Origin of the sequence: Mycobacterium sp. WMMD1722, assembly GCF_049315205.1 — a bacterium.
In the GTDB taxonomy this organism is placed as follows: Bacteria; Actinomycetota; Actinomycetes; order Mycobacteriales; family Mycobacteriaceae; genus Mycobacterium.
Genome location: NZ_CP186056.1, coordinates 747,160 through 804,830, shown reverse-complemented (window position 1 = coordinate 804,830; position 57,671 = coordinate 747,160). Strand labels below are relative to the sequence as shown.

Annotated in this window: 35 protein-coding genes and 1 pseudogene (2 of these 36 only partly in view); 12 read left to right on the top strand and 24 right to left on the bottom strand. The window is 68.3% G+C overall.

Annotated elements, in window-relative coordinates; genetic code table 11:
- The 5 genes from ACN27E_RS03650 to ACN27E_RS03630 form a co-directional block, all read right to left on the bottom strand.
- A protein-coding gene (locus ACN27E_RS03650) for an amino acid adenylation domain-containing protein (protein WP_422746645.1) crosses the window boundary here: on the bottom strand, positions 1-492 show its 5' end (the start). The gene continues 12,021 nt to the left of window position 1, outside the view; 492 of the gene's 12,513 nt are visible here — the first part of the coding sequence; its start codon is at positions 490-492; the stop codon falls past the left edge of the window.
- Positions 479-5,044 (bottom strand): amino acid adenylation domain-containing protein, encoded by a 4,566-nt coding sequence (locus ACN27E_RS03645; protein WP_422746644.1) that lies wholly within the window; start codon positions 5,042-5,044, stop codon positions 479-481. The genes ACN27E_RS03650 and ACN27E_RS03645 overlap by 14 nt, the downstream gene beginning before the upstream one ends.
- A 22-nt stretch (positions 5,045-5,066) precedes the next feature.
- A complete protein-coding gene (locus tag ACN27E_RS03640) occupies positions 5,067-5,297 on the bottom strand; it encodes an MbtH family protein (RefSeq protein WP_422746643.1) in 231 nt (76 codons plus the stop codon).
- Positions 5,298-5,365: 68 nt separating this feature from the next.
- Positions 5,366-6,658, bottom strand: coding sequence for a glycosyltransferase (locus ACN27E_RS03635; protein ID WP_422746642.1), 1,293 nt, complete (start codon positions 6,656-6,658; stop codon positions 5,366-5,368).
- 9 nt (positions 6,659-6,667) lie between these two features.
- Positions 6,668-7,426, bottom strand: coding sequence for a class I SAM-dependent methyltransferase (locus ACN27E_RS03630; RefSeq protein ID WP_422746641.1), 759 nt, complete (start codon positions 7,424-7,426; stop codon positions 6,668-6,670).
- Positions 7,427-7,494: 68 nt separating this feature from the next.
- Between ACN27E_RS03630 and ACN27E_RS03625 the strand changes: the two genes are divergently transcribed.
- A complete protein-coding gene (locus tag ACN27E_RS03625) occupies positions 7,495-7,998 on the top strand; it encodes a DUF2505 domain-containing protein (RefSeq protein ID WP_422746640.1) in 504 nt (167 codons plus the stop codon).
- 9 nt (positions 7,999-8,007) lie between these two features.
- On the opposite strand, the gene ACN27E_RS03620 is transcribed toward ACN27E_RS03625, so the two are convergent.
- Positions 8,008-9,120, bottom strand: coding sequence for a class I SAM-dependent methyltransferase (locus ACN27E_RS03620; protein ID WP_422746639.1), 1,113 nt, complete (start codon positions 9,118-9,120; stop codon positions 8,008-8,010).
- A gap of 216 nt (positions 9,121-9,336) precedes the next feature.
- On the opposite strand from ACN27E_RS03620, the gene ACN27E_RS03615 reads away from it, so the two are divergent.
- Complete coding sequence (locus ACN27E_RS03615; RefSeq protein ID WP_422746638.1) at positions 9,337-10,401, top strand: NAD-dependent epimerase/dehydratase family protein; 1,065 nt, start codon at positions 9,337-9,339, stop codon at positions 10,399-10,401.
- Positions 10,402-10,443: 42 nt separating this feature from the next.
- Here the strand turns inward: ACN27E_RS03615 and ACN27E_RS03610 are convergent, their stop codons facing one another.
- From ACN27E_RS03610 to ACN27E_RS03590, 5 genes are all read right to left on the bottom strand, one after another.
- Positions 10,444-11,724, bottom strand: coding sequence for a glycosyltransferase (locus ACN27E_RS03610; protein WP_422746637.1), 1,281 nt, complete (start codon positions 11,722-11,724; stop codon positions 10,444-10,446).
- On the bottom strand, positions 11,721-13,022 hold the full coding sequence (locus ACN27E_RS03605; RefSeq protein ID WP_422746636.1) for a glycosyltransferase: 1,302 nt from the start codon (positions 13,020-13,022) through the stop codon (positions 11,721-11,723). The genes ACN27E_RS03610 and ACN27E_RS03605 overlap by 4 nt, the downstream gene beginning before the upstream one ends.
- A 73-nt stretch (positions 13,023-13,095) precedes the next feature.
- Complete coding sequence (locus ACN27E_RS03600) at positions 13,096-14,235, bottom strand: acyltransferase family protein (RefSeq protein ID WP_422746635.1); 1,140 nt, start codon at positions 14,233-14,235, stop codon at positions 13,096-13,098.
- Between the two features lie 2 nt (positions 14,236-14,237).
- Complete coding sequence (locus ACN27E_RS03595; protein ID WP_422746634.1) at positions 14,238-15,239, bottom strand: NAD-dependent epimerase/dehydratase family protein; 1,002 nt, start codon at positions 15,237-15,239, stop codon at positions 14,238-14,240.
- A gap of 34 nt (positions 15,240-15,273) precedes the next feature.
- Positions 15,274-16,656, bottom strand: coding sequence for a nucleotide sugar dehydrogenase (locus ACN27E_RS03590; protein WP_422746633.1), 1,383 nt, complete (start codon positions 16,654-16,656; stop codon positions 15,274-15,276).
- Between the two features lie 371 nt (positions 16,657-17,027).
- Between ACN27E_RS03590 and ACN27E_RS03585 the strand changes: the two genes are divergently transcribed.
- Complete coding sequence (locus ACN27E_RS03585; protein WP_422749579.1) at positions 17,028-17,732, top strand: rhamnosyl O-methyltransferase; 705 nt, start codon at positions 17,028-17,030, stop codon at positions 17,730-17,732.
- A 69-nt stretch (positions 17,733-17,801) separates the two neighbouring features.
- Here ACN27E_RS03585 and ACN27E_RS03580 read toward each other — a convergent pair whose 3' ends face one another.
- Entirely contained in the window at positions 17,802-19,082 is a 1,281-nt protein-coding gene (locus ACN27E_RS03580; RefSeq protein WP_422746632.1) for a glycosyltransferase, read from the bottom strand.
- Between the two features lie 151 nt (positions 19,083-19,233).
- Between ACN27E_RS03580 and ACN27E_RS03575 the strand changes: the two genes are divergently transcribed.
- Positions 19,234-20,865 carry a GMC oxidoreductase gene (locus ACN27E_RS03575; protein ID WP_422746631.1) on the top strand — a complete coding sequence of 544 codons (1,632 nt, stop codon included), beginning with the start codon at positions 19,234-19,236 and terminating at the stop codon, positions 20,863-20,865.
- Between the two features lie 22 nt (positions 20,866-20,887).
- Here ACN27E_RS03575 and ACN27E_RS03570 read toward each other — a convergent pair whose 3' ends face one another.
- The 8 genes from ACN27E_RS03570 to ACN27E_RS03535 all read right to left on the bottom strand — a co-directional run bounded on the left by ACN27E_RS03570 (position 20,888) and on the right by ACN27E_RS03535 (position 28,724).
- Positions 20,888-21,886, bottom strand: a complete 999-nt coding sequence (locus tag ACN27E_RS03570) for a Gfo/Idh/MocA family protein (protein ID WP_422746630.1) — start codon at positions 21,884-21,886, stop codon at positions 20,888-20,890.
- An 81-nt stretch (positions 21,887-21,967) separates the two neighbouring features.
- Entirely contained in the window at positions 21,968-22,966 is a 999-nt protein-coding gene (locus tag ACN27E_RS03565) for a Gfo/Idh/MocA family protein (protein WP_422746629.1), read from the bottom strand.
- A 30-nt stretch (positions 22,967-22,996) separates the two neighbouring features.
- Entirely contained in the window at positions 22,997-23,809 is an 813-nt protein-coding gene (locus ACN27E_RS03560) for a TylF/MycF/NovP-related O-methyltransferase (protein ID WP_422746628.1), read from the bottom strand.
- Between the two features lie 84 nt (positions 23,810-23,893).
- Entirely contained in the window at positions 23,894-24,685 is a 792-nt protein-coding gene (locus ACN27E_RS03555; RefSeq protein ID WP_422746627.1) for a hypothetical protein, read from the bottom strand.
- Entirely contained in the window at positions 24,682-25,434 is a 753-nt protein-coding gene (locus ACN27E_RS03550; protein ID WP_422746626.1) for an ABC transporter permease, read from the bottom strand. The genes ACN27E_RS03555 and ACN27E_RS03550 overlap by 4 nt, the downstream gene beginning before the upstream one ends.
- Positions 25,431-26,396, bottom strand: a complete 966-nt coding sequence (locus ACN27E_RS03545; protein WP_422746625.1) for an ATP-binding cassette domain-containing protein — start codon at positions 26,394-26,396, stop codon at positions 25,431-25,433. Before ACN27E_RS03545 ends, ACN27E_RS03550 begins: the two co-directional genes overlap by 4 nt.
- 61 nt (positions 26,397-26,457) lie before the next feature.
- Positions 26,458-27,714 (bottom strand): glycosyltransferase, encoded by a 1,257-nt coding sequence (locus ACN27E_RS03540; protein ID WP_422746624.1) that lies wholly within the window; start codon positions 27,712-27,714, stop codon positions 26,458-26,460.
- A 20-nt stretch (positions 27,715-27,734) separates the two neighbouring features.
- Positions 27,735-28,724 (bottom strand): sulfotransferase family protein, encoded by a 990-nt coding sequence (locus ACN27E_RS03535; RefSeq protein ID WP_422746623.1) that lies wholly within the window; start codon positions 28,722-28,724, stop codon positions 27,735-27,737.
- Positions 28,725-29,089: 365 nt separating this feature from the next.
- Between ACN27E_RS03535 and ACN27E_RS03530 the strand changes: the two genes are divergently transcribed.
- Positions 29,090-30,502, top strand: coding sequence for a hypothetical protein (locus ACN27E_RS03530; RefSeq protein WP_422746622.1), 1,413 nt, complete (start codon positions 29,090-29,092; stop codon positions 30,500-30,502).
- Positions 30,503-30,510: 8 nt separating this feature from the next.
- On the opposite strand, the gene ACN27E_RS03525 is transcribed toward ACN27E_RS03530, so the two are convergent.
- On the bottom strand, positions 30,511-32,031 hold the full coding sequence (locus ACN27E_RS03525; RefSeq protein WP_422746621.1) for an MFS transporter: 1,521 nt from the start codon (positions 32,029-32,031) through the stop codon (positions 30,511-30,513).
- 695 nt (positions 32,032-32,726) lie between these two features.
- On the opposite strand from ACN27E_RS03525, the gene ACN27E_RS03520 reads away from it, so the two are divergent.
- From ACN27E_RS03520 to ACN27E_RS03510, 3 genes are read left to right on the top strand one after another with little or no spacing between them, the layout of a single operon-like run.
- Positions 32,727-33,152 carry an MmpS family transport accessory protein gene (locus ACN27E_RS03520; protein ID WP_422749577.1) on the top strand — a complete coding sequence of 142 codons (426 nt, stop codon included), beginning with the start codon at positions 32,727-32,729 and terminating at the stop codon, positions 33,150-33,152.
- Entirely contained in the window at positions 33,149-36,028 is a 2,880-nt protein-coding gene (locus ACN27E_RS03515) for an RND family transporter (RefSeq protein WP_422746620.1), read from the top strand. Before ACN27E_RS03520 ends, ACN27E_RS03515 begins: the two co-directional genes overlap by 4 nt.
- A 42-nt stretch (positions 36,029-36,070) precedes the next feature.
- Positions 36,071-38,992, top strand: coding sequence for an RND family transporter (locus tag ACN27E_RS03510; RefSeq protein ID WP_422746619.1), 2,922 nt, complete (start codon positions 36,071-36,073; stop codon positions 38,990-38,992).
- A 54-nt stretch (positions 38,993-39,046) separates the two neighbouring features.
- Here ACN27E_RS03510 and ACN27E_RS03505 read toward each other — a convergent pair whose 3' ends face one another.
- The 3 genes from ACN27E_RS03505 to ACN27E_RS03495 are packed head-to-tail and all read right to left on the bottom strand — an operon-like array spanning position 39,047 to position 53,522.
- Positions 39,047-45,397 (bottom strand): beta-ketoacyl synthase N-terminal-like domain-containing protein, encoded by a 6,351-nt coding sequence (locus ACN27E_RS03505; protein WP_422746618.1) that lies wholly within the window; start codon positions 45,395-45,397, stop codon positions 39,047-39,049.
- Positions 45,394-51,867: an SDR family NAD(P)-dependent oxidoreductase gene (locus ACN27E_RS03500; RefSeq protein WP_422746617.1), complete on the bottom strand. Its 6,474-nt coding sequence runs from the start codon at positions 51,865-51,867 to the stop codon at positions 45,394-45,396. Before ACN27E_RS03500 ends, ACN27E_RS03505 begins: the two co-directional genes overlap by 4 nt.
- Before the next feature lie 44 nt (positions 51,868-51,911).
- A complete protein-coding gene (locus tag ACN27E_RS03495) occupies positions 51,912-53,522 on the bottom strand; it encodes a PfaD family polyunsaturated fatty acid/polyketide biosynthesis protein (RefSeq protein ID WP_422746616.1) in 1,611 nt (536 codons plus the stop codon).
- 557 nt (positions 53,523-54,079) lie between these two features.
- Between ACN27E_RS03495 and ACN27E_RS03490 the strand changes: the two genes are divergently transcribed.
- The 4 genes and pseudogenes from ACN27E_RS03490 to ACN27E_RS03475 form a co-directional block, all read left to right on the top strand.
- Entirely contained in the window at positions 54,080-55,501 is a 1,422-nt protein-coding gene (locus ACN27E_RS03490; protein ID WP_422746615.1) for a hypothetical protein, read from the top strand.
- A 4-nt stretch (positions 55,502-55,505) separates the two neighbouring features.
- Positions 55,506-56,374, top strand: a pseudogene (gene rfbA, locus ACN27E_RS03485) (glucose-1-phosphate thymidylyltransferase RfbA).
- The gene (rfbB, locus tag ACN27E_RS03480) at positions 56,374-57,372 is read left to right on the top strand and encodes a dTDP-glucose 4,6-dehydratase (RefSeq protein WP_422746614.1); all 999 of its coding nucleotides are present in this window, start codon (positions 56,374-56,376) and stop codon (positions 57,370-57,372) included. The pseudogene rfbA and the gene rfbB overlap by 1 nt, the downstream one beginning before the upstream one ends.
- Positions 57,373-57,390: 18 nt before the next feature.
- Positions 57,391-57,671 carry the 5' portion of a sugar nucleotide-binding protein gene (locus ACN27E_RS03475; protein ID WP_422746613.1) on the top strand. 1,147 nt of this gene lie beyond the right edge of the window, so 281 of the gene's 1,428 nt are visible here — the first part of the coding sequence; its start codon is at positions 57,391-57,393; its stop codon lies beyond the right edge, outside the window.

Here is a 57,671-nt window from a genome sequence, read left to right as displayed (position 1 = left end):
CGGAAGTCGCCGGCCGTGGTAGCAGGCGAACAACTCTCCCAGCAGGATCGGTAAGGACCAGCCGTCGAGCACGATGTGGTGGTTGGTGAGCACGAACCGGTGCTCATCGCCACCGGTGCGGATCAGCGTCGCGCGCCACGGCGGCTGATCGGCGAGCGCGCAGACCGCGACCCGCTCGGCGGCGCACAGCCGGTCGATCTCCGCATCCAGGCCGGTCGGCTGCCCGCTCAGATCGCGGTACTGCCATGGCACGTCGGGGTCGGCCGGGATGATCTGCACCGGGTCGGCGAAGCGCTGCGAAAAGCGCGCGAGCAGATGGGGATGGCGGCTGCCCACCTTCTGCACGGCATCGTGTAACCGGTCGTGGTCCAGTGGACCACGCAGGGTGATGTCCAACTGGACGGCGTAGACATCGTCCCCGGATTCGGCCGCGGTGAGATACAGCAGCCCCTGTTGCAGCGGCGTCAGGGGCAGGACGTCAGCTATCCGCATATTGCTGCTGCAGTTCGTCGAGCTGCGCCTGGCTGAGGCCCACCGCGATGTCCGAGGGTGTCAATCCGCCACCGCCGCCGCGCACATGCGCGCAGACCCCGGTCAGCGCGTCGAACCACAGCTCGCTCAGCCGCGTCATCTGCGCCGGGTTCAGCACCGACGTCGCCCAGGTCCAGTCGGCGCGCAGCCGCGGTCCGGCATCGGTGTCGACGGTGACGGCGTTGAGTTCCACGGTGTGCATCAGCGGCATCGGTACCGCCGCCGCGAGCCGGGTCACCGTCGCACCGTCGGGGCGGATCGTCCATCCCGCACCGGTGGCCGTCGCACCTTGGCGGCCCAGATAGTTGAAGGCGATCGGCGGATCGGCGTCATCGAGGTGGATCTCGTCGTTCAGGTACCGCAGCACGCCGTAGGTCAGACCGTCGGGCTGGGAGCGCACCTGTTCCTTGGCCGCCTTGACCGCGGTCCCGAGCCGGGCGTCACCGGAGACCACCTGTGCCCAGGTCAGCCCGCCCACCTCGACCGACACCGGATACTTGGCGGTGAACCAGCCCACCGTGCGGGACAGGTCGAGCTCACCGTCGCCCACCGAATCCGGTTGCCGGCCATGCCCTTCGACATCGATGCAGATCGGCTCCGAGGCTGCACCCAGCGCGCCGAGGAATTCCGCGTAGGCCAGGCCGAAGGCGATCAGCAGGATGTCGTTGACACCGGCGTGGAAGGCGGCGGGCACCTCGCCGAGCAGCATGGCCGTGGTGTCGGCGTCCAGCTCGACAGACAAGGCGCCGGCGGTGGCGTAGGTGTCGGCCTGTGGGTCCGGGGCCGGCAGTCCGGGCGGGGTCGCGGCGATGCGCCGCCAGGCCTCGGCGTGGGAGACGACGTCGCCGCGGTGGGCATACTCCTGCAACAGTGTCGCCCACCGGGCGAACGACGTCTCGGGCGCCGGCAGCGTCACCGGCTGCCCGGCGCGGTGCTGCGCCCAGGCGAGGTCGAGATCCGCGGCCAGGACGCGCCAGGACACGCCGTCGACAGCCAGGTGGTGGGCGATGACCACCACCTGCCCCAGCGGGGCCACCCACAGGGCGCTGAGCATCCGCCCGGCGGCCGGGTCCAGCCGCGAACGCGCGGCGACGATCGCCTCGTCGGTCAGTTCTTCGACGGCCTGTAGAAGTGAATCATCCTGCCACTCAGCGGAATCCGGGACCCGCAGAGTCCAGCCATCGGCGCCGCTGTCCACCCGCAGCCGCAGCATCGGGTGTCGGTCGAGCACCGCCCGCAGGACCACCCGCACGTCCGCCTCATTCGCGCCGGGCGGAGCCTGCAGGACGACGGTCTGGTTGAACTGGTCGACCGGGCCGGGCACCTGTTGCAGCCAGTGCACGATCGGGGTGGCCGGCAGCGGACCGATGCCGTCGTCGAAGATTCCTTCGTCGTCGGTGTCCCCCACCCGTGCCACCCGGGCCAACCGAGCCACCGTCTGTTCGACGAAGACGTCGCGTGGCCGGCACAGCACCCCGGCGGCCCGGGCGCGGGCGACGACCTGCATCGACAGGATGCTGTCGCCGCCGAGTTCGAAGAACGACTCGTCGACGCCCACCCGATCCAGTCCGAGCACCTGAGCGTAGATGCCGGCCAGGATCTCCTCGACGGCATCGGCCGGCGCCTGATAGCTGTCGGCGTCCTGATACTCGGGAGCGGGCAGCGCGCGGGTGTCCAATTTGCCGTTGACCGTCAGCGGGAAGGCCTCGATCGGCACCAGCGCGGCGGGCACCATGTAGGCCGGCAGGCGTTCGCCGAGCGCGGCGCGCAGGCGTACGGGATCGGCGGTGCCGGTGAGATAGCCGACGAGGCGTTTGTCGCCGGGGCGGTCTTCACGCACGATCACCTCCGCGCCGGTCACACCGTCCAGCGCCGCCAGCGCAGCCTGGATTTCGCCCAATTCGATGCGATAGCCACGGATCTTGACCTGTTCATCGGCCCGGCCCACATACCGCAGCTGACCGTCGGGACCCCAGCACATCAGGTCCCCGGTGCGGTACATCCGCTGGCCGGGCCGGCCGAACGGGCAGGCCACGAAGCGTGAGGACGACAAGCCGGGTCGGTCGACATAGCCGGTCGCCACCCCGGCACCGGCCACATAGAGCTCACCGACCACGCCGACCGGTACGGGTTGCAACCAGTTGTCGAGGATCACGAAGCCCAAGTGGCCCAAGGGCACCCCGATCGGGCTGCCGGCGCCCTCGGTATCGGCGGCCACGATCTCCCGGAAGGATGCGTGCACCGTCGTCTCGGTGATCCCGTACATGTTGATCAGCCGCGGCGAGTCCGGATGCGCCGCCAGCCATGGTCGCAACCGGTGTGGTTCCAGGGCCTCCCCGCCGAACACCACCGCCGCCAGCGACAGCGGCTCCAGGATCTGCGCATCGTGCGCGGCCTGCAGGGCGTAGAACGCCGACGGCGTCTGACTGAGCACCGTCACCTGTTCGCGGCTCAGTACGGTGTGCAGATCTTCGGGCGAACGCACCACAGCGTCCGGCACCATCACCACGCGACCGCCGTAGAGCAGCGCCCCCCAGATCTCCCACACCGAGAAATCGAAGGCGAGCGAATGGCATTGCGACCACACCTGACCCGAGAGGTCCATCGCGGCGTCCAGGGTCGAGAGCAACCGCGTGACGTTGCCGTGCGGAACCGCCACCCCTTTGGGGCGACCGGTCGTCCCCGAGGTGTAGATGACATACGCCACCTGGTCGGCACCCGGATCGGGCATTGTCGCCTCGGCACCGACTGTGCCGGCTGGACCGTCGGTGGCGTCCTCCCACACCATCACCGGGAATGGCTGTCCGGCAAGATCTTCGGCGCTCTGCCGAGTGCCCACCACCACGACCGGGTCGGCATCGGCCAGGACGAAGTCACGCCGCGCCGCCGGCACGGCCGGATCCACCGGGACGTACGCCGCACCGGCCTTGAGCACCGCGAGCATCGCCACCACGGCCGGTCCGGTGCGCGGCATCAACAATCCCACCCGCGCGCCTTCACCCACGCCCGTAGCCTTCAGCCGCCACGCCAGCCGGTCCGATGCGTCGTGCAGTTCGCGGTAGGTCCACGACCGGTCCCCACAGGACAGCGCCACCGCGTCGGGGGTGCGCGCCACCTGCGCGGCGAACGCAGCCGGAATCGACGCGGACGGCTGCGGGGCCCGGGCCAGTTCGTCCTGGTTTCCCCACGCTTGGAGCCGGGTCCGCTGAGCGGCGTCGAGCACGTCGATCGACGACAGCCGACGCGCCGGGTCGGCGACCATCGACATCAGCACCCGCTCGAGCCGCCGGGCCAGATCGTCGACGCCGGACTCGGCGAACAGCCGGCCGGCACCGAGCGTGCTGAGGAACAGTTCGTCGCCGGCGCCGGAGAAGACCAGTCCGAGACCGCCGACGAAGCCGGAATCGGTCATCGAGGCGGTCGCCGCGACGCCCCCGAAGTCGAGGCTGAAAGCGTGCGGGACGAAGTCGATGACCGCCCGGTCGAGGCGGGCGTCCGCGCCGCGGCGCTTGCGCTCCAGAGCGTGCACCGGATAGAGCTGATGCTCCAGCGCTTCGGCGATCTTGGTGTGGACCCGTTCACAGAGGTCGGCCACCGTGGACGAGGCCGACAGGGTCAGCACCAACGGTGCGACGCCGGCGACCATGCCGGGCAGCGTGCGCATTTCCGGCCGCACCCGCCGGCTGACCGGGAAGTCGAGCACGACCTCGGCATCCCGTGCGGAACGTCCGGGCATCAGTAGTGCACACGCCGCGGTGATGACCGCTGCGCGCGGCATGCCCCAGGCGTCGGCCAACTCCTGGGTGCGCCGGATGACCGCGGGGTCCAGCCGCACCGGTGTCCGGAGCTCGTCGGCGCTCGGCGCGCTGCCGGTCGCCGGGCCGGGCCGGGCCGATGGGTCGCCGGCCGGCAGATGCTCCGACCAGTATTCGTGGTCACGGTGGAAGTCGTTCGAGGCCTCGTAGTCGGCCTCGCACTCGATGAGGTCCTGCAGCGAGCCGAAGAAGGCGGCGGGGACGGGCTCGCCGCTGACCACCGCGGAGTACACCGCGGCAATGCGGTTGCCGATCAGCCCCAGTCCGGCACCGTCGATCACGATGTGGTGGAAGCAGCCGAAGAGCAGGTAGTCGTCGAATCCGAGCTCGAAGAGCGCGAATCGGAACAGCGGACCGTCGAACGACAGCGGCGTCCGCTGCAGCGCCAGGGCCATCTCCTGCGCGGCATGCAGGGGATCGGCTTCCGAGCTCAGATCGTGGAACGCCAGGTCGGCGTCCGGATCGTCGACGGCCTGCTGGAACACCTGACCGTCGGCTTCGAAGATGGCCACCCGCACCGGCTCGGCCTCCTGCACCACCCGGCGGATCGACCACTCGAGGGCGTCGTATTCGACCGGACCCTCGATCCTGACCAGCAGGCCGAATTGCCACTCCGCGCCGAAGTGGCCCATTTCCTGCTCGAGCCAAATGTCCAGTTGGGCGCGTGTCAGCGGATACGCGCGGTGATCCTGCTCCATCTGACTCCCCGACTCAGCCGGTCTACTTATCGCCCGCTCCGCCCGCCGCCAGCCGTTCGCGCAAGCTCTTCGGCCGGATGTCGGTCCAGTGCTGTTCGACGTAGTCGAGGCACTCCGCGCGCCCGGCTCCGCCGTGTACCACCCGCCAGCCGGCGGGGACCTCGGCGAACGTGGGCCACAGGCTGTGCTGCTCTTCGTCGTTGACCAGGACGTAGAACGTGCCCTCGTCGTCGTCGAACGGGTTTGTGCTCACCAGGTCTCCAGAACTTTATTGACGTGCAGGTAACAGTTTGCCAAGTTTCGACGAACATGCGGTGTGTTTCATCCGGTGTGATCCATGTCACGTGCCGAACGCGCCGTTTCCTCGAGCAGGTCCGCCGCCGTCGCCGCCGCGGTCGCGGGATCGGTGATTCGGGCGGCCAGTTCCCGGGCTCGGGCTCGGTACTGCGGACCCAGGATCGCACTGAGATCGCCGATCAGGGATGCCTCCGTCGCGGTCGAGAATCGGCGTGCCGTCCCCACCTTCAACCGTTTGACCGCGCCGCCGTACACGGCGTGCACCATGTCCCAGTAGAGGATCAGCTGCGGAACGCCCGCGCGCATCGCGATCGGGGTGGTGCTCGATCCGCCGTGATGGACCAGCGCCCGACACTTCGGGAAGACGGCCGGGTAGTTGAGGGTGCCGACCACCTTCACGTGGTCACCGTGCGGAACTTTGCTGAAATCGGTGCCCGCGGCGCCGATCAACGCGCGCTGCCCCAGCCGGGCGCAGGCGTTGGCGATCATCGCGATGGTGTCCGCAGGAGACTCGACGGGGATGCTGCCGAACCCGAAGTAGATCGGCGGTGGGCCCGCCGCGATCCACCGCATGACCTCGTCGTCGGTCTCGGTCGCCAGTCCCAGGGTCAGGGTTCCGACGAACGGACGGTGGAACCGTTGACCGCGTTCGCCGCCGGCCCATTCGGTGGCCAGGCCCGGGAAGCAGGCCTCGTCGTAGGCCTGCATCTCGAGTGATCCTCGGGCCGTGATGCGGCGCGGTGCCGACCCGCTGGCCTGCGGCAACCCCAGGTCGCGCCGCTGGGCATCCTCGACCTGTTTGGTCACCCGCCACGACAGCCACCAGAACGCCCGGACGGCCGCCCGGCCCAGCGCGGGCGGCAGAAAGGTCAGGATCTGCCCGTTGGGACGCAGCGGGAAGTAGTGCAGGGTGGCCAGCGGAATACCGTGATATTCGGCGACATTGGCCGCGGCGTCCTCGAAGTTGATGCCGGTGAAGATCAGGTCGGCGCCGTCGGCCAGCGTCGTCAGCGTCGCGCCCATCTCCTGCCAGCCGGCCAACAGCGGGCCCGCGATCTCCACGCGGGAGCGGATCATCTCCCGGACCCGCCACGGCGTGCTGAAGAAGCACGTCCAGAAGTCGCGATGAGCGTCGAGGATGCTCGCCGAGTCCGGGCCGAACCCGACCGCGGGTATCCCGGCGGCCTCGGTGAAGCCGACCAGATCGGGCGGCACGGCCAGACAGACCTCGTGCCCTCGGCGCACCAGCTCACGGCCGACCGCCGCGGAGGGTTCGATGTCGCCCCGGCTCCCCCACGTCGCCAATACGAACTTCATGCCGGCCGGCTACTTCGGCGCCGCATTGGCACCGGCGGCCAGGAACTCGTCGAGATAGCGGGGTGGTTTCAGATTGAGCAACCGCTTGCGGTCGGCCTTAAGATCGGCGTAGGTGAGCGCGGCAACCTGCTCGGGCGAATACGGCAGTGTGCTCTGCGGGGTGGCCCGGCGGACGAAGCCGACGCCCTGATCGCAGCGCAGCACTCCCACCAGCAGGTCGGGCCGGGTGCTGCGCAGGTGCACGATCGCCTTCCACACATCGCCGTTCCACAACCCGATCACCAACGGCCCCTTCTGGGTGGCGATGAAGGCGTCATAGGACTCCGCGCGCCGGCCGGCCAGCTCGAAGGCGGGGTTGCAGTCGTGCAGGAAGATCACCCCGTCGTCGCGCAGGTGGCGCACGGTGTACTCGACGTCGCGCACCACCTGCTCGTAGGTGTGCAGCCCGTCGATCAGGGCGACGTCGATCCGGTGGCGATCCAGCAGTGCCGCCTCGTTCTCGAAGAACTCGTCACTGGTGGTCTCGAAGTAGTGGGTCCGGCGGGCTTTTGCGTCGGCTGCCGCGCGGGTGCTCGCGGTGAGCTTGAACGCCGGGTCGACGGCGATCTTCACGTCGGCGGAGATCTGCCGGAACGCCTGCCCGCGGGACACCCCGATCTCGAGATAGACCGGATCAACTCGCCCGTCGAGCGCACGCTGCACGGCCTTGATCCGGTTCATGCCCGGCCAGGCGTCGGCCAGCATCACCAGGGCATTGTTGATGTCCACGCGACGATCCTGCCCTAAATTGACGGGCTCGCCAGTAAATTGGGCAACTCGGCGCCACAATGGTCGGCATGCCACGGTCGTTTCGCGGACGGGCCGATTCACCGACCGCCGTCGCCGACATCCATGGAGCATTCGCCCGGGAGGAGTACTGGGCGGCGCGGTTGGCCACCGGCGGCCCCGGCACCACGTTGAATTCCCTGGTCGTCGGTGACGACGGGGCAGTGGCGGTGCGCTACACCCAGCAGGTGGGCCGCCAGCTGCTGCCCGCCGCGGTGGCCGGGCTGGTCCCCGGTGAGGTCCGCATGGAGTACACCGAGAGCTGGTCGCCCGTCGAGCGAGGTCAGGCCGATGGCCGCATCGACGTCACCGTCTCGGGGAATCTGGGGTCGTGTCGGGCGAACACGTGGTTGGAGCCGGCCGGTCGCGGCTCCCGGCTACGCTTCGAAGGCACGGTGAAGGTCCGGATACCGCTGGTCGGCGGCAGCCTCGAGAAGGCGATCGGTGCCGAGCTCGCTGCCAGCGTCCCTTCGGTGATGTGCTTCACGACCACCTGGATCGCCGACAACGCGTGACGGCGGGAATCAACGGGCGAGATCGCCCAGACCGGTGATCTCGAGGCTGACCGACTTTCGTTGACCGGTGGCACCGAGCATGAAGAGGATGTCGCCGAGCGGAGCGCCGAGCCAGAACCGCCAGAACCGCTTGTCGAAGAACGCCCACACGTATCGGCCGTCGCCCAGCGTCCAGTAGCCCGCGATCAGGATCAGGTAGTACGCCAGGCGCTTCCAGCGCGCGGCGACCATCTCGACGTTCATCTCCCAGATCTCCAGGCCCCAGCACCGGTACCGCCATTGCAGGTTGTACCTGCGCTGGAATTCGTAGAACGCGCGCATCTCACCGTTGGTGACCAGGTATTCGTCGAAGACGAGGACGGAGCCTTCGACGAAGCGGTCACGGCAGGTCTCCAGCGCGTGCAGGCAACTCTCGTAGGTGTCCAGGTCCATGTGGAACAACGAGATCGGCGCGTCGGGCCTGGCGGCGAGAAAGGGTTCCAGCGTGTCGTAGGTACTGCCTTTGATGAATTCGACTGTGCGCCCGAGCGCCGGCGGTAGCCCGTCGTGCAGCGTCACGCCGGTATCGGCGATGAAGCGCTGCGCCAGCGGTTCGGTCAGCGAGAAGGTGCCGCGCTTGATGACCAGCTGATCGTCCACCTGCCAATCCTCGACCAGCCCTTCGAAGGTGTCGAAGCCGTACACCGTGCGGCCGCTGGCATCGGCGGCCAACCGGGTGGACCAGCCGATCCACACGCCCAGATCCAGCACCAGCTCGCGCCCACCCGCGGCCGGCGGCAGCTGCGACGCTTCCCGCAGCAGGGTGTGGTCTCGGATGCGGCACCGCCGCAGAGCTGACATGGAGGCGCGGATGAACCTCTGGTAGTCGTCCTCGTAGACGCGGGTGTCGCGGGCGTAGAGGTTCGGAATGAAGCGATCCCGGCCGCGATAGGCGAGCCGCGCGCAGCCGAGCGCCACCAAGAGGGCACCGATCACGACGAGCACGGCCGGGACGACGTAGCAGACCGCGGCGACGGCCAGGGCGATCACGGCGAGCACCACATGCCACACCCGATGCAGCGAGGTCCGGTCCACGGACCGTCCGCCTGTGCGGTCCGACGTGTGTCCGTCGACTACGCTCACCAGTTCTCCTCTACGTCCTCGGCTAGCACACTAAGGTGTCGAGGCCGGATTTTGTCCCAGTCCGATGCCTAATACTGACGGATATGATAATTTTCCGACCGAGCGGTCGGATTCCCTCCGGGTGCTCCGCTGTGAGGACGTCGCGCGGGCGTCGAGGGGTTGCGCGCTGTCCTCCACCCGGACCGTGACCGACCGCGGCGACCTAGGGGACGACAGTTGACGACTTCCGTACTGATCAGTGGCGGAGCGGGATTCATCGGATCCGCCCTCGCGCGCCGACTCGTCGACGCCGGCTACGACGTCGCAGTGATGGATGTCCTGCACCCCCAGGTGCATCACCTCGGCACGCCGATCGACCTGCCGCCCGCCGTGCGGATGTTCACCGGCGACGTCACCCACGCTCCCGACTGGGATGCTGTGCTGCGGCTGTTCCGTCCCGATCAGATCGTGCACCTCGCCGCGGAAACCGGAACCGCCCAATCGCTTTCCGAGGCGACGCGGCACGGCTCGGTGAACGTGGTCGGCACGACACAGCTGCTCGACGCCCTGAGCCGCGCGGCGTACGTTCCGGAGCAGTTCGTGCTCGCCTCCTCGCGAGCGGTCTACGGCGAAGGGGCGTGGCAATCGGAGTCGGGGATCTTCTATCCACCGCCGCGCAGCCATGCCCAGCTGGTGGCCGGAGCATGGGATCCGCTGGGCCACAACGGTGAGCCGGCCACACCGCTACCCAGTGCGGCCGGACGAACCGAGCCCCGCCCGACGAATGTCTACGCCTCGACCAAACTCGCCCAGGAGCACATCCTGGCCGCGTGGACGGCGGCCCACGACTCCAATCTCAGTGTGCTGCGCCTACAGAACGTCTACGGACCGGGGCAGTCGCTGACTAACTCGTACACCGGGATCGTCGCGTTGTTCGCGCGGCTGTCCCGGCAGCGGTTACCGCTGGAGGTGTACGAGGACGGCCGGATCCTGCGCGACTTCGTGTTCATCGAAGACGTGGTCGACGCGCTGTTCGCCGCGATCACCCATCCGGCCACCCGGATCCGTTGCCTCGACATCGGATCCGGCGTGCCCACCACCATCGGCGAGCTCGCCGCGCTGGCGGCCACCCTGTGCGGCGCGCTGGAGCCGACGATCGTCGGGAAATTCCGCGACGGTGATGTCCGCGCGGCGCGCTGCGATGTCGAGCCGGCGATCGCCGAACTGGACTGGCGGCCGAAGTGGTTCCTCGAGGACGGCCTCGAGGCACTTCTGGACTGGATCGCCGGTCAGCCTGGGTGAGCCGGGACGGCCGAGGGAGGCACCGGTCCACAGTCGCCGGATTCAGCGGGCCGGCACGGTCTTCGATCGAGCGAAATCCTCCACCAGGGTTGCCGCGCGCGCCGCCCCCTCGGCGGGCTTGGTCATCCGCGCGGCGAGTTCCCGAACGCGCACTCGGTAGTGCGGCTGCAGTATCGTCTGCAGATCGGCGACGAGCGTGTCCTCGTTGGTCGCCGAGAACCGCCGTCCGGCACCCACTTTCAAGCGCTTCACCTGCGCTCCCCAGAGCGCCTGGTTGGCGTCGGTGGAGAGGATCAATGTCGGTACCCCTGCCCGCAGCCCCAGTGCCGTCGTACCTGAACCCCCGTGATGAACGACCGCGCGGCACCGGGGGAAGACCTCGGCGAAATTCACGACGCCGACCACCTTGACGTGATCGGAAAGCGCCAGGTCGCCGAAGTCGTCCCAGCCGGCACACACCAGCGCCCGCTGGCCCAGCCGTCTACACGCCGACGCGATCATCGCTAGTGTCTCGGCCGGCGACTCCACCGGCATGCTGCCGAATCCGAAGAAGATCGGGGGCGTTCCTGCTTCGATCCACGAGGCGACCTCCTCATCGGCGTCGGTCTGCAGTTCCAGCGTCAGCGCACCGACAAAGGGCCGCTGCGTTGTCCACTGCGACCATTCGGCGGCCAAACCGGGAAAGCAGACCTCGTCGTAGGCCTGTATCTCCAGAGGCCCACGGTCGACCACCCGCTGCGGCCACGGGCCGCGCGCTTTCGGTAGGCCGAGTTCGCGACGCTGTTGGGTCTCCACCTTCCTCGCCCAACCACCCCTGGACAGCCAGTCGTATGCCGCCATCGCCGACCGCCCCACGGGAGCCGGCAGAAACGGTGCCAGCTGCCCGTTGGGACGCATCGGATACCAGTGCAGCGTCGCCAGTGGAATCTGTTGATACTCGGCCACATCGGCAGCCTGGACCTCGAAACCCACATTGCTGCTCAGCAGTAGATCCGCGTCTGTGGTCAACGATGTCAGCGTCCGGCTCATGTCCAGCCAGCTGCTGTTGAGCGGCCGCCACATCTCCTGCAACAAGGTGTTCATCTCCCGCACCCGCCAGGGTTTGTGGAAGACGCCGGTCCAGAAATCGCGGTAGGCGTCCATCATGGCCTGCAGATCCGCGCCGAACCCCACGGTGTCGGGGACCGCCGCGGACGCGTAACCGACCAGATCCGGCGGAACGGCCATCCGCACCTCATGGCCGCGGCGCACGAGTTCACGGCCGACTGCCGCACACGGTTCCACCTCACCGCGACTTCCCCAACTGGCGAGTACGAACTTCACAAGCGGTCACCTCCTCGTCGACCGGGGCGTTCGGCTCCGGCGAACTCCTCGACCAGGTCGGCCGCCGCCACCACGCTCTCGTCGGGTTTGGTCAGTCGCGTCGCCACCTCCCGGGCGGCATGTCCGCACTGCGGTGCCAGCACAGTGCGGAGATCCTCGAACAGCGTCTCACCGGTGGTCCGCGAGAAGTGGCGTGCGGTACCGACTTTCAAACGCTTGATCTGCGCACCCCACAACGTCTGATTGAAGTCCATCGACAGGATCAGCGTGGGCACACCGGCGCGCAGGCTCGCGGCCGTGGTGCCCGCCCCACCGTGATGCACCACGGCGCGGCAGACCGGGAAGATGGACGCGAAGTTGACCACACCGACGACCTTGACGTGCGGGAATTCCGGGACGTCGCTGAAGTCGCTGAGTGCCGCGGCGATGAGCGCCCGCTCACCCAGTCGAGCACAGGTCGAGGCGATCGTGGCGATCGTGTCGGCGGGCGACGCGACCGGCATGCTGCCGAAACCGAAGAAGATCGGCGGTGTGCCCGCCGCTATCCAGGACAGCACGTCCTCGTCGGCCGCGGTGGCCATCTCCAGGGTCAAGGCGCCGACGAACGGCCTTCGCGGGGGTCGCCCGGCGTTCCAGCTCGCCCATTCGGACGCCAGCCCGGGAAAGCACTCCGCATCGTAGGCCTGGATCTCCAGCGACCCCCGCCCGGCGATGCGGGACTGCCACGGGCGCAGGGCCCGGCTGAGCCCCAGCTCGCGGCGTTGGACGTCTTCGATTCTCTTGACCCCGCCCCACGCCAGCCACTCGATCACCGTCATCACGCGCCGGCCCAGCGGCTTGGGCAGGAACGGCAGCAGTCGGCTGTTGGCCCGCAAGGGGAACCAGTGCAGCGTCGCGAGCGGGATGCCCTGCGCTTCTGCCACATTGGCAGCGGTCTCCTCGAAATTCATGCCGGTCACCAGCACGTCGGCGCGCTCTGTCAAGCCCATCAGGGTGGCGCTGACCTGAGGTCGTGAGTGCAGCAACGGATCGGACACCGCTCGCCACATCCGGCCCAATGTCATGATCCGCCAGGGGTGGCGGAAGAAGTAGGTCCAGTAGTCGCGATAGGCGTAGGTGAAGGTGTGCCAGTCGGGGCCGTAGGCGATTGTCGGCAGGCCGGCCGATTCGCCGAACGGCACCATGTCCGGGGCGACCGCGAGCTCTACGTCGTGCCCGCGGCGCAGCAGTTCGCGAGCGAGCGCGGCCAACGGTTCGACCTCTCCGCGGCTGCCCCAGCTCGCCAAGACGACCCTCATCGTCAAGACGCTCTCTTCCTTGTCCATTCGGTGTGCGCGAAAGCTTGTCTGCTGACCCGGTGGCGGACTCCTCTCAGCTGGAAGGCATGTCCGCATCCTGACGCTGTCGATCGTCGACACGTTGGCGCCTCCGTAGGACGCGGGCCTTGAGCGACAGCGCAGGCTTCTCCACGACGAACCAGCTCAACGCCGCCAGCGGCACGGTCGCCAGCGCGGCGATGCCGGCGAAGACCACCACGCTCAGCCCGCCCAGCCCGATGATCACCAGCAGCTGCTGAACGGGGAAGGCGTAGATGTACACGCCATAGGACAGATCGGTTCGCAGCGTCATCGAACGGCGCCGGATGAGAGCGCCCGAGGTGATGAGCAGGTAAGCCAACGGCAGCGCAGCGAGCACGCGGTAGTTGGGTAGGAATGCCGCGCCCAGCAGGATGGCTGCGCTGAGCGCGACCAGCGACCACCGGGCCGGGATCACGTGCCGGAACTGATACAGCAGCGCGCCGGCGAAGAACATCACCGCGAAACGCGCTGCGGCCTGCTGCATGAACAGCGATATCGCGTCGGCATCGATCGCCGACCGGTCGTTGGGAGCTGTCTCCGCGAACGGACTGGCCGCCGGCAGGGCTGCCGAGGCGCATACGGCCAGGGCGAACAGCGACGGGATGAGCCAGCGACGTCGCAGCAGACCTGTCACCCCGAGCACCGCTATCAGCAGATAGCACAACATCTCCCAGGACAGCGTCCAGAGGGACCCGTTCCACTCGCCGGTCCACGGGACCCCAGCCGGTGTGCCGGCGATCCCCGGTTGTTGGACCAGCACCGCACTGTTGGCCAGGACGTAATGCAGCGGCGCGCCGGTCGCCAGCAGGGAGCTCACCGAGCCACCGCGGAGCATGACCGAGACGGGGGCGATGACGAAGGCGACGACCACCAGGCAGACCCACAGCCCGGGGAGAATGCGCAACGCGCGGGCCACGAAGTAGTCACGCAACCGCGGATTCCGGAACCAGCTCCAGGTGATGAGGAAGCCGGACATCGCGAAGAATCCGTCGACGAATCCGTCTCGGAGAAGCTGGTGCATCGGTTCGATCGTCAGTTCACGGCCGGTGAGGGGCCACGAATGCCACAGGATCACCCCCAGCGCCATTGCCAGCCGCCACGCGTTCAGTGCATTGCACTTCGGGTCGAACGCGTGCTCGAGACGTCGGCTCATCGTCAGGACGGATCCCCGCCGCGCTCCTCGAGATACCAGGGATTGGCCCGAGCCCAGTCGATGGTGCGCCGGATCCCCTCCTCGAGGTCGACCCGCAGACGCCAGCCCAATTCACGCTGCGCCTTGGTCGAATCGGGGACGCGGCGCGGGATGTCCTCGTAACGGGCGCCGTAGCGTTCGGCGGTGTCGAAGGCCACGCTGCCCGACACCCCGTCCACACCGGCGATCTTGATCGCCAGCTCGACGGCCTCACGCATCGTGGTCTCGGTCATGCTGCCGATGTTGAACGCCTCGCCCACGGCCGCCGCACTGTCCGCGGCGAGCAGGGTTCCCGCGACGGCGTCGTCCACGTAGGTGAAGCAGCGGGTCTGGTCGCCGGAGTCGTAGAGCAGCGGCTCGCGACCGTTGAGGATCCGGTGGATGCTCTTGGACAGTACGAAGATGGGGTTCTGCCGCGGCCCATAGACATTGAAGAAGCGCACGACGGTCACCGGCAATCCGTAGGCGTCGTGCATCCCGAAGACCATGTGCTCGGCCATGGCCTTACTGGTGCTGTAACTCCAGCGCGCCGTGCGGGTGGACCCGAGGACGCGATCGTCGTCCTCGCCCCACGGGGTATCGGGATTCTTCCCGTACACCTCCGAGGTGCTCGTGAACACCACCCGGGTTCCGTGTCGGCGGCTCAGCTCGAGGACGTTGCGGGTCCCGATGACGCTGACGTCGACGACCCGCAGCGGGTCTTCGACGTACTTGTTCACCCCGACGATCGAGGCCAGGTGGAAGACGGTGTCGGTGTCGGCGGTCAGGGCCTCCTCGAGCGCACGCAGGTCGGTCACATCGCCCTGGACGAACCGGAATCGCGGATTCCGGTCGAAGTCGATACTCGTGTCACGGGTGTTCTTCGCGAAGTCGAAGACGGTGACCGAGTCGCCACGCTCGAGCAGAGCGCCGACCAGGTGCGTACCCACGAAGCCGTAGCCGCCTGTCACCACGACATTGGACATGGCTGTTCTCTCTTCTCTACCGGATCGATCCGACCTACCGGCCGATCCCCTTGTAGGCGAATCCGGCGGCGCGCACGGCAGCCGGGTCGAAGCTGTTGCGACCGTCGAGGAACACGCACCCGTCGGCGGTCAGATCCGCCAGCCGGGTCAGCGGGATCTGATGGAACTCGCGGTGCCCGGCGAGGACCACCACTGCGTCGGCATCCTTGACCGCCGACTCGATGTCGGGGGTCAGCGCGAGGCTGGTGACCGACAGCGCCTCCTGGTCGGTCACCCAGGGATCGTGGATACAGAGCTGGCAGCCGGACTTCTCCAACAGGGAGATGACGTGTCTGGTCGGCGTCAACCGGCAGTCGCCGGTGTTGTTCTTGAAGGCGATTCCCAGCACCGCGATCTTGCTGGTGCTGACCGTCTTACCGTGATCGGCCAGCAGCTGCCCCAGCAGCGAGTAGGTATATCCCGGCATGGTGTCGTTGACCGTCCGCGACGTTCGCGGGATCGACAGGTCCAGCCCCAGCGACTGTCCGAGATGGTTGACGAACCACGGATCCTTGGTCAGGCAGTAACCGCCGACGCCCATGCTCGGACGCAGGATGTTCACCGGGTGACCCCCTTTGGGCATCGTGTTGGCCGCCTCGATGACCTGCAGCGCATCCATCCCGAGCCGGTCGCACACCTTGGCCAGTTCGTTGGCCAACGCGACGTTGAGGTCCACCCACAGGTTGTCGGCGAGTTTGACCATCTCGGCGGTCCGCGGGTCCTCGACGATCACCGATTCGACACCCAGCGCATGTCGCCACAGCGTCGCGCAGGCGCGGGCGCTGCGCTCGTCGACCGCACCCACCACCACGGGAATCGACGTGAGCTCGTGAACGGCCTGGCCCTCGGCGAGCCGTTCGGGGCAGAACGCCAAGCCGAAGTCGACCCCTGCTCGCAATCCGGAGGCCTCTTCGAGGATGGGCCGGACCAGCGTCTCGGTGGTGTCGGGCGGCACCGTGCTCTTGAGGATCACCACGTGTCCGGGTTGCAGATGCTCACCCACCGCACGCGCCGCGGCCTCGATGTCGTCGACGATGGGTTCATAGTCGGGCCCCAGCGGCGTCCCGACGTTGACGATCACGAAGTCGTTGTCGACGATGGCGCCGAAATCCGTTGTGGCGCGCAACCGCCCGTTCCGCACACTGTTGGCGACCAGTTCACCGAGGCCGGGCTCGGCCACCGCGGTCCGGCCCGAGTTGATGTCCTCGACGACGCTGTCGCGCACGTCGATGCCGGTCACCGGCCACCCCCGGTCGGCCAGCACGGCGCCGATCACCGTGCCGATGTACCCGAAGCCCACGACGGCGATACCGGACCGCATGCCGCGGACCATCAGGTCGATCTCCGCGTCGCTGCGTCCGAATGCGCCCCTGGCCATGCGGTACCACACCTTTCAGTCCCTCGCGGCAGTCGGCGAGATGGCGGTCAGGCGATCGGTCCCGACTCGGCGGCAGTCTAACTAACGCTACCGTCAATCATCGCCGTTTCGCGTTTTTGGCGAAGCTGTTCACCGGCATTCGGCGGGCCGGCCGGTCACGGGTCGACGCGCGAACCCGCGGTCCGAGGTCGGCGCCGCAGAGTTCGCCCGGTGTGCCGACGCACGACGTCGGCTGCTGTTACTCTGCGGCCGTGCTACGGCGTCAGAGACAACAAGAGCGCAATCCGGGTCACACCAATCTGGCGCTTCGGCGCGAGGGACCCAGCTACAAACCCGGCCAGTTGGATGGGAAAGCTGCCGGGCGGATCGCGGTGGACACCCTCAAGTCATTGCGGCGGCTGGTCAATTCCGCGGTGTCCATCGTGCTGTATCAGCCCACCGGATCCGAACCCGAGGAATACCACAAGTGGTACTACAACACCTTCGTGTGGAACAAGACCACCTGGCTGGGGATAGAAACCTGGAAGTCCGTTTCGGACATGTGGAATTACCAGGAGATACTGTTCGACCTGAAGCCCGCGCTGATCATCGAATTCGGTTCGAACCGGGGTGGCTCGGCGCTGTTCTTCGCGCACGTCATGCAGCGTATCGGCGCACCGTTCAAGGTGTTGTCGGTGGACATCAGCCACCAGCGACTCGATCCGGCGGCAATGGCCGAGCCCGATATCGAATTCATCGAATCCTCGTCTACCGAACCGGCGATCGCACTGCGCATCGAACAGCTCAAGAAGGAATACCCGGGCACCATATTCGCCATTCTGGACAGCGATCATTCCAAAGAGCACGTCCTGGCGGAGATGAAATTACTGCGGCCGCTTCTCGCATCCGGTGATTACCTGCTGGTGGAGGATTCGTGCGTCAACGGCCACCCGGTACTGCCCGGCTGGGGCCCGGGTCCCTACGAGGCGATCGAGACCTACGAACAAGAGTTTCCGGACGACTACACCCATGACGTCGAGCGGGAGAAGAAGTTCGGCTTCACGTTTGCGCCCTACGGGTTCCTGCTCCGCAACTAGACGCCCAGCACACACCGGCCGGCGGGCACGAATGGACCGCGCGGCCCGTCGTCGGCAAACGCGTCGGGGTCACACCCGGCAGGCGACGCGGGCGAAATCCTCGACGTGGTCCGCGGCCGCCGCGGCACTGCGCTCCGCGGTGATCAACCGCGGTGCGAGCTCTCGGGCGCGCCCCGCGAACCGCGGTGTCAGGATCCGGCGCAGATCGCGTTCCAGCGAACTCTCGGTGGTGGTCGAAAAGCGGTGGCCGACACCGACTTCCAGCCGTTTGATCGCCGCAGCGAAGAACGGCTGGTCGGGTAGCGTCCAGAGCACCAGCTGCGGGACACCGGCCCGCAGAGCCGCCGCCAGCGTCCCGGCTCCGCCGTGGTGCACCACCGCGCGACACCGCGGGAAGATCGCTGCGTAGTTGACCTGGCCGACCACCTTCACATGGTCGAGCCGGGGAAGATCCCGCACCTCGGTGCCCCCGGCCCCGATGACGGCGCGCTCGCCCAGGCGCGCGCACACCGCGGCGATCATCGCGATCGTCTCGGCCGGCGAACCGATCGGAACGCTGCCGAAACCGAAGAAGATCGGCGGGCTTCCCTGACCGCACCACGCGGCGACGTCATCATCGGCGTCGGTGGGCGTGGCCAGTGCCAGTGCCCCGACGAACGGCCGCTTGGCCGGACGCTGGGCATTCCAGGGCGCCCACTCGGCGGCGAGACCGGGAAAGCACACCGGGTCGTACGCCTGGATCTCCAGCGAGCCGCGCCCGGCGATCCGGTGCGCGGCGCATCCGGAGGCCTCCGGCAGGCCGAGCGCGCGCCGTTGGCCGTTCTCGGCCACGCGGGTCCCCCGCCAGGCCGCCCAATCGTTCGCCTTCATCACCAGGCGACTCAGCGGGCCGGGCAGTGCCCGGAGCAACTGGCCGTGCGGGCGGCACGGGAAGTACTGCAGGGTGACCAGCGGTAGTTCGCGACGCTCGGCGACGTTGGCGGCGGGCTGTTCGAAGATCAGGCCAGTGAGCAGCAGGTCGGCGCCCTCGGTCACCGACGCCAGGGTCTCGGTCATCGACGACCAGCAGCGGGCCGCGAATTGCTCGGTCTCGCGAGCCATTTCGTTGAGCTCGCGCAGCTTCCACGGGGTACGTGAGTAGCAGGTGAAGTATCGGCGCTGCAGGTCCAGGATCGGTGCGGAATCCAGGCCGTAGGAGACCGTGTCAAGACCCGCCGACTCGGCGAAAGCGACGAGGTTGGGCGGCACGACCATGAGGATGTCGTGTCCTCGGCGGCGCAACTCCCGGCCGACCACGACGGCGGGTTCGACGTCGCCGCGACCCCCGTAGCTCGACAACACGAACTTCATCGCAGGTCTCCGCCTTTCGTCTGGCCCGATCGCCGGGAAAGCCGCGACCATTATCACCAGTTTTTTGACGTTGTCGTCAGCATTCGTTGATACGATGCCGTGGCGCCAGTACCAGGCCGAACCGTGGGCCGCAACGTTGAGGAGCTCGAGTTTGGTTGTCGGCGAATTCGACGTCCACGACGCGGAACGCACCGTGTTCGACGTCATCGTCATCGGCACCGGGATGGGCGGAGGTGTACTGGGCCACCGGCTTGCCGCGTCCGGACGCCGCGTGTTGTTCGTCGAGAAGGGTCGCTCGACACTGCCGGGGGCTCCCGACACCATCCGCGCCGCGGTGCCGGAGTCGGCCGAACCGCAGGCCGCCCGGTCGGTGGCTGCCTATCGTGATGCCCTGGCGCGCGCGGGTCGATCCACCGACGAGGTAGAGGACATCAGCGGACGCTTCCCGAAGCGGTTCACTCCGTTCATCGGCAGCGGCACCGGCGGATCGTCGGCGCTCTACGGCATGGTCTGCGAACGCTTCTTCGCGCAGGACTTCACCCCGCGGCAGAACTTCGCCGATCCGGGTGATTCGACCGTGCCCGAAGCGTGGCCGGTGAGCTACGAAGAGCTGGCGCCGTGGTATGCACAGGCCGAGCGGCTGCTCGGTGTCCGCGGCCAGCCCGATCCGCTCCGACCGGAGGCTGCTGCGGTCGGTTTACCTGCTGCTCCGCCGTTTTCACCCGACAACCAACCACTCGTCGACTATCTGACCGACCGCGGCCTGCACCCCTACCACCTGCCGATGGCATGCGACTACACCGCCGGCTGCGTCACCTGCCAGACCTACCTGTGCGACCGCGGTTGCAAGAACGACGCCGCGCGCAACTGCGTCCTGCCGGCCGTCACCGAGTACGGGGCGCACCTGCTGACCGACTGCCGAGCGCTTCACCTCGCGGCCGACCGCCGGCGGGTCAACGAGGTGATCTGCGCACACCAGGGCCGCTCCCTGACCCTTCGCGCTCGAGTGGTGGTGCTGGCCGCCGGGGCATTGGCCACCCCGTTGCTGCTGCTCGCTTCCCGGTCCGGACAGTGGCCGCGGGGTCTGGCCAACAGCTCGGATCTGGTCGGGCGCAATCTGATGCGTCACCTGCTGGACCCGGTCGAGATCTGGCCGCAGCCCGATTCGGCGATCACCGATGCCAATAAGGAGATCGGCCTCAACGACTTCTATTTCCACCAGGGCCAGAAATACGGGACGGTACAGTCCTTCGGCGCGATCCCGCCGATGGAGTGGCTGGTCAACCGCCCGGGCGCGCAGGGTCGGGCACTGCGCCTGATGACGCCGGTGGTGCGCCGCGTCTACGAGCGGTTCTTCACCGGCGGTCTGGTCCTGGCGGCGATGATGGAGGACCTTCCCTATCTGGACAACCGGGTGCTGCCGCCCGATCCCGCCGGCGGTCGCCCGCACGCCCGGATCCACTATCGGCTGCACGCCAACGAGATCGAACGGCACGGCGCCTTCATGCGTCTGTTCCACGAGCTGTTGAGCCCGTTCCGCAGCCGGTCGCTGGGCAGTGGACGCAACAACGCCAATCTCGGGCACGTCTGCGGAACCTGCCGGTTCGGCACCGATCCCGCGACCAGCGTGTTGGATGCGCACAATCGGGCCCACGAGCTCGACAACCTCTACGTCGTCGACACCTCGTTCTTTCCCTCCAGCGCGGGCCTGAATCCGAGTCTGACGGTGGCCGCCAATGCCCTTCGCGTCGCGGGCCACATCGATCAGGCGCACTTCGCCTGACCGGTCTGGTCGCGCGGCGGCGTCAGCTGGGTTCGCGCACCGGTAATCCGGCCGCCCGGTAGACGTCGTCGATGAGGGTCATGTTCTCGACCGCGTCCTGCGGTGTCGTGCGCACCGGGACACCACGCTGCACCGACGCCGCGAAGGCGTCGAGCTGGTAGGCGTAGGTCGCCCGGCGTGGGAAGCGCTCGACCCGCTTGCCCGCAGCCGAACGGACACGCAGCAGGGGCAACAGATGGGGCGCGGCGGGGCTGAGGATCCGCAGCTCGCCGCGGTCTCCGACGATCCGGGCGCTGGCGCGGAACAGATTCGACGACCACAACGCGCAACGCAGCCGGCCGACGTGCCCGCCGGGATACCGCAATTCGGCACTCATCGCCCGGTCGACCCGCGGATCACGCAGTCGCGCCTGTGCGGAAACGACTTTCGGGGTCGATCCGCCGAATGTGCGGGCCATGTTGGCCACGTAGCTGCCGGCGTCCATCATGGCCCCGCCGGCCATGTCGAAGTTGTAGCAGTTGGCGGAGAAGGGCCGCAGCATCACGCACAGGGCGATGTCCACCAGTTGCAGCCGGCCCAACTCCCCCGACGCGATGATCTGTTCCACCCGCAGCGTCAGCGGGTGGTGGCGGAATTGGATCGCCTCCATGACGACGCGGTCCGACCTGCTCGCCAGCTGGGCGATCTCGCGCGCCTCCGCACCGTTGGCGGTGAACGGTTTCTCGCAGAGCACATGCTTGCCCGCAGCCAGCGCGGCCCGGGTCCACCTGCCGTGCATGCTGGTCGGCACGAGCACGTAGACGGCGTCCAGGTCCGGGTCGTCGATCAGTGCCTCATAGCTGCCGTGCGCACGCGGGATACCGTGTGCGGCGGCGAATTCGTCGGCGCTCGGCTGGTCCCGGGCGCCCACCGCCGCGACGACGACGTCGGGATTGTCCCGGGCCGGGTTGATCATCGTGGTGGGTGCGAAGCTCGACGCGCCGAGGATGCCGATCCGCACCGGCGCCACGGTGTCGGACATCGGCCGGTGCCGGGAGTGGCCACCGTCGGGGGAAGCGCTTGGACTGCGGTCGGGTGCTGGCATCTCAGTGGTCCTCCGCTCTCATGCCGGGTGCCGCACCGGTAGTCCGGCGGCCCGGTAGATGTCGTCGATGACGGTCATGTTCTCCACCGCGTCCTGTGCGGTCGTCGGAAAGGCGGCCTTCCGTAGGACGGCCGCGGCAAAGGCGTCGAGCTGATACGCGTACGAGGTGCGCTTGCCGAAGCGTTCCACGCGATCACCGTCGGCCGACCGAACCCGCAGCCGGTGAAACAGGTGCGGCAGCACGGGATTGACCACCCGAAGCGCACCCCGGTCCCCGATCACCCGGGCGCTGATCCGCAGAACATCCGACGACCACATCGAGCACCGGATCCGTCCGGTGTGCCCCGCGGCGAATCGCAGGTCTGCGGTCATGGCGCGATCGACCCGCGGTCCGCGCACCTTCGCCCGCGCTGACACGACCTGCGGAGTGGAACCGCCGAACGTCCGGACCAGGTGTACCGCGTAGCACCCGGCGTCCATCGTGGCGCCGCCGGCAAGCGCGTAGTCGTAGCGGATGTCGCCGAATTTCGGCAGCGGGAAGCAGAATGTCGCCTCCACATGCTGCAGGGCGCCCAATTCCCCCGACGCGATGATCTCCTCGACCCGCCGGATCAGCGGGTGGTACCGGTGGTGGAACGCCTCCATGACCACCCGGTCGGATGACGCCGCCTGCGTCGCGACGTCGCGTGCTTCGGCGGCGTTGGCGGTGAAGGGCTTCTCGCACAACACGTGCTTGCCCGCCGCGATGGCGGCCCGGGTCCATCGGCCGTGCAACGAGTTCGGTAGTGGGTTGTAGACCGCGTCGATGTCCGGGTCGGCGATCAGCGCCGCGTAGTCACCGTGCACGCGGGCGATCGCGTGCCGGGCGGCGAACGCGTCTGCGCGCATCCGCTGCCGGGCAGTCACCGCGGTCACCGCCACCTCGGCGGTGTGGCGGGCCGGCTCGATCAACGCGGCCGGGGCGATGCGCGCCGCTCCCAGTATTCCGACCCGGATCGGACTTCTGCGCTCAGACAACAGCGTGCGGCGATGATCCGACGCCGGCGCTCAGCGGCGCCAAAACACACCGGTGCCGTCGATATCGACGATCGGCGCGCTGATCCCGTGATCTCGGCGGTAGTTGGTCACCGCGCGCTCGCATGCCTTGACCGCCCGGTAGTCATCCACGATGCAGAAACCCCCGGGCGACAGCCGCGGATACAGCGCATCCAGTGCCTGGATCGTCGATTCGTAGAGATCGCCGTCGAGCCGCAGCACCGCGATCTGGTCGATCGGCGCATCGTGCAGGGTGTCCTTGAACCACCCCGGCAGGAACCGCACCCGACTGTCGAGCAGACCGTAACGTTCGAAATTGGCCTTGACCTCCGCCTCGGACACCCCGAGGATGCCGGCGGCGAAGTCGGCTCGGATCCCCTTGTCGGCGGCATAGCTGTCGGGGTCGGAGCGCGGAACGCCCTGGAACGAGTCGGCGAGCCACACCTTGCGGGTCTCGTCTCCGTAGGCCGCCAGCACGCCGCGCATCAGGATGCACGCGCCCCCGCGCCAGACGCCACATTCGACGAGATCGCCCGGAACATCCTCGGCGAGCACGGTTTCGACACAGTGCTGAAGACTCGTCAGACGCTGCATCCCGATCATCGTCTCGGCCTCGGCGGGCCAGTCCAGGCCCAGCTCGCGCTTGTTCTCGGTGAACGGGCTCAGGCCCAGCCGCAACGGGCTGACGGTGTTCACCGCCTTGAACAGCAGGCGGCGGCGCAGCGGCCATTGCGACGGGATGCGCTCGTGCATCCCGGACCGGGTGAGGTTGCGACGCAGCAGGTCCAGATACAGCGATCGGACGTCGTAGCCGGTGACGGTCAAAGCTGCCCCTATCTCAGGTGGGTTCCCGCGCAGAGTGTAGACAGCCGGGCCCCACCTGTTCGCCAAAATTGACGCAAAAGTTAGTTAAGGTCCGTTCTCGGCCGCGGCGCGATAGCCGTAGACGGCGACCGGCAGGATCACCGCGGCCAGTGCCACCGCCCACACCGCCGTCAGGAGCATCGGCCAACCTGCCGGATCACCGTGGGCCAGTGCGCGCATCGTGCCGATGGTCGCGGCCATCGGCTGATACTCGACGAGCGGCCGGACTCCTGCGGGAAGCAGCTCGACCGGGGGCGATCCCGAACTGGCGAACACCGCGCTGATGGCCGGCACCGCGAACCACATCAACGCCACGCTGTTGGCCGTGCGCACGGCGATGGCGATCAGGGCGGCCGAGAAGATCACCCCGACGACCACCGGCACCGCCAGATACAGCGCCATGTCGAGCCACCCACCGCGGAATCGCAGACCCAGCCCGACGCCCACCAACGTGATCAAGGCCGATGCGCCCAGGGTGCGGACCGCTTCGGCGATCAACCGTCCGGCCAGGGCGCTGTATCGGTGCACCGGCAGCACCCACAGCCGGCCCAGCAGTCCCACGTCCCGTTCGATCCAGACGTTCATACACGCGGCGAGTGCGCCGAACATCGCCCCGGCCACCGCGCAGGTCGGCACCAGCCCGTAGAGACTGTCCTGCCCGGTGACGTTCATGACCGACTCGCCGACGAGCAGGTAGTACGTGATGAGCAGGAAGGTCGGGAACAGCAGCGACTGCACGGGCACCGTCGGTTGGCGCCGCCAATGCGTGAACAGCCGGCCGGCGAACACAAGACTCTCGGTCACCGGATTGCTGCGCACCTGCTCGGTAGTGGTCATTCCGATCGCCGCTGCACCCGAACGGCCAAGGCGCCGAAGAGCACCAGCAGTCCCAGACACCACGCCAGGCTGATCGTGAGGTTCTCGCCGACCACGTGCCCGCCCGCCAGGTCGCGCAGCGTCTCGGTCACCTGGGAGACAGGCTGGTAGCGGACGAAGGAGTGCAGCCAGTCGGGGAAGGACTCGACCGGCGCCATACCGCTGGACAGCATGATGAGCAGCAGCTGAGGGATCAGCAGCAACTGGCTCGAGGTACCGCTTCGGCCCATCTCGGTTCCGGCGATGCCGGCACCCGCAGCGTCGGCGCCCAACGACAGCGCCAAGGTGAAGACCAACACGAAAAGGGCGAAGGCGACGGCGTATCCGACACCGAGGATGCGGAACCCGAAGAGGTATCCGACGGTGACCGCCACGATCAGCGCGATGGCACCGCGCAGCAGGCAGTACAGCATGCGTGCCAGCAGCGGCGCAGCAACCGGGATGGGCAGCGTACGCAGACGCACGCCGAATTCTGACTGCTGGTCCACCGCAGCGGTGTCCACGGTGGTCAACGCGCCCAGCAGCATGACCTGAACGATGATGACCGGCAGCAGATATTGGGCGTAGGTGATGTCGCCGGTGTCGATCACGTTGCGCAGCGCGAAGTGGAAGACGACGAAGAATCCGATGGGCGCCAGGATCGCGAACGGCAGGTCGTCGCGCAGCTTTCCGATCACCATGCGCTCGGTCAGCGCGGCAAGCGCCGTCATGTGCTCGCGCTGTCGCGGGCGACGGCAGGAGCTGCCGGGGTGTCGCCGTCGGTCAGCTGGAGGAAGGCTTCGTCGAGCGAGGGTTTGCGCAGCGAGATGTCGGCCAGATCGATACCGAGCCGGTCGAGGCGTCGGAGCACCTCAGTGAGCATGGCGACACCCGTGGGTGCCGGCACCGAGACCGTATTGGCTTCGGCGTCGGCTTCCACACCGTCCAGATCGGCCACCGCCAGGCGAATTCTGGACAGATCGGCCGGGTCGACCGGACTGACGGTGCAGTAGCTGTAGCCGACGCGATGTTTGAGGTCCTCGGCGGTTCCGGTGGCGATGACGCGGCCATGGTCGATGACGACCACCGAATCGCTGAGCAGGTCGGCCTCTTCCAGGTACTGGGTGGTGAGCAGCACGGTGACGCCTTGATTCTTCAACCCCGACACCAGATCCCAGACCGCGCGACGGCTGCGCGGGTCCAGCCCGGTCGTCGGCTCGTCGAGGTAGAGCACCTGCGGGGGAATCACCAGGGCTGCGGCGATGTCGATGCGCCGCTGCATACCGACGGAGTAGGTGATGACCCGCCGGTCGGCCGCGTGGGCCATGTCGAACTGCTCGATCAGCACGTCGGCCCGCTCCTGCGCGCGTTTGCGCCGCAGCCCGCGCAGCCGGCCGAACAACACGAGGTTCTCCCGCCCCGTCAGCTGCCAGTCCAGTGCCGCGAGTTGCCCGGTGGCGCCGATGCTGGCCCGCACCTTGGCTGGTTCGGCGACGACGTCGTACCCCGCCACCCGGACGCGCCCCGAGGTGGGTCGGAGCAGGGTGGACAGGATCTTGATCGTCGTCGTCTTGCCAGCGCCGTTGTGTCCCAGCACCGCGCATACCGTTGCGGTCGGGACCGAGAAACTGACGTCGTGCAGCGCGCGGACGTTCCCGCCGAACGTCTTGGCGACGCGGTCCACCTCGATCACGAGTGCCGATCGTAGGCGGGTCGAGGGCCGGCCGACCGTGAATTGACGTAAGCGACACTTCTCACTGCGCGGCGAACTCCTCCAGCCGGTCGGCTGCCGCCGCGACGCTGTCGGCCGGCGAGTTCATCCGGGCCGCGACCGCCCGGGCGCGCGCCCCGCACTCCGGGGCCAGGATGGTCCGCAGATCGGCCACCAGGCTCTTCTCGGTGGTGAACGAGAACCGCCGCGCGGCACCCACTCCGAGTCGTTTGATCGCCGCGCCCCACATCACTTGGACGTCGGCCATCCACAGGATGAGCGCGGGCACCCCGGCGCGCAGACCGGCGGCGGTGGTACCGGCGCCGCCGTGGTGGACGACCGCACGGCACAACGGAAAGATCGTCGCGTAATTGACCGCGCCGACGACTTTCACGTGCCCGGGCAGCGGCACGTCGCCGAAGTCGCTCCATCCGGCGCCGACCAGAGCTCGCTCGCCCAGCCGGGCGCAGGCCGCACCGATCATGGCGAGGGTGTCGGCCGGGGATTCGACCGGGATGCTGCCGAAGCCGAAGAAGATCGGAGCGGTACCCGCCGCGATCCACGAGACGACGTCGGCGTCGGCCTCGGTGGGCGCCTCCAGGGTCAGTGTGCCGACGAACGGCCGCTGCGCTCGCAGGGGGGCCCATTCCGCCGCGAGGCCCGGGAAGCACACGTCGTCATAGGCCTGGATCTCGAGCGCCCCGCGGGCCACGAGTCGCGCCGGCGCCGGACCCGCCGCGGCGGGGAGGCCGAGTTCCCGCCGTTGGCGCTCCTCCACCTTCTTGACACCGCGCCACACCAGCCAGTCGTAGGTCCGCATCGCCGCCCGGAGCACCCGCGGCGGCAGATGCGGCAGCAGGTGCCCGTTGACCCGGACCGGGAACCACAGCACCGTCGCCAACGGAAGCCGTTGACACTCAGCGACGTTGAGCACCAGTTCCTGATAGCTCATCCCGGTCACGAGCACGTCGGCACCCTCGGCCAGACTCGCCATCACGGTGCTCATCTGCGCCCATGCGCGGGTGCCGGGCTCGCGCGACTCCCGCAGTAACCGCTTGACCTCGTCGACCCTCCAGAAGTTCCGGAAAACGCGCGACCAGAGGTCGCGCGTCGATTCCAGCCACGCTTGATTGTCGGGCCCGTACTCGACCGCCGTGAGGCCGGCGGCTTCGGCGAAGCCGAGCAGATCGGGCGGGACGGCCATGCACACATCGTGGCCGCGACGCATCAACTCGCGGCCGAGCGCGATGCCGGGCTCGACGTCGCCCCGAGTGCCGTAGAAAGCAAGAACGATGCGCACCGCGACCTCCGCGCGCCGGGTCAGGACCAGGTCCCGCTGCGCCGATGGGCCAGCGCGAGAACCTCGAGTCCGACTTTGACCAGCGACGGCAGCATCAGCCGGTTCAGGCGGCGATAGCGCTGCGAATCCTCGGTGGCGATGCGGAAACCGCGCTCGCCGGCCAGGTATGCGTCGTAGACCCGGTCCAGGACGGACTCATCCCACGGTTCGTCGCGAGCGGCGGCGCCGAGCGCCTCGTAGACCGAGGACACCCAGTCCGTGCCGAACGGTTCGGGCACCGGGCCGCTGTGCCGATGGTGCCGAAGGCCTGGGTTCAGGAACTCGTCGACCGCCTTCTCGTCGGCGGTACCGAGATCGACGCCCACGGCGGTGCCGATGCGCTTGACCTCCCGGCGCCAGTCCTCGAGCAGATTGGCGTATTCCACGATCACCCGCGGCACACCGCGGGTGTCCCGCTCGCCCAGCAGGGTGTACTTGAGCCACCAGGCGCTTGCCAGCTCGGGCGACGACCGCACGTAGATCTGCCGTCGCGCACGTTCCTCGATCGAGGCCGACGCCTCGGCGGGGTGTCGCAGTGCGACCACCGCCGCGACATCGAAGCCGGCCGAGCGCGCCCCTTCGAACCACAGGTCGATCAGCGCCGTGATCTTCGGTTCCTTGATCACCACCAGCGGCTCCGGCGGCAGAGCGGCGAAGAACGACGCGATCTTGCGCACCCAGACCTGATCGCTTCCGGCGCCTGTCCGGTCCGCGGCGCCCAACGCGAGGTCGTAAGCGGAGCTGCCCCGGCTGCGCAGGATCTCCTCGTTGAGGTGGATCGCGGCCCGCGGTTCCCAGAATCCGCGCGGATTGTCCCTGGTGGCGCCCAGCAGTCGCCGCGGCAGCGCCGCACCGCACAGCGCGAGCACCCGTGCCAACGCCGAGGTCCCCGACCGGCCGAAACCCAACACGAACAGGGCCACGGGGCGGGTGCCGGTCGGGGTGTGCGCGTCCTGGCGCTCGGGGAACATCCGTCAGCGACGCGGGTCGCGACGGTCGGGATGGACACCCGACCGGGACGTCGAGTCTCCGCCACTGGCGGTCGGACGCTCCGCGGCATCGCGGTGGCAGCTGTGCACGGCGACAGGATAGGGATACCGCGGTTCCTTCTGCAAGGAAACGAGCACACCGGCCACGTCCTCGAACTCCCAAGTGCCGGTATCGATTGACGTCATGGCAAATTTTGCCGGTACGGTCCGCCCGACTCGGCTACCCTCGATGCCGAGGACAACGATCCGTACCCGCCGCGACTGGACGCGCGGCGGCGCTCACCAATGGCCAAACGGCGGCTTCGCCGAGCGCCGCGGATGGATCCCATGGTCATGGAGGCGCAGTCGTGGCAGTGCAGATACGTTCGGGCCGAACACCTTCGGATCGCAGCCCGGTCACCGGCGCGGCCCGCGCCGATCATCGCCTGGCACTGTTGGACCAGGCTTTCTACGAAGGACATCGGGCCGCCGGGCAGCGTGAGGTGATGCAGGTCGGCTGGGTGTACGAACGGGCCGTGGACCTCGATCATCTGGAGCTCTTCCGGACCAGGCTGGCGCAGGGCTTACTGGGGCGGCTCATCGAGCGCTCGCCGCTGCCGTTCGGCCGGCACCGCTGGGTGCGAGACCCGCACCCCCCCGGCCTCGACATCTCCCTGGGTGTCCGCCCCCGCTCCGCACTCACCGACTGGTTCGACGAATGCACCCAGCTCCCCATCGATCCGGAGTCGGGACCGGGCTGGCGGATCAGCGTCACGCCCCTGGCCGACGGCGCCACGGCGGTCAGCCTGGTGCTGTCCCACTACGTCATCGACGGGATCGGCGCCGCGATCGCGGTCACCGAGGCCCTGATGAACTTGCCGCGCCCGCTGGACTATCCGCCGCCCCGGTCCCGCGCCGTTCTGCCGGCTCTGGCGCAGGATCTCGGCGAAACGTTACGGGACGCTCCGAGCGTCGGACGGGCGCTCTCGGCAGCGGCCCGGGAAGCCCGCCGTCGTGCGCGCGACGCCGAGCGGTCGCATCCGGCCCCGACCGTCGCCATGCCCACCGCCGGTTCCGACGACCCGGTCATCGCCCCCAGCGCCTGGGTGCGGATCCCGTTGGACGAGTGGTCGGCGTGTGCCGAACGGCTCGGCGGTACGGCCGGCACCTTGGCCGCGGCGTTCACCGCGAAGCTCGACGAGCGGATGGGTCGCACTCACGGAACCGCGGACGGTGTCAGCATGTTGCTCACCGTCAACGACCGGACCACGGCCGACGATGCGCGGGCGATCGCCGTCAAGTTCATCCGGGTCGGTATCGACCCGACGACGGTCACCGGCGATCTCCGCAGCGCCCGTGCCGCCGTCAAACAGGCGCTCAAGGCGGCACAGGAGACACCGGACGAGGCGGCCGATCTCGTTGCGCTGACCCCGTTCACCCCGGCGCGCGGCTGGCGGCAGCTGGCCGAGTACGCACTCAACGATCCGGAGCAGCCCGCGGTCTGCTCCAACCTCGGCGACACCGGACCGGCCGCCATCCGGCCCGACGGCACGCTGTGCGACGTCGCCTTCGCCCGCGGCGCGAGCCAGCACCTCACCGGGCGCCGGCTCGAGCGCATCGGCAGTCAGCTGCATGTCTATTACGGAACGGCGATGGAGATCAATCTGGTCACCATCTACCTGTGCGGATTCCAACCCGCCACGGTGTCCACCAAGGCGGATCTGCGTGGGCTGACGGCACAGGTGCTCGACGAATTCAACCTGTCCGGCGACATCGAGTGACCCTCTGATCAGCCGAACGGCCCCGCGGGCCGCTCCGCGGCGTCGCTGACCTGCTGCGCGTGCGCAACCTGCTTGGCGGTGTATCCGATGAACAGCGCCGAGACACCCAACAGCGCCACTACCGCGGTGAGCCACATGAGACCGTCCGTGTAGCCCTGTTCGAGGGCGTGCAGTTGGCTCTGGTTCATCGCGGCCACGGGTCCGGTGGTGCCGCCCAATTGCAGTGTCCGCGAGGTGATCACCACCTGGATCACCACCAGGACCAACGGCCCGGCGAGAGTCTGGAGCATCACCGCGATGGCCGATGCGGGTCCGATCCGATCCACGTCGACACTCGCGATCAGTGCCAGGCCCAGCGGCACGCCCACCATGCCGACACCGACGGCGCCGACGGCGATGGGCACGACCAGATAGGGGAAGTAAGACACTCCCGGTCCGAGCGTCGCGGCGCCGTAGCCGATGGCGCCCGCCATCAGGACGGCCCCGGTGAGCACCACCGCGCGCGGGGAGAACCACGTCACCAACCGCGACGCCGCCACCACACCCAGGGCGATGGCGATGGTGAACGGGATGAAGGCGATACCGGCTCGCAACGCGGAATAGCCCATGACGTTCTGCACGTAGACCGCGATGAGCACGGTCATGGTGAAACCCACACCCCGGACGAGGAACATTCCCGCGAAGGTGGCCAGTCGGCTGCGTTCGGTGAACAGGCTGAACGGAACGATCGCATTGTGCGCCGACCGTTCCACCGCGACGAAGGCGGCGAACGCCGCGACCGCAACCACACCGGAACCCACCGTGGCCGCCGACGTCCAGCCCCGCTCGGGACCCATCGAGAGACCGAAAACCGTTGCTCCGCAGACCAGGGTGGCCAACACTGCACCGCCGACGTCCAGCTTCACCCGGTCTTTCTGGGTCTCCTCGAGCATGGTGCGGGCCAGATGGATCACCAGCAATCCGATCGGCACGTTGACCAGGAAGGCCAATCGCCACGAGACCCCGGTGAGCGTCCCCCCGACCACCAGCCCCAGCACCACACCGATACTGGCCATCGCGCCGAAGGCCGCGGTCGCCGCATTGCGGGTGGGGCCTTTCGGAAAGGTGGTGGCCACCAGTGCCATACAGGTCGGGGTGACGACTGCGGCGGCCACGCCGTGCAGCAATCGGGCGACCACCAGCGAACCGCCGTCCCAGGCGACACCGCACAGCACCGAGGCGATGGTGAACAGCGTGACCCCGCCGATGAACGTGCGCTTCCTGCCGAATGTGTCGCCGAGCCGACCCCCCAACAGGATCAGGCCCCCGAAGGTAAGCATGTAGGCCGTGACCACCCAGGTGAGCCCGGCGTCGGACAACCCCAGATCGTTCTGGATCTCCGGGAGCGCGAAGATCGCGACCGGCCCGTCCATCGTCGCCATCAACTGGATGCCACCGATGGCCACGACCGGGCCCAGGAAGCGACGAGAGCGCAGCCAACCCGGGACGTACTTCCCGGTTGCCTGCAGCGCGGTCGATTCGGCCGGCATCGATAGAGCCCCGCTCTGCGCGTCGTGTTCCCTCCGCTGTAGCGGACGACTCTAGCAGCCTCGGCGGCGGTGTCGACGTCCAAATGTGACGCTAACGAAAATTATGTGGCGCGCCGCCCGCAAGATTGCCGGGTGTGGCGCGGGGTGGCTGTCAGCGTGCACCGCACCCCGGCCCCGCGACCGAGAAATCTTTGCCGCGACAAATTCGCAGGTCCGGCCCGATCGGCACCCGCATGGTCAAACGCCCAGCTCACAGGCACTGACCAGCTACCGTCGAGGTCAGCGGTGGACGCACAGCACCCCAGACAACGCCGCGTCACTCACCGGCTCGTGACGACACGCACGCGTTTGCGAAAAATGCCGCTACGGTGACGGCCATCGTGATTGACTTACGCGTCAAATGCGCGCACTCCCCTTGACGTGCTCGGCGGCGGACACCTCCCTGCCGCACCGAGAATCCTGCGGCGGATCAGCGTGGCGTGCGAGTCAACGGCCTGGCAGAGCGCCAGGCGCGAAGCCCGGTGGGAAGGTGGAAGGTGGGTCCGGTGGTCGACGGCAGCTTGCCCGACGTTGAGCCAGCGCCGTCCGATATCGACGACGCAAGCGCCCCGGACGCCGGACGCCCGGCCGCGACACCCGCACCGACGTCCGCCCGGCCGCGCCGTCGCCGCAAGCCCGGTGCCGCATTGTTCGCATTGTTTCGACGGCTGTGGATCCCGCTCGTCATCGCGGTCGTGATTGCCGCCGGCGGATTCACCGTGTCCCGGCTGCACGGGATCTTCGGCTCGGACACCTCGCTGCCGTACGGCGACACCGCCGGGAACTCCAGCACCGCAGTCAATCCCAAATACCTGAAATACGAGGTCTTCGGCCCCGCCGGGACGACCGCACAGATCAGCTACTTCAACGAGAACGGGGACCCCCAATTCCTGGACGGCGTACCGCTCCCGTGGTCGTTGAGCTTCCCGATCACCGGCGCCGCAGGCGTGGGAAGCATTGCCGCCCAGGGTGACAGCGAGAGCATCGGATGCCGGATCCTGGTGGACGACATCGTCAAAGCGGAGAAGATCGCCACTCATGAGGTGAGCACGTTCACGTCGTGTCTGCTGAAGGCCGCATGAGCAATCACCAGCTGCCGAACCGGCGTCCGTTCGTGGCGCGCACGATTCACCGATTCTCCGCGCTGATCGTCCTGGCGTGGCTGGCCATCATCGTCGCGCTCAGTGTCGGCGTTCCGTCGCTCGAACAGGTCGAACAGCAGCACTCCGTATCGCTCAACCCCGTCGATGCGCCGTCGCTCAAAGCCGCCGACCGGATGAGCGAGGCCTTCCGGTCGCCCGACGGTGCCGGTGTGGTGATGATCGTGCTGGAGGGGCAGGAACCCCTGGGCGCAGCCGCCCACGAGTTCTACGACACCATCATCGGAGAACTGCGCGCCGACACCGAGCACGTCCAGTACATCCAAGACTTCTGGGGTGACCCGCTCACGCAGGGCGCGGCTCAGAGCGCCGACGGCAAAGCGGCCTATGTGCAGGTCAGTCTGGCCGGCGAGCAGGGGCAGGCGTCGGCCAACGCATCGGTGGCCGCGATCCGCCACATCGTGGACCAGATCCCCCCACCCCCGGGGGTCAAGGCCTATGTCACCGGGCCGTCGGCGATCGCCGCCGACGTCGGACAGAGCGGCAATCGCACCGTCATCCTGGTGACCGCGGTGAGTATCGCCGTGATCTTCGTGATGCTGCTCCTGGTCTACCGATCGGTGTTCACCGTCCTGCTGTTGCTTCTGGTGGTCGGCATGCAACTGCAGGCCGCGCGCGGAGTCGTCGCCCTGCTGGGCCACCACGGCATGCTGGGGCTGACCACATTCGCGGTGAATCTGCTGGTGGCCCTGTGCATTGCGGCCGGCACCGATTACGGGATCTTCTTCATCGGGCGGTACCAGGAGGCGCGTCAGGCCGGTCAGGACCGGGTGACCGCCTACTTCACCACCTACCGCGGCGTGGCCAAGGTGGTGTTGGCGTCGGGGCTGACGATCGCCGGCGCTCTCTACTGTCTGAGCTTCACCCGGCTGCCGCTTTTCAATGCGATGGCGCTGCCCACCGCGATCGGGGTCGTGGTCGCCGTCGCGGTGGCGCTCACGCTGTTCCCGGCCACGCTGGCCCTGGGCAGCCGTATCGGACTCTTCGACCCCAAACGCAACCTGGCGGTGCGCGGGTGGCGGCGGCTGGGTACCGCCATCGTGCGGTGGCCCGCACCGATTCTGGTGGCGACCCTGGCCATCACCCTGTTGGGGCTGCTGGCGCTGCCGGGATTCAAACCCAGCTTCAACGATCAGAAGTATCTGCCCGACGACATTCCGGCCAACGCCGGCCTGGCGGCCGCCGCCCGGCATTTCCCACCCTCGGCGATGATGACGCCGGAGGTGTTGATGGTCGAGACCGACCACGACCTGAGGAACCCGGCCGACTTCCTGATCCTGCACAAGCTGGCCAAGGCGGTGCTCGCCGTCCCCGGCATCTCGAACGTCCAGGCGGTCACCCGCCCGGAGGGAATCCCCATCGCCCGCGCCACGATTCCCTACATGCTGAGCATGCAGCAGGCCGGCCAGCAGCAGTTCATGCAGTTCCAGAAATCGCGCATGAACGATCTGCTGCAACAGGCCGACATGATGACCGAGATGATCGCGATCATGCAACGCATGAACGGGTTGATGCAGCAGATGGTGACCACCACGCACGACATGGTCACCAAAACCCATGAGATGCAGGAGATCACGACCGAGCTGCGAGACAACGTCGCAGACTTCGAGGACTTCTGGCGGCCCATCCGCAACTATCTGTACTGGGAACCGCACTGCTTCAACATCCCGCTGTGCTGGTCGATTCGCAGCGTCTTCGACGTGCTCGACGGCGTCGATCAGCTCAGCGCGAAGCTGGACAGCCTGGTGGACAACCTCGACCAGCTCGACGCGCTGCTGCCTCAGATCGTCAGTCAGTTCCCCGAGATGATCGCGATCATGCAGAACATGCGCACGATGATGCTCACGATGCACAGCACCATGGACGGCATCTTCGGCCAGATGAACGGCACCGGTGAGAATCCCACCGCCATGGGCAAGGCGTTCGACGCCGCTCAGAACGACGACTCGTTCTTCATCCCGCCGGAGGTCTTCCAGAACGAGGACTTCAAGCGGGTAATGAACGTCTTCCTGTCGCCCGACGGCAAGGCGGTCCGCATGCTGATCATGCAGAACGGGGACCCGGCCTCGGCCGAGGGCATCTCGCGGGTCGATCAAATCACCAGCGCCGCAGATGAAGCGCTCAAAGGGACGCCGCTGGAGGGGTCCAAGGTCTATCTCACCGGGACCGCCGCGATCACCAAAGACCTCGTGGTGGGGTCCGAATTCGACCTCATGATCGCCGTCGTCGCCGCCATCTGTCTGATCTTCATCGTGATGCTGATGATGACCAGGAGTCTGATCGCCGCATTGGTCATCGTGGGCACCGTGCTGATCTCGCTCGGGGCGGCGTTCGGGTTGAGTGTCTTCGTCTGGCAATACGTTCTCGGCGTCCAGATCCACTGGGCGGTGCTGGTGATGACGGTGATCACCCTGCTGGCTGTCGGGTCGGACTACAACCTGCTCCTGGTCGCCCGCATCAAGGACGAACTCGGCGGCGGGATCAACACGGCGATCATCCGCGCCATGGGCGGCACCGGCAAGGTGGTCACCACGGCCGGGCTGGTCTTCGCGGCCACCATGGGTTCGATGGTCGTCAGCGATCTGCGCAGCATCGGTCAGGTCGGCACGACCATCGCGATCGGCCTGCTCTTCGACACCCTGGTGGTGCGCGCGTTCATGACTCCCGCGATCGCCGCCCTGCTGGGCCGGTGGTTCTGGTGGCCGCAACAGGTGCGTCCGCGGCCGGCCAGCGCATTGCTGCGCCCCACCGGAGCTCGTCCACTGGTACGGGCCCTGCTGCAGAACCCGCAACAGTAGTGACGGCGGTGTCCCGGTGGTGGCGGTGGTGGTGAGCGCGCGGTGAGCACACATCAGCTCCGCAGGCGACGGCCGCTGGTGGCCCGCACGATCCGCCTGCTGGCCCCCCTTGTCATCCTCGCCTGGGCGGCGCTCACGCTGGTGGTGACCTTCGGGGTGCCGTCCCTCGAGCAGGTGGGCCGTGAGCAGTCGGTGCCCATGAGTCCCAAGGACGCACCGTCGGTCGAGGCGATGTCGCGGATGGGTCAGGTCTTCGGCGAGTCGGATTCGGACAGTACGGCGATGATCGTGCTGGAGGGAGAACAACCGCTCGGCGACGACATCCGGAGCTATTACGAGGGACTGGTCCGCGATCTGCGTGACGACCCCGAGCACATCGAGCACGTGCAGGATCTGTGGGGCGATCGACTGACCGCCGGCGGAGCGCAGAGCCCCGACGGCAAGGCGGTGTACGTCCAGCTGAATCTGGTCGGCGATCAGGGATCGTCCACCGGGATCGAATCGGTCGCCGCGGTCCACCACATCGTGGACCGGTCGCCGCCGCCGCCGGGCGTCACCGTCTACGTCACCGGAGCGGCTCCGCTGCTGGCCGATATGCAACACAGCGGTGAGAGCTCCATCCTCAAGATGACGCTGATCGGCGCGGTCATCATCTTCGTCGTCCTGATGATCGTCTATCGGTCGGTCGCCACGGTCGTCCTGCTGTTGATCACCGTGGGCATCGAGTTGTTCGCCGCCCGGGGCATCGTGGCCTTCCTCGGTCACCACGACGTGTTCCTGCTGTCGACATTCGCCATCAACCTGCTGGTGGCCCTGGCGATGGCAGCCGGCACCGATTACGGGATCTTCTTCTTCGGCCGCTATCAGGAGGCGCGTCAGGCCGGTGAGGATGTCGAATCGGCCTACTACACGACCTTTCGTGGCGTGGCGCCGGTCGTCCTGGGCTCCGGGCTGACGATCGCCGGTGCGCTCCTGTGCCTGAGCTTCACCCGGATGCCGATCTTCCAGACGATCGGTGTGCCGTGTGCGGTCGGCATGCTGGTGGCGGTCGGCGTCGCACTCACCCTGGTGCCGGCCGTGTTGACCGTCGGCAGCAGGTTCGGGCTGTTCGATCCGCGCCGCAAGATGGCCGTCCGGCGGTGGCGTCGGGTGGGTACCGCGATCGTCCGATGGCCCGGGCCCATCTTCGTCGCGACGCTGACCGTGACGCTCGTCGGCCTGATCGCCCTGCCCGGCTACCGCACCAGCTACGACGACCGCCGATACATCCCGCACGATGTTCCGGCCAATCAGGGCTATGCCGCCGCCGACCGGCACTTCTCCCAGGCGCGCATGATGCCCGACATCCTGGTCGTCGAATCCGATCGCGATATGCGCAATCCGGCCGACTTCATCGTGCTGCACAAGATCGCAAAGGCCATCTTCGCAGTCCCGGGAGTGTCCCGGGTGCAGGGAATCACCCGCCCGGAGGGCACACCGATCGAACGGACCTCGATACCGTTTCTGATCAGCATGCAGACCGCGGGTCAGCAGCAGATGATGGAGCACATGCGCGGCCGGGTGGCCGATATGTACGCCCAGGCCGAGATGATCGACCGGCAGATCGTGCTGGCCCAGAAGATGTACGACCTGCAGCGTCAGATCACCGACGTGACGATGAACTCGGTCAAGCTGATGCACGACCTCAACCTCGTGATGGACGACGTCCGTGACGGGATCGCCAACTTCGACGACTTCTTCCGGCCGATCCGCAACTACTTCTACTGGGAACCGCACTGCGTCAACATCCCGATCTGCTGGTCGCTGAGAAGCCTCTTCGACTCAATCGACACCATCGACGCGATCACCGGGAAATTGCACGAACTCGAAGGCGAACTCGATCGTTTCGTCGAGGTGCTCCCGCAGCTGCTGGCGCAAATGCCGCGGATGATCGCGATCATGAAATCCATGCGGGACATGCTGCTGACGATGCACGCCACCATGTCCGGGACCTTCGCCGTGATGGACGACTCGACGCGCGATGCGACGGCCATGGGACAGGCGTTCGACGCCGCCAACAACGACGACTCGTTCTATCTGCCGCCGGAGGTGTTCGAGAATCCGGATTTCCAGCGCGCGATGAGCTCGTTCCTGTCCCCCGACGGGAAGGCCGCGCGGTTCATCATCTCGCACCGGGGTGATCCGGGGTCCCCCGAAGGCATCGCCCGCATCGACGCCATCAAGGCCGCGGCGGAAGAGTCCCTCAAGACCACACCGCTGCGCGGTGCGAAGATCTACATGGCCGGCAGCGCATCGACATTCGACGATTTCCAGGAAGGGTCCAGATACGATCTGCTGATCGCCGGGGTGAGCGCACTGTGCCTGATCTTCCTGATCATGCTGCTCATCACCCGCGGTCTGATCGCCTCGCTGGTCATCGTGGGTACGGTCGCGCTGTCACTGGGCGCGTCGTTCGGCTTGTCCGTGCTGATCTGGCAGTACATCCTCGGCATCGATCTGCACTGGATGGTGCTGCCGATGGCGGTCATCGTGTTGCTGGGCGTCGGTTCGGATTACAACCTGCTGCTGGTGTCGCGGATGAAGGAAGAGCTGGGCGCCGGGATCAACACCGGCATCATCCGCGCCATGGGCGGCACCGGGAAGGTCGTCACCAACGCCGGTCTGGTGTTCGCATTCACCATGGCCGCAATGGTTTTCAGCGATCTTCAGGTCATCGGTCAGGTGGGCACGACCATCGGCCTCGGTCTGCTGTTCGACACGCTCGTGGTCCGGGCGTTTCTGACCCCGTCGATCGCGGCGCTGCTCGGCCGGTGGTTCTGGTGGCCACTCGTCGTACGTCCCCGTCCGGCCAGCCGCATGCTGCGCGACATCGGACCGCGTCCGCTGGTGCGGGCCACCCTGTTGCGCAAGGAAGGCCAGTCCGACGACGCCATCACCGACCCCTTCCCGGCGCCGCCGGGCTGACATCGCAACGCCGCCGGGCTGACACGGCCGCCGAGCCGGACCCGGCCCAGCGGGTCAGCGGACGCGCACACCCATCTGGGTCGTGGAATAGATGCACAGGTCGTCGACCCAGAACGCGCCGTCGAACACGACCAGCACCCCGCCGTCATCGGTTGTCACCGAGGTGATCTCGATCTCCGAGCGGGTCCGCCGGTTGGTCGGTATCACCTGACCGCGGAACTTCCAGCTGAACGACTGACCCACCGCCACGGGTTCGAACCCCGACCTGCCACCGGCCAGCCCCGAGAGCCGCACCGCCGCGCGGGCCGCCTCCTGCATGGCCTCCAACCCCAGTGACCCGGGCTGCACCGGGTCCTGGAAGAAGTGCGCTTTGAAGAACCACGCTTCCGGACGGACGTCGTACTCGGCGACCAGCCGTCCCAACCCCGCCGCTCCCCCGCCGGGCCAGAACTTCACCCGGTCGATGACCTGCAGCCGGCCCTGCGTGAGCCACGGTGCGCCGTCGAGCTGCTCGTCGCGGTAGGCCAGCGACACCGGCGCCGGCGCTGACAGCGCCTCGAGCGCTCCGGATTCCACCCGCAGACCCACCTGGTTCTTGAGTGCTTCGGGGCTGAAGAAGCCGAACGCCGTCTTCATCGTCATGACGGTGTCGTCACCCTGGGTGCAGACGACATCGAAGAAGACGATGGTCGATCCGCCGCCGTCGGCGAATCGCTCCAGCCTCGAGGTCACCCGCAGCGTGCCCACCCCCGCCGGCTTGTGCAGGATCACCTCACCGCCGTCGAGATTGCGGAACACCACGTCGTCGGGGCGGTTGGCCGCGAACCCGTTGTAGGACGACAGCCAGCCGCACGGCTGCAGCAGGATCTCGATGAGCACCGACATCGGCACCGCGTCGGAGTGGGCATCGTCGAAATACCAGGCGTCGGCGGGTACGTCGTACTCCGCGACGACGACACCGTCCTTGGTCGGCACCCCCGGCGGGCTGCTGACGCTGATGATCCGCGACATGAAGTGGTAGGGCTCGTCGGGCAGCCGCGGCGCCCGGCGGGTGCCGTCGAACGGCGCGTACAGCGCGCCGAACGCATCCGACGGCATACCCCGCCCACACGCCAGCAGGGCGCCCTGATCACCTCGGACATCGCTGGTGCCCGCCAGGATCCGCACCGGCCCCGGCGCGCCGGGCGGCATCGGCCAGTCCGGGACCAGGCGCATCCCGAACCGGCGGCAGTGGAACACCTTGAATCCGTCACTGCTGCACAGCAGCGCCGCGAACACCGTGGGGGTGGGTCCGTCGATGATCTCCTCGATGAACACCTCGTAGTCGAGGCTGTGGTCGCCGTCGGGGATCACCTGTCCCCGGCAGACGAAGCGTGCGGTCTCGTCGGGCACCGGCTCGAACCGCCAGCCGTCGCGCTCGATCGTGAACCCGTAGGCGGCCATCGCGAAGGACAGCGCCTGGGTGGCCGCGTCGGCCATCAACGTTCCGGGCATGCACGGGTCGTTCTTGAAGTGCCCGTCGTAGAACCAAGCGTCTTTCGGCACCGCCGCCGTGGCCCGCAGATACCCTCTGCCCCACGGTCCGCCGGTCGGGTCGAACTCGGCGACCTCGTCGAACAGTCGCAGCCGTCCGGTGGGCAGTGACGGGGTGCGTGAGTGCGCCGCCGCCATCTCGAATCCGTCGCCGAAGCACGCATACGCGTCGCCCCCGGTGTAGGCGTCGAGATCCGCCCGGGAGAAGGAACGCTTCTTCGTCACTCGCGGTGGTTCGTCGCGGCGGGCACCCTCGCGCGGCACGTCGTCGGCCGCATCCCACAGCACCCCGTCGGAATTGGCCAGTTCCGCGTCGGAGAAGAAACCGGCCTGCCCGTTGCGCACCGAGATCGCCAGCCGCTCACCGATGTAGCAGTCGTAATGGAAGAAGAACAGGCGGGTGTCCCCGGTCTTGGCGTGACCGTCGATGTGGATGTCGTAACGCAACGTCTCCCCACCGCGCGGCAGGCCGCCCATGAAGGTGAGATCGCACCCGAGCAGGCGGTACACGCGTTCACCGCGATTGCTGAAATCCGCGCCCAGCCAGGACGCCAGCAGCAGATCAGCCTGGCCGGATTCGATCACCACGCCCGGTGACATCCGTCCGTTGTGCAGGTACCAGGCCGCCGGATCGACGTCGGTCTCGGTGACGATGCGGCCCGTCCCCATCGTCGCGGGTTCGCCGTCGATGCTCATCACGCGGTCGGCCAGCAGCAGCGGCGGCTCGGGCATCCGCACCAGACGGTCGTATCGGTCCAGCTCGGCGAACAGCGGTCCGAGCACCTCGGAGATGTTGCCGCCGGCGAGGACCTCCAGCTGCGCCCTGGTCCAGAGCGGCTCGGCACCGACCGGGGGCGGCGGCGTCACCGGCTGCGGCTCCGGTGTCGGCGGTGCCGTCGGTGCGGGCGCCGGTGGCTGGGCGACCGGCGGTCGGACGGCCTGCGGTGGCGCCGGCGGACGTGGGATCGGCGGCGGCGCCACCGGCGCGGCACCCCGGCCGGTGGTCAGCGCCACGGCCGCACCCCGCGCGGCCAGGAACGCCGCGTGCGCCTGCGCCTGCCGCTCGACGAACGCCGTATGCGCCTGGCTCACCGACGCGACGAGATTGAGCGCCGCGGTGGCCCGGCTGCTCACCGCAGCCACCGTCGGCTCGATGACGGTCACCGGATGAGGCTGGGCGACGGGCACATCGGCGAACACCAGCGGCTCGATGCCTGCCGGCGCCGGCGGCATGGGCTGCAGCTGTGCAGGGTCCACTTCGGGGGTCCTCTCGCGATCCGACTGCGGGTCCGGCGACGGCTGGGTGATATCCGGCCAGTGCGCGGCGAAACTCAACGTGCGGGTGGCGCCCCGCAGCGGGGACATCGATGCCTGCCGAAGCTGCTGCAACCGCGCGTCGAAATCGTCGATTCGCACCGGCACCGAGTGGACCCACAACTTCGAGACCGTCTCGGCGAGCGCGCGTAGGCCACGCCGCTCCTGCGGGTCCAGCGCCACCGCCACGTGGGGGCGATCGCCGAGGATCTTGGGGATGGCGCCGGTGAGGATGGCCCGAGGGCCGTGCTCGACGAAGATCCGGACACCGTCCTCCCACGCCTGCAGCACGGTGGCGGGGAAGTCGATGGGCTCCAGAGCCTGCCGGGTGATCGCCTCGGCCGCGGCCTCGCGGGTCGGGATGTACGCACCGTTGACGGCGTTGGTGTAGAAGCGAACGTCCGGAGCGGGATGTGTGATGCGGGTGTGGATCCGGCGCCAGGTCTCGGCGAACGGCGCCATCGCCTCGCAGTGGATGACCATGTCGAGGCCCAGCGGCATCGCCCGCGCACCGTCGATCGCGTCGATCACCCGTCGGCAGGCGGCGGGGTCGCCGCCGATCACGCAGTCGTCGGGGGCTTGGACGATGGTCATGTAGGCGCGGGGTTCGCCCTCGAGTGCCCGCTCGACCGCTGCTCTCGGCGCGGTGATGCGCCAGCACTCCCAGGGCGCGGGTTGGTGCCCGAGACCCCAGTCCGCCGCCGCCACCCGGCAGGCGCCGGTCAATTCGTCGCCGTACATCCCCGACGCCTCGATCTCGTCGAGCATCGGTTCGAGGTCCTGCCAGATCCCGAACGCCAACAGCGAATTCGTCTCACCCGACGACAACCCGATCGCCGCGGTGGGATGCAGACCCAGGACCGAGCGGGAGAACTCCGCCTGCGCCTGGCAGACCAACGCGCATCCGGTGAGTTGGGTGCGCGGGTCCAGCGTGGAGATGCCGGCCCCGTACAGCGCACGCGCCAATGCGCCGACACCGGAGAATCTCTCGGCCAGCGCGTCACCGAGTTCCGGCCAGGCGAGCAGCAGTTCGCGGCCGGCACCCGGGTACGCGGCCGCGGCGCCGGTGAACGCGAAGGCGAGCTCACCGACGGTGGGGGCGTCCGCGAACGCGACGCCGGGAAGGACCGGTGCCGCACCGTGTTCGAGCCTCTCGATGGCGGCGCGGCGGAGTCCGTCGAGGGTGGTGGCGTTGTCGGCCACCAGAGCGCACCGGACAGAACCCGCACCACCGGGTTCACCGCGCCGCATCCGACTCAGCAGGTCTTCCCGGTCGGCGCCGGCGTAGCGGTGGGTGTCGGGTACGACGCCCACGGACAGCGGCACGGGCGCCGCGTGGCTCGCCGATAGCGCGATGGCGTCGGTACGCCCTCCGATCGACTGCATCTGCACGGTCGAGGCCGAACCCCCCGGTGCGGGTTGCGCACCACTGCGGTCCACCCGCACCCGTGAACCCACCGCCGCTGCGCGCGCGGCGATCTCGACGGCGGCACCGGCGGCATGGGTGCGGCCGAACCGCGCGGCGGCGACATTCGGTTCGGGCTCACCCGCCGAAGGCCGCACACCGTCGACGTCGACCACCGCGATGATGTCGTCACCCGCGGCCTCGGCGTCCGCTCGCCGCTTGAGGACGAACGCCACCGCAGCATCACCGTGCGCTTCGCTCGCGTCCGGGCTGAGCGCGTCGGCCGCGCGGCGGTGGGCGGGTTCGCAGCACATGTCGACGGCTCCGGCGATCACCGCGTCGAGTTCTCGGTGCCGAAGCGCTCGAGCACCGATCCGAAGCGCGTCGATGCCGGAGAGTTCCTCGCTGGAGACGGTGAAGCCGAAACCGAGGAAGTCGCGTTGCGCGTGGATCCGGTTGGCCGGGATGTTGGGCATGGTGCCGACCACACCGTCGGCGGTCAGCTGTGGTGCGGACTCCCGGTTGGCTTCCAGCCAGGCGTGCTCGGCGATGTTGCGCACCCGCAACCGCTGCCGTGCGACGGTGGCATCGCAGCCCATGCCGACGACCACCCCGGTGCGCGCCGGATCGGTCGCCACGTGTTCGAGCGCCTGTCCGGCGGCCGCGAGCATCGCCGTCTGCTGCGACAGGCTGGCTTGCAGCTCTTTGGGCGGGAAGCCGAGTCCGGCCAGTTCGAGTTCGACCGTCTCCAGGGGTCTCGGTTCCTCCGCGGGTCCGAGCGCGCGCCGCCGGAACGCCGTCGCGTCACGGGCGTCGCCGGTCACCACACCCATTCCGCAGATCACGATGTCGTCGGTCGGAGCGGTCCGTCGCGCGGGCCGCCGCATCGGCCCGGTGTAGTTCTGGACGATCAGATGGGCGTTGTTGCCACCGAATCCGAAGTTGCTCACCGCGGCGCGCCTGATGGCACCCTCCCAGGGTGTCGGCGCGGTTGCCAGGGTGTACGGGGTGTCGCGCAGGCGATCTGTCGGCTTGTCGCATCGGGCAGGCGGGATCACCGACGCCGCCATGGCGGACAGCACGTTCACCAGGCTCGCGGCCCCGGACACGGTGATGGTGTGTCCCAGATTGCCTTTGAGCGCCCCCAACCGCAGCGCGACATCGCCGTAGGCGGCGGCGATGCTCTGCAGCTCCGTCGCGTCACCGAGCGGGGTTCCGGTGGCGTGACAGTCCAGGTAGTCGACGTCGGCGGGAGAAACGCCCGCCTGTTCCAGTGCCGCCGTCATCGCGCGGGTCTGACCGTCCACCGCGGGCGCCAGGAAGCCGCTCTGCCGGCCGTCGTTGGACAGACCGACGCCGGTGATCACCCCGAAGATGTGATCACCGGACCGTTCGGCGTCCTCGAGCCGCTTCAGGGCGACCAGCGCGGCACCCGCCGACGGCACCAGACCGTCGGCCTCGGCGTGGAATGGGCGGGAGCGCCCCGAGGCGCTCAGTGCCTGCAACGCCGTGAACCCCAGGTGCAGGAACAGGTCGTCGGCGCCGTTGACCCCGCCGGCGAGCATCACGTCGGCGGTGCCGTCGTGCAAGGCGTCGCAGGCCAGTTTGATGGCATAGAGCGACGACGCACAGGCCGCGTCGAGGGCGAACGCAGGCCCGGTCATGGCCATCGCCTCGGCGATCAGATGCACCGGCAGACCGGACGAGAATCGGTTGCGCGGATCCACCTCCCGCCCGCCGCCACCCAGCCAGACGTTCTCCACGAACGCGGTGTTCATCGTGCTGGGATAGGACAGGTTGCCCACGATCAGACCCGTCCGGGGCGCGGCCGGCGTATGGCCCAGCGCCTGCTCGACACATCGGGCCAGCCAGGACACCAGTGGGTCCAGCCGGTCGAGATCGCGGATCCGGGAGGCGATCTGCGGCGGGTCGCCGGCGGTGTCCAGATAGCCGCCCGTCGCCGACGACACCCTCAGCCCGGCCGCAGCACTGGCCAGCAACGTCGCGGGATCGATGCCGCGCCAATGATCGGCCGGGGTGGGCGTGATGAGGCAGCGACCGGCCAGCGTCGCGTCGAACAGCGCCTCCGGCGTGCGGGCACCGGGCAGTAGACAACTGCGGCCGACGATCGCGATGGGGTCGAATTCGCTCACGAACCGGAGCCCGCGAGATAGAACTCGACATTCTCCAACGTCGCGACCGGGGTGCCGCCCGACGTCTCGAACACGATGTCGAAGTCGACCCGCTTGTCGTTGATCGGGTGCGCCGCCAACCGGCACTGCACCGCGCCCGCGTCGTCGAGAGATCGGTGCAGGACGGCACGGCCGATGCGCACCGGAAGGACCAGCGGGCGCTCATGCGCACTCGCCCACAGGATCCCCAGCTGCAGGCCACCGTCGATCGTCGCGGGGTCGATCGCCCAGCCGCCGCGCGGCCAGTCGACATCGCCGAGGCGCTTGAGGGTCGCCGAGCCGCCATGGGTCCCGAATGCGTCCAGCGTGTCGATGACGGCGAATCGCGGACCGTGGAACAGGGGTCCGGTATAGGCGTCCTCGACGCTCATCGGCCATGTCGATCCGGCGACGGCGGGAACCGGGACGCCGGCCGAGGTTGCGGGCTCGCGCTCGATGACCGCCCGGTAGCGCGCCCGTCCCTCGCAATCGTGAACGGTCACCGTGTAATCGGAGCCGGTCGGCTCGACATCGAGGGTGAGGTCCTGCTGTTCGCACGATGCGAACGTCACCCCGGACAGCACCTGGAAGTCGCGGACGACGACGTCTCCGTCGGCGATCAGCCCGCCGGCCGCCCGGAGCATGGCGTCCAGGACGATCACCACCGGCAGCACCACCCGGCCGCGGACCTGATGGTCCTCGAGTACCGGCAGCTTCTCGGTCGACACGTCCCATTCCAGATGCGCCGCGCGCAACCGCGGTTCGGCCGGCGCCGCGACCACCACCGCGGTGGCCGGGGAACGGCGCAGGGCGTGTTCGGCGAAGAAGCGGGCACCCTCGTCGATCGGGATGACTCCCACCCCGGCCTCGAGGAATCGGCTCTTCAGAGTGGCGTCGACCATGCCACCGTCCCATGGGCCCCAGCCGAATGCGCGCACGACACACCCGTCGCCGCGGCGTGCGGCCTCACGCGCCGCGATCGACTCGAGCGCGGCGTTGGCGGCCGCGTACGCGGATTGGCCCGGGTTGCCCGCGCGTGCCGCGATCGAGGAGAACAGCGAGATGAATCTCAACCCGTCTTCGGCGGTCGCCTGCAGAAGCGCTTCCGCGCCCACCAGTTTCGTCGTGAACACCTTGACGAAGGCATCGTCGTCGAGATCTTCCAGACGCTTGTCGGCGAGCACACCGGCGCCGTGGACGACGCCGACGATCGGCCCGAGGCTCTGCCGGACCTCGTCGAGAGCCGTCGTAAGGGCGGTGGGGTCGGTGATTCCGGCCGAGAAATAGCGCGCCGGCGTGCCCTGGCGTTCGGCGCTCGCCAGGGTGGCGCGCACCTCTCGTTCGGCCAACAGGTTCTCGGCCTGCGCGCGGGCCTGGACGAGGCTCAACTGTTCGCCGCGGGCGCGGGCGGACGACGCCAGAGCGGTGGCGATCTCGGTGATGGTGGTGCCGGTCGGCTCCCCCGCCGACGCGTCCCGCAACGGGGTCCGGCCGAGCAGCGCCAGGCTCAGCCCGTGGCGTTCGGCCAGGGCCAGCGCCGAGGCGGCCGTCACGCCGCGTGCACCGCCGGTCACGACGACCACGCCGCCCTGCGCCACCGCGATGGTCTCCCCTTCGCCGACAGCCGATTCGATGCCGTCGACGGTGACCAACCGCGTCCCGTCGGCTCGCAGTGCGACCTCCATGCCGGTCCCGCCGTCGAGCAGTTCGGCCACCAAGCGTTCGGCGTCGAGATGCTCCAGGTCGATGGCCCGGACGGAGGCATAGGGCCACTCCCATCCGGCGGTCTTCACCAGGCTCGCCACGCCGGTGGGGGCCTGTCCACCGCCGAACGACGCGCCGGTCGACTGGACGGTGACGAACAGCTTGGTCTCCGAATCGCTGCGCGCCACGCTGCGGGCCGCATGGAAGGCGCGCACGTGCATATCGACGCAATCCTGGGGCGAGTGAGCTTCGGCCAGCGCGGCCAGCGAGATGACGGCACTCGCCCGCTCGGGTAGCTCATCGACGGCCTTGGCCTTGACGCCGTGACTGGTCAGGGTGTCTTCGAGGGCAGCGGCGAACTCGGGATCCTCCCGCGTGATGAAGACCTCCCCGTCGCGCAGACCGGCCATCGCGAAACCACTCGGCGGCACCGGTTCCAGCCGGGCCTCGGTGCACGTGAGGCCGCCGGACGGCGGACCCGACGGGGCGGGGTCGTCCTCGTCGAGCAGCGGCTGGTCCGCATCGACGCGGGAGGAGAATCCGCCGACCGCGTCGACCACGTCCTGTAGCGTGCGCAACCCCGCCAACTCCGACGCCGGAATATCCGGCGCCCCCGGATACTTCGCCTGCAACGCCGCCAAGATCTCGACCTGCTTGATCGAATCGATCCCCAGCTCGGCCTCCATCTCCATCTCCAGAGACAACATGTCGACCGGATAACCCGTCTTCTCCGACACGATCCCCAACACCACCGCACCCGTCGGCAACGACCCCGCCGGCTCCGACACCGACGCCGGCACCGAGTCCGGCTGCGCCACACCACCCGAGGACGCGAACCCACCGACGGTGTCCACCACATCCTGCAGCGTGCGCAACCCCGCCAACTCCGACGCCGGAATATCCGGCGCCCCCGGATACTTCGCCTGCAACGCCGCCAAGATCTCGACCTGCTTGATCGAATCGATCCCCAGCTCGGCCTCCATCTCCATCTCCAGAGACAACATGTCGACCGGATAACCCGTCTTCTCCGACACGATCCCCAACACCACCGCACCCGTCGGCAACGACCCCGCCGGCTCCGACACCGACGCCGGCTCCGACACCGACGCCGGCACCGAGTCCGGCTGCGCCACACCACCCGAGGACGCGAACCCACCGACGGTGTCCACCACATCCTGCAGCGTGCGCAACCCCGCCAACTCCGACGCCGGAATATCCGGCGCCCCCGGATACTTCGCCTGCAACGCCGCCAAGATCTCGACCTGCTTGATCGAATCGATCCCCAGCTCGGCCTCCATCTCCATCTCCAGAGACAACATGTCGACCGGATAACCCGTCTTCTCCGACACGATCCCCAACACCACCGCACCCGTCGGCAACGACCCCGCCGGCTCCGACACCGCAACCGGCACCGACACCGCACTGTCGGGCATCATCGGTGCGGCACCGTGGGATACAGGTCGGTCGACCGGCGACGCGGGGACGATCACCGGGGCGGGCGTCGGTTCGGCACCGTTGGCACCGTTGACCAGATCCGGTACTGCGCTCGGCGGCGGCACCACCTCCTTCAACGCCAGTCTCTGCGGCTGCGGCGCGGGAGCGCCGTCGGCGACGATCTCGGCCATCATCTTGGCCGACACGTCGAGGAAGGCCTGATGGCTCTGGGTCATCACCTCGAGATAGTGCTGGTGTTGTTCGGCGGTCTCGCGCTGGATGCGGTCGATGACGCTCCAGGCATCGGTCGACAGCGGCGCCGCCGCGGCGGGTGCCGGCACCTGGACCTCGCTGACCGGCGCCGGAGCCCGCGAAGGAGCCGGTGCCGGTGGTTCCATCCGCTGAACTGCCTGGGTCATCCGTGGTCCTTCTACAGCCGGTTGGGGGGCGGGGGGCGGTGCGCTCGGAGCATTCGCGCGAATCCGCTTGGGCGTGATCGACTTCTTCCCGTCGGCCGGCGGATAGGGTTTTCCGAGATTCGCTCCGCCGACCAGAACCGCGTGTGCGGGCACGGCCACGTGCTTGGCCGGTTCGTCGTACGGCGCGAACAGTGCCGCCAGATCGAGCGCCACCCCATCGGCGGCCAGGGCCGCAAGGCCTCGATGCCAGCCGCGCAACCCGTCGGCCTTCGCATCGTCGAGGGCGACCGCGACGTGGGGCGTATCGGCGAGGATGTGGCCGACCAGGCCGGTCAGCACGCGGCCGGGGCCGACCTCGACGAACCGGGTGACGCCGTCGCGGGCCATCGCCTCGATCATCTCGCGGAACCTGACCGGCTGGCGCACCTGCTGGGCGAGCTGGTCGACCACCTGCTCGCCGTAGGGTGCGGCGGTCGCATTGGCGTAGACCGGGAATGCGGGCACGCCGAGTTCGAGGGTGTTGAGATATTCCGCCAGCGGGCCGGAACTCTCGGCCACCACCGGCGAGTGGAAGGCCGACGCCACGGGTAGCCGGCGGGAGGACCAGCCGGCGGCCTTGGCCGCGGCCTCCGCCCACGCGATGTCCGACGAGAGGCCGGCCAGCACGACCTGCTGTGGCGCGTTGTCGTTGGCGATCACCAGTGATCCGGCGGCCTGCGGATCGGATGCCAGCAGGGCCCGCACGTCATCGACGCCGGCGACGACGGCCAGCATCGCACCGTCCTTGCCCGCACCCGCCTGCGCCATCAGAACTCCACGCGTGCGAGCGGTTTCGACGAGCCGCTCGGTGGGGATGATCCCGGCCGCGGCCAGCGCCGCCACCTCACCGAAGCTGTGTCCGGCCGCGGCGTCGGCGGTGACGCCGAGTGTGCGCAACAACGCGAGCTGGGCCAGGCTGGTGGCCGCGATGGCAGGTTGCGCATTGTCCATCGCGGTCAGCGCGGCCCGTTGCGCGTCCGCGGTGGCGCTGTCGAAAGCCGGTTCCGGGAACACCACCCCGGGCAGATCAGCGAGATCACCGTCCAGGCTGTCCCACACGGCGAGCGCCTCGGGGAAGTCGAGCGCCAGGTCGGCGCCCATCCCGACGTACTGACTGCCCTGGCCGGGGAACAGGAACGCGGTCTTCCCGTCGCGCACCGGTCCCAGACCCACCGCGATATCGGGGTGCTTCAGCGTCGAGGCCGTACCGGCGGCCAGCGCTTCGGCCAGCTTGGTGGCGACCGTCCCGAGGGCTGTGGTGTCGGCGGCGACCAGGCCCGCGCGCGCCGGCTGCACGGCATCGAATTGCTGTGCCGCTTCGAAGGCGATGCGCGCCAGGCTCTCTCCGTGCTCGATCGCGCTGACGATCTCCGACACCCGATTCTTCAGCTCCGTCTCGTCACCAGCGCTGAGGAGCACCAACTCGGTGGGCAGCGTCCGCAGTCGCTTGGCCCGTTGTTCGCCGCGGTACTCCTCCAGCGTGACGTGGAAGTTGCTGCCGCCGAATCCGAACGAGCTGACCGCCGCCCGTCGGGGCTGGTCACCGGTGCGCACCCACGGACGAGTCTGGGCGTTGACGTAGAAGGGCGTCTCCTCGACGCCCATCGCCGGGTTCGGCCGCTCGACCTTGAGGGTTCCCGGCAGGGTCGAATGCTGCAGGGCGAGGACAGCTTTGATCAGACCAGCCGCACCTGCGGCCGCCTTGGTGTGACCGATCTGCGATTTGACCGAGCCGAGGGCGATGCGCGAGTCGGCGTCGGTGAACACGGATTTGAGGGCGGCGAATTCGGCCACGTCACCGGCCTTGGTGGCGGTGCCGTGCGCTTCGAGCAATCCTATCGTGGACGGCTCGTAACCCGCCCGGTCATACGCGCGGCGCAGCGCTTTGGCCTGCCCCTCCGAGCGTGGCGCGTACACGCTGGAGGCGCGCCCGTCCGAGGAGGAGCCGAGGCCGCGGATCACGGCGTGGATCTCGTCGCCGTCCCGCTCGGCATCGTCGAGACGTTTGAGCGCCATCATGCCGACACCTTCGCCGATGATGGTGCCGTCGGCGCCGTCCGAGAACGGCCGGCAGTCCCCGGTCTGGGAGAACGCCGGCGTCTTGGAGAAGCACATGTACATCATCACGTCGTTGAGGGCGTCGACCCCGCCGGTCAGCACCAGATCCGACTCGTGCAGGTACAGCTTGTGCAACGCGACCTGCACCGCCGACAGCGAACTCGCGCACGCGGCGTCGACCACGAAGTTGCTGCCGCCCAGGTTGAGACGGTTGGCCACCCGTCCGGCGACGACGTTGCCCAGCAGGCCGGGGAACGTGCTCTCGACCCACGGCACGTAGTGGTCGGCGATATCGCGGCAGATCTCGTCCGCCTCGTCCTCCGGCAGTCCGTTCTCCAGCATGGCCTTGCGCCACACCGGCTGCTGCATGCGCGAACCCATCTGCACGACGAGTTCGGTGGTGGAGGCGACGCCCAGCACGATGTCGACCCGGTCGAGGTCGACGGCGCCGCTGCGACTCATCGCCTTGTCGAGTACCTGCTTCGCGGCGATGAGCGCCAGCAGCTGGGCGGAATCCGTAGCCGGCAGCGCATTGGGCGGCAGCCCGAACTGCATCGGATCGAACGGCACGGGGTCGATGAAACCGCCCCGCTTGCAATAGGTCTTGTCGACCGCCTTGGGATCGGGGTCGTAGTAGTCCTCGATCAGCCAATGTGTTGGCGGCACGTCACCGATGGCGTCGCGTCCGCCGGTGATGGTGCGCCAGTACCCGTCGAGGCCCGGGCCGCCCGGGTAGATGGCGGTCGCGGCGACGACCGCGACGGGCGTGGCGGTGGGCTGGTGCTTCTGGTCGGTCACTGAACCTCTTATTCGCCGAACGATCGTGTAACTCCGCTGGGGCTTTACCCCAGCGGACGGGGACGGAAGTCGAATGCCGAACCGGGCAGCGCGATTCCGGCGGCGCGCAATTGCCCGGCGCGCGTCACCGATGCCGCCCCCTCGAGCAGGTTGAGCGCGATCTGGCGAACGGTGCGGGCCTCGACCGGCTCGAGGAAGCTGCCCCGCACCCATTCGTTGAACGCGCCCATCGCCGGACCACACCAGATCTGGTAGTCGGCGCGCCGGGCCGCATGGCCGTCGCGAGCCCACTGCGCGCCGTTGAACAGGTACCAGCGGAACACCAGTGCCATGCGATGTTTGGGGTCGGTGGCGGCACGTTCGAGCTGCCTCGGGTCCCGCCGGGCGAAGAATGCCTCGGTCTCGGCCCAGATCTCGTCCACGCTGCAGCCGAGCACCGTCTTCTCGAGATTGGTCAACTCCTGCGCAGGCGCGTCGGTCAACGACGAATACCGGCGGTAGAAGTCGGCCAGCCGCGCACCTCGCTGAGCGAACAACGTGCCGCGTTTGAGCACCTGTACGGTCACGCCCATCTCGAACATGTCCGCCGCGGGCGCCATCGCCACATCGGTCGACTCGGCGTGCGCCAACAGACTGCGCGCATCGGCCGACAGTCCACTCTCGACGGCCGACTGGTTGACCGATCCGGTCAGCACATAGGCCGCACCGGCGGCGTACGCCGCGGCGACCGCCGCGGGGGTGCCCAATCCGCCTGCGGCGCCGATACGTGGTAGCACCGCATACCCGTGGGCCGCGGCGATCTCGTCGCGCAGGGCGATGAGGCGCGGCAGCAGTACGGTCAGCGCCCGGTTGTCGGTGTGGCCGCCCGAATCGGCCTCTGCCGTGATGTCCTCGGCCACCGGGACCCCGGCGGCGAGCCGGGCTTCCTCCGATGTCAGGCGCCCGTCGGCGACCAGCGCGTGCAGCATCGCCTCGGGCGGCGGTGACAGGAACTGGCGGGCGACCTCGTCACGCGACACCTTGGCGAAGATCCGTCCCGCCCGGATCACCTGTCCGTCCGGACCGCGCCGCAGACCCTTCGCCGCGTACAGCACGATTGCGGGGGTGAGACGCATGAACGCCGACGCCGAGACGTAGCGCACACCGAGCCGGTGGAACAGGTCGACCGTCGCCAGCTCGAGACGGTCGTCCTGGACGTTGTGGATGAGGTTCGCGCCCCACCCCCCGGCGTCGCGCCCGAGCGCAGTCTGGATCTCCCGCACTCCGGCTTCGACGGTGTCGAGATCCAGTCCTGCACTGCCGAAAAAGGCCATCACACCGGCGCGGACACCTTCGACGGTCATCCGGGCGGTCGCGATCCCCCGGGCCATCTCACCGATCACGTACGGGAATCTGACGCCGTGGGCAGCGGTGAAGCCTCGTTCGCCGAGCCACTCGGGATAGACCGGCGGAAGTACCGCCAGCAGATCCCGGCTCATGAGTTCCGGAGTGAGTACGCCGGCATCGTCGAGCAGGTTCGGAGCCGGCCCATGCGCCGAGCCCACGACGGCCACCGGGTTGCGAATCGCTGCGAGCGCCTTCGAGACGTCCGAACGATCGAGCAGACCCGACGAGGTGACCTTCGCGAAATCGGATTCAACCAGGGCGGTTCGCACGCTCAGGCACTCTAAACCCAATAATTGACATCGGGGGCATTTTTACCGACTCGACGCAAAACGAGCAACGTCGAGGACCACACCGCGACGGCGCGTCAGCCGCCGTGCGGCGCCCTCGTCGACACCCGCGGCAAACCGATCCGGGACGCCATCACCGGCCGGCGGGCGTGCTGATCGCGCGGAATGGCCGGACCCTCGGGTTCTGAGCTACATCTGTACCCACCGGTAACGGCGCGAAGGGGCCGGCCGGCTCCGACCCCGCCGGAGCGCCGAGCTCCCGACCCGGCCGATCGGCCTCGGTCGTCGTTCGGTTCGAGTTCGCCGCCCGGTGTCAACACGACTGCTGGACACGGCGCCGCCTCCGCCGCAACCGCGCAGCGCAGCGGTGGACGACCCGGTTTGCGCTGTTCAACGCATCGGCAAAAGCTTGCCTGACCGGCGGATCGATTCGAACGACATCGGCAAACGCCCACGTCAATTTTTGCTGTAAAACGCTCCGGTGGTGCTGACCCGACGCGTAGCATCCGCGTCGACATATGCGGGAGGAAAGGGAGTCGATGAAGCCCAGTCGCGGGCGTCACCGAAAGAAGCGTCGTTGCGGAGCCGTCGGCACGGGCGGCGCATTCGCCGCCGCTGCGGTGTCCGGTGCGCTGGTCGCCGGGACGATCAACACCGCTCCGGCGGCCAATGCGTCGTGCATATCGGTGTTCGGATTCGGGAACGGGAACGGCTGCACCAGCAACCCCACGAGTATCGCCATCGGGCTGGGGGATGGCGCATCGGCGGACGCCTCGTTCGGCTATTTCAGCTCCGCGATCGCCCTGGGGAACAACGCGCGCTCCACTGCGGCGCTGAGCCTGTTCACGTTCGCGACGGCGGTCGGTGACTCGGCCACCACCAATGCGCTCTTCTCCATCTTCAGCCTGCTCGGTCAGGTCGGGGCTGGAACCACCTCGGTGATCGGTGGACCGAACCTGGCCCTCGGGCTCTCCAACAGCGGCGGAGCGAGCGGTGCGAGCGTCACCGGCGGATTCAACGTCGTCGTCCAGGTGGGGCCGGGCTCATCGGCAGCCATCGGCGGAAGCAATCTGGTCATCGGGATCTTCAACGGCAGCGGAGAGCAGGCCTCGGGCTCCACCGGCGCTTCGGGATTCGGCAACATCGCCGTCCAACTCGGTCCGGGCAGTACCAATTCCATCGGCGGGTTCAATCTCGGCCTCGGCGTCTCCCCGCTCGGATCGGGTACTCAGAACACCACAGCCGGCATCTTCGGCACCCTCGCACTCAATCTCCTCACCAACGGCGAGGTGCTGGCTCAGGGCGCGCTCAGCACCGCGGTCGCCATCGCCGGCGACAGCAAGGTCGAGATGTCGGGCATCCTCACCTCCGCGGTGGACATCCTCGGGAACCAGAACGTCGTCACGGCCACCGGTCCCCGGCTCCTGTCGGGTGCGTTCAGCGTTCTGGGCAACCGCAACACGGTGACCGCAGGCCCCGGTCCGTTCTCGTTCGCCGGATCGGTGCTGCAGAACGGAGCCACGGTCGAGCAGACCGGGCCCGGGGTCGCGTTCGGTGCGGTGTTCTCGCCGCAGGATGACCCACCGGAGCAGCCGGACCGACCGGTCATCGAAACCACCCGCGCCGCAACGGCATCGACGACCGATGGCGCGTTCCGCACGACGAAGCCGGCGATCACCCGCGCCGGCGCGGCGGACACCGGGCCGGCGGGGGTCACCACCGAGCCCGACAGCGGACCGCGCTACGGTCGACACTCCGTGGAGGCCGTGTCCGAACGGATGTCCAGCGCCGGCGCCGACCGTTCCCCAGGGGGCGTGCGCAGAACCGCGGCGGCCGATGACGGACCTTCGTCGTCGGCGACAGCGTCAACGGCCGCATCGTCCCCGTCGTCCTCGGGCGTGAGTGCCGGCGCCGACAGCGGCGGCCGACATCGCGCCGGACCGAAGCACCTCGCCGAGTAGCGCCATGAAGGGAATCGTGCTGGCCGGTGGGTCGGGTTCGCGCCTGCACCCGATCACCTTCGGGGTCTCCAAACAGTTGATCCCGGTCTATGACAAGCCGATGGTGTACTACCCGTTGTCGACGCTGATGCTCGCGGGCATCCGCGACGTCCTGGTGATCACCACCCCGCATGACGCTGCCGGATTCGAGCGCCTCCTGGGCGACGGATCCCGGTTCGGGATCTCGATCACGTTCGCCCAGCAGCCGTCACCGGACGGGTTGGCCCAGGCCTTCACGATCGGCGAAGAGTTCATCGGTTCCGAGAAGGTGGCCCTCGTACTCGGAGACAACCTGCTCTACGGACCGGGCCTGGGTACCCAGCTGCGGTACTTCGCCGACGTCGACGGTGGCGCGATCTTCGCCTACTGGGTGGCCGAGCCCTCCGCGTACGGCGTGGTCGAATTCGACGCCGACGGCGTGGGGTGTCGCTGGAGGAGAAACCCAAGCAGCCCAAGAGCAACTACGCCGTGCCGGGGCTCTACTTCTACGACAACGACGTGGTGGCGATCGCGCGCGACCTGGCCCCCAGTGACCGCGGCGAGTACGAGATCACCGACGTCAACCGCGCCTATCTGGAGCAGGGCCGGCTGCGGGTGCAGGTGCTGCCGCGCGGGACGGCGTGGCTGGACACCGGGACCTTCGACCAGATGACCGATGCGGCCGACTTCGTGCGCACCATGGAGCGACGGACCGGGCTCAAGATCGGTGTGCCCGAGGAGATCGCCTGGCGGCAGGGATTTCTCACCGACGACGAACTCTGCGATCACGCCACCCGGCTGGTCAAGTCCGGCTACGGCAAATACCTGCTCGATCTGCTCGAGATGGGGCGGTAGTGCGCCGACTGCTGGTCACCGGAGGCGCCGGTTTCATCGGCTCGAACTTCGTCCACCACGTGGTCGCGCACACCGACCATCACGTCACGGTGCTGGACAAACTCACCTACGCCGGCAACCGGGCGTCGCTAACGGATCTGCCCGGACACCGGGTGAATTTCGTCCACGGTGACGTCGCCGACGCCCAACTCGTCGACGGTCTGGTGCGAGCGGCCGATGCGGTGGTGCACTACGCCGCCGAATCCCACAACGACAATTCGTTGGCTCATCCGCAACCGTTCCTGCACTCCAATGTCGTCGGAACCTTCACTCTGCTCGAAGCGGTGCGCCGCCACGACACGAGGTTCCACCACGTCTCCACCGACGAGGTGTACGGGGATCTGGCCCTCGACGATCCGGGGCGGTTCACCGAAGCCAGCCCGTACAACCCTTCGTCGCCGTACTCGTCGACGAAGGCCGGCAGCGATCTGCTGGTGCGGGCCTGGGCCCGCAGCTTCGGAGTGGCCGCGACCATCTCGAACTGCTCGAACAACTACGGCCCGTACCAGCATGTCGAGAAGTTCATCCCCCGCCAGATCACCAACGTCCTGTGGGGTATCCGCCCCCGCCTGTACGGCGAGGGACACCATGTCCGCGACTGGATTCACGCCGACGATCACTCCTCGGCGGTCCTGAAGATCCTCGACGAGGGCCGCATCGGCGAGACGTACCTGATCGGCGCCGACGGCGAGCGTGACAACAAGTCGGTCATCGAGATGATCCTGCAGCTCATGGGTCAGGACATCGACGCCTACGATCGGGTCCCGGACCGGGCCGGACACGACTTGCGCTACGCGATCGACCCGACGAAGCTACGAAACGAACTGGGGTGGCGGCCTCGGTACCGCGATTTCGAGCATGGATTGGCGGCCACCATCGAGTGGTACCGCAGCCACGAGGAGTGGTGGGCGCCGGCCAAGGAGGCGACCGAGGCCTTCTACGCCCGGATCGGGCAATAGCGCAGAGGCGGAGGAGTTTTGACCGAGTACGGCAAGTCGCTGCGCGCGCGGGACACCCCCATCCCCGGATTGACGGTGTGGGAACTCCCGGTGCACGGCGACAACCGCGGCTGGTTCAAGGAGAACTGGCAGCGCGCCAAGATGATCGCAGCGGGGCTGCCGGACTTCGGTCCGGTGCAGAACAACATCTCCTTCAACGATGCGCCCGGCACCACTCGGGGCATCCACGCTGAGCCGTGGGACAAATTCGTCTCGGTGGCGACCGGGCGCATCTTCGGCGCGTGGGTGGACCTGCGGGA

What these genes read in the sequence shown, in the direction of transcription:
- ACN27E_RS03645 (WP_422746644.1), bottom strand. Translation starts at nt 5,044, where the DNA reads ATGGAGCAGGATCACCGCGCGTATCCGCTGACACGCGCCCAACTGGAC.
- ACN27E_RS03635 (WP_422746642.1), bottom strand. Translation starts at nt 6,658, where the DNA reads ATGAAGTTCGTATTGGCGACGTGGGGGAGCCGGGGCGACATCGAACCC.
- ACN27E_RS03625 (WP_422746640.1), top strand. Translation starts at nt 7,495, where the DNA reads ATGCCACGGTCGTTTCGCGGACGGGCCGATTCACCGACCGCCGTCGCC.
- ACN27E_RS03605 (WP_422746636.1), bottom strand. Translation starts at nt 13,022, where the DNA reads ATGAGGGTCGTCTTGGCGAGCTGGGGCAGCCGCGGAGAGGTCGAACCG.
- ACN27E_RS03600 (WP_422746635.1), bottom strand. Translation starts at nt 14,235, where the DNA reads ATGAGCCGACGTCTCGAGCACGCGTTCGACCCGAAGTGCAATGCACTG.
- ACN27E_RS03595 (WP_422746634.1), bottom strand. Translation starts at nt 15,239, where the DNA reads ATGTCCAATGTCGTGGTGACAGGCGGCTACGGCTTCGTGGGTACGCAC.
- ACN27E_RS03590 (WP_422746633.1), bottom strand. Translation starts at nt 16,656, where the DNA reads ATGGCCAGGGGCGCATTCGGACGCAGCGACGCGGAGATCGACCTGATG.
- ACN27E_RS03580 (WP_422746632.1), bottom strand. Translation starts at nt 19,082, where the DNA reads ATGAAGTTCGTGTTGTCGAGCTACGGGGGTCGCGGCGACGTCGAACCC.
- ACN27E_RS03570 (WP_422746630.1), bottom strand. Translation starts at nt 21,886, where the DNA reads ATGTCCGACACCGTGGCGCCGGTGCGGATCGGCATCCTCGGCGCGTCG.
- ACN27E_RS03555 (WP_422746627.1), bottom strand. Translation starts at nt 24,685, where the DNA reads ATGACCACTACCGAGCAGGTGCGCAGCAATCCGGTGACCGAGAGTCTT.
- ACN27E_RS03550 (WP_422746626.1), bottom strand. Translation starts at nt 25,434, where the DNA reads ATGACGGCGCTTGCCGCGCTGACCGAGCGCATGGTGATCGGAAAGCTG.
- ACN27E_RS03535 (WP_422746623.1), bottom strand. Translation starts at nt 28,724, where the DNA reads ATGTTCCCCGAGCGCCAGGACGCGCACACCCCGACCGGCACCCGCCCC.
- ACN27E_RS03525 (WP_422746621.1), bottom strand. Translation starts at nt 32,031, where the DNA reads ATGCCGGCCGAATCGACCGCGCTGCAGGCAACCGGGAAGTACGTCCCG.
- ACN27E_RS03515 (WP_422746620.1), top strand. Translation starts at nt 33,149, where the DNA reads ATGAGCAATCACCAGCTGCCGAACCGGCGTCCGTTCGTGGCGCGCACG.
- ACN27E_RS03490 (WP_422746615.1), top strand. Translation starts at nt 54,080, where the DNA reads ATGAAGCCCAGTCGCGGGCGTCACCGAAAGAAGCGTCGTTGCGGAGCC.